The 57671-nt window shown below is 41.8% G+C and carries 47 protein-coding genes, 1 tRNA gene and 1 other RNA gene (2 of these 49 cut by a window edge); 21 read left to right on the top strand and 28 right to left on the bottom strand.

The features are described from left to right. From DBR43_RS29195 to DBR43_RS29175, 5 genes are all read left to right on the top strand, one after another. Nucleotides 1-474: the 3' portion of a vanadium-dependent haloperoxidase gene (locus tag DBR43_RS29195; RefSeq protein ID WP_124586847.1), read on the top strand. 867 nt of this gene lie to the left of the window's left edge; only the last 474 of its 1341 coding nucleotides appear in the window; its start codon lies beyond the left edge, outside the window; the stop codon is at nt 472-474. An 11-nt stretch (nt 475-485) separates the two neighbouring features. Next, nucleotides 486-1277, top strand: a complete 792-nt coding sequence (locus DBR43_RS29190; protein ID WP_124586846.1) for a hypothetical protein — start codon at nt 486-488, stop codon at nt 1275-1277. A gap of 10 nt (nt 1278-1287) precedes the next feature. Beyond that, nucleotides 1288-2844 carry an ATP-binding protein gene (locus DBR43_RS29185; RefSeq protein WP_233603262.1) on the top strand — a complete coding sequence of 519 codons (1557 nt, stop codon included), beginning with the start codon at nt 1288-1290 and terminating at the stop codon, nt 2842-2844. Between the two features lie 62 nt (nt 2845-2906). Further along, nucleotides 2907-3389, top strand: a complete 483-nt coding sequence (locus tag DBR43_RS29180; RefSeq protein WP_124586845.1) for an RNA polymerase sigma factor — start codon at nt 2907-2909, stop codon at nt 3387-3389. A gap of 2 nt (nt 3390-3391) precedes the next feature. Further along, complete coding sequence (locus DBR43_RS29175) at nt 3392-3985, top strand: hypothetical protein (protein WP_124586844.1); 594 nt, start codon at nt 3392-3394, stop codon at nt 3983-3985. Nucleotides 3986-3994: 9 nt separating this feature from the next. On the opposite strand, the gene DBR43_RS29170 is transcribed toward DBR43_RS29175, so the two are convergent. The 3 genes from DBR43_RS29170 to DBR43_RS29160 are packed head-to-tail and all read right to left on the bottom strand — an operon-like array spanning nt 3995 to nt 4926. Beyond that, entirely contained in the window at nt 3995-4387 is a 393-nt protein-coding gene (locus DBR43_RS29170; protein ID WP_124586843.1) for an acyl-CoA thioesterase, read from the bottom strand. A 48-nt stretch (nt 4388-4435) separates the two neighbouring features. After that, nucleotides 4436-4651: a hypothetical protein gene (locus DBR43_RS29165; RefSeq protein WP_124586842.1), complete on the bottom strand. Its 216-nt coding sequence runs from the start codon at nt 4649-4651 to the stop codon at nt 4436-4438. Then, nucleotides 4648-4926, bottom strand: a complete 279-nt coding sequence (locus DBR43_RS29160) for a hypothetical protein (RefSeq protein ID WP_124586841.1) — start codon at nt 4924-4926, stop codon at nt 4648-4650. The genes DBR43_RS29165 and DBR43_RS29160 overlap by 4 nt, the downstream gene beginning before the upstream one ends. A gap of 122 nt (nt 4927-5048) precedes the next feature. Between DBR43_RS29160 and DBR43_RS29155 the strand changes: the two genes are divergently transcribed. Continuing rightward, nucleotides 5049-5687 (top strand): class I SAM-dependent methyltransferase, encoded by a 639-nt coding sequence (locus DBR43_RS29155; protein ID WP_124586840.1) that lies wholly within the window; start codon nt 5049-5051, stop codon nt 5685-5687. Between the two features lie 172 nt (nt 5688-5859). Beyond that, nucleotides 5860-6693, top strand: a complete 834-nt coding sequence (locus DBR43_RS29150; RefSeq protein WP_124586839.1) for a DUF1080 domain-containing protein — start codon at nt 5860-5862, stop codon at nt 6691-6693. A 59-nt stretch (nt 6694-6752) separates the two neighbouring features. Here DBR43_RS29150 and DBR43_RS29145 read toward each other — a convergent pair whose 3' ends face one another. The 6 genes from DBR43_RS29145 to DBR43_RS29120 all read right to left on the bottom strand — a co-directional run bounded on the left by DBR43_RS29145 (nt 6753) and on the right by DBR43_RS29120 (nt 15092). Then, nucleotides 6753-7139, bottom strand: coding sequence for a DoxX family protein (locus DBR43_RS29145; RefSeq protein ID WP_124586838.1), 387 nt, complete (start codon nt 7137-7139; stop codon nt 6753-6755). Nucleotides 7140-7333: 194 nt separating this feature from the next. Beyond that, nucleotides 7334-8464: a DEAD/DEAH box helicase gene (locus DBR43_RS29140; protein WP_124586837.1), complete on the bottom strand. Its 1131-nt coding sequence runs from the start codon at nt 8462-8464 to the stop codon at nt 7334-7336. 54 nt (nt 8465-8518) lie between these two features. Beyond that, entirely contained in the window at nt 8519-9838 is a 1320-nt protein-coding gene (locus tag DBR43_RS29135) for a proprotein convertase P-domain-containing protein (RefSeq protein WP_199757157.1), read from the bottom strand. Further along, nucleotides 9828-12065: a hypothetical protein gene (locus DBR43_RS29130; RefSeq protein ID WP_124586836.1), complete on the bottom strand. Its 2238-nt coding sequence runs from the start codon at nt 12063-12065 to the stop codon at nt 9828-9830. The genes DBR43_RS29135 and DBR43_RS29130 overlap by 11 nt, the downstream gene beginning before the upstream one ends. Nucleotides 12066-12089: 24 nt before the next feature. After that, nucleotides 12090-14333: a hypothetical protein gene (locus tag DBR43_RS29125; protein WP_124586835.1), complete on the bottom strand. Its 2244-nt coding sequence runs from the start codon at nt 14331-14333 to the stop codon at nt 12090-12092. Between the two features lie 519 nt (nt 14334-14852). Further along, complete coding sequence (locus DBR43_RS29120) at nt 14853-15092, bottom strand: helix-turn-helix domain-containing protein (protein ID WP_124586834.1); 240 nt, start codon at nt 15090-15092, stop codon at nt 14853-14855. Between the two features lie 166 nt (nt 15093-15258). Between DBR43_RS29120 and DBR43_RS29115 the strand changes: the two genes are divergently transcribed. From DBR43_RS29115 to DBR43_RS29100, 4 genes are all read left to right on the top strand, one after another. Next, nucleotides 15259-16344 (top strand): DUF1573 domain-containing protein, encoded by a 1086-nt coding sequence (locus DBR43_RS29115; RefSeq protein WP_124586833.1) that lies wholly within the window; start codon nt 15259-15261, stop codon nt 16342-16344. 11 nt (nt 16345-16355) lie between these two features. Beyond that, nucleotides 16356-16646 (top strand): chitin binding peritrophin-A domain-containing protein, encoded by a 291-nt coding sequence (locus DBR43_RS29110; protein WP_124586832.1) that lies wholly within the window; start codon nt 16356-16358, stop codon nt 16644-16646. 98 nt (nt 16647-16744) lie between these two features. Then, complete coding sequence (locus tag DBR43_RS29105; RefSeq protein WP_124586831.1) at nt 16745-17461, top strand: hypothetical protein; 717 nt, start codon at nt 16745-16747, stop codon at nt 17459-17461. Between the two features lie 10 nt (nt 17462-17471). Beyond that, nucleotides 17472-20249, top strand: a complete 2778-nt coding sequence (locus DBR43_RS29100; protein WP_124586830.1) for a TonB-dependent receptor — start codon at nt 17472-17474, stop codon at nt 20247-20249. Nucleotides 20250-20291: 42 nt separating this feature from the next. Here the strand turns inward: DBR43_RS29100 and DBR43_RS29095 are convergent, their stop codons facing one another. Beyond that, nucleotides 20292-21074, bottom strand: a complete 783-nt coding sequence (locus DBR43_RS29095) for a hypothetical protein (RefSeq protein WP_124586829.1) — start codon at nt 21072-21074, stop codon at nt 20292-20294. Between the two features lie 490 nt (nt 21075-21564). On the opposite strand from DBR43_RS29095, the gene DBR43_RS29090 reads away from it, so the two are divergent. Together DBR43_RS29090 and DBR43_RS29085 are read left to right on the top strand one after the other, a co-directional pair. Beyond that, a complete protein-coding gene (locus DBR43_RS29090) occupies nt 21565-24834 on the top strand; it encodes a glycosyl hydrolase (protein ID WP_233603261.1) in 3270 nt (1089 codons plus the stop codon). Nucleotides 24835-24934: 100 nt separating this feature from the next. After that, a complete protein-coding gene (locus tag DBR43_RS29085) occupies nt 24935-25657 on the top strand; it encodes a glycosyltransferase family 2 protein (protein WP_124586828.1) in 723 nt (240 codons plus the stop codon). Between the two features lie 156 nt (nt 25658-25813). Here DBR43_RS29085 and DBR43_RS29080 read toward each other — a convergent pair. Next, a tRNA-Lys gene (locus tag DBR43_RS29080) sits at nt 25814-25886 on the bottom strand. Between the two features lie 194 nt (nt 25887-26080). Further along, the gene (locus DBR43_RS29075) at nt 26081-26914 is read right to left on the bottom strand and encodes an alpha/beta fold hydrolase (RefSeq protein ID WP_124586827.1); all 834 of its coding nucleotides are present in this window, start codon (nt 26912-26914) and stop codon (nt 26081-26083) included. A 120-nt stretch (nt 26915-27034) separates the two neighbouring features. Here DBR43_RS29075 and DBR43_RS29070 point away from each other — a divergent pair, with 120 nt between their 5' ends. Beyond that, on the top strand, nt 27035-27529 hold the full coding sequence (locus DBR43_RS29070; protein WP_124586826.1) for a D-glycero-alpha-D-manno-heptose-1,7-bisphosphate 7-phosphatase: 495 nt from the start codon (nt 27035-27037) through the stop codon (nt 27527-27529). A 31-nt stretch (nt 27530-27560) separates the two neighbouring features. On the opposite strand, the gene fsa is transcribed toward DBR43_RS29070, so the two are convergent. Continuing rightward, on the bottom strand, nt 27561-28220 hold the full coding sequence (fsa, locus tag DBR43_RS29065; protein ID WP_124586825.1) for a fructose-6-phosphate aldolase: 660 nt from the start codon (nt 28218-28220) through the stop codon (nt 27561-27563). Nucleotides 28221-28321: 101 nt separating this feature from the next. Next, nucleotides 28322-28421, bottom strand: an RNA gene (ffs, locus tag DBR43_RS29060) — signal recognition particle sRNA small type. Nucleotides 28422-28820: 399 nt separating this feature from the next. Between ffs and gltB the strand changes: the two genes are divergently transcribed. From gltB to DBR43_RS29040, 4 genes are all read left to right on the top strand, one after another. Beyond that, the gene (gene gltB / locus DBR43_RS29055; RefSeq protein WP_124586824.1) at nt 28821-33326 is read left to right on the top strand and encodes a glutamate synthase large subunit; all 4506 of its coding nucleotides are present in this window, start codon (nt 28821-28823) and stop codon (nt 33324-33326) included. Between the two features lie 75 nt (nt 33327-33401). Next, nucleotides 33402-34868 carry a glutamate synthase subunit beta gene (locus DBR43_RS29050; RefSeq protein WP_124586823.1) on the top strand — a complete coding sequence of 489 codons (1467 nt, stop codon included), beginning with the start codon at nt 33402-33404 and terminating at the stop codon, nt 34866-34868. Nucleotides 34869-35490: 622 nt separating this feature from the next. Further along, entirely contained in the window at nt 35491-38535 is a 3045-nt protein-coding gene (locus DBR43_RS29045) for a SusC/RagA family TonB-linked outer membrane protein (RefSeq protein WP_158622626.1), read from the top strand. 10 nt (nt 38536-38545) lie between these two features. Further along, entirely contained in the window at nt 38546-39970 is a 1425-nt protein-coding gene (locus DBR43_RS29040) for a SusD/RagB family nutrient-binding outer membrane lipoprotein (RefSeq protein WP_124586821.1), read from the top strand. A 70-nt stretch (nt 39971-40040) separates the two neighbouring features. Here DBR43_RS29040 and DBR43_RS29035 read toward each other — a convergent pair whose 3' ends face one another. From DBR43_RS29035 to DBR43_RS29025, 3 genes are read right to left on the bottom strand one after another with little or no spacing between them, the layout of a single operon-like run. Further along, complete coding sequence (locus tag DBR43_RS29035; RefSeq protein ID WP_158622625.1) at nt 40041-40703, bottom strand: YdeI/OmpD-associated family protein; 663 nt, start codon at nt 40701-40703, stop codon at nt 40041-40043. A 29-nt stretch (nt 40704-40732) separates the two neighbouring features. Further along, nucleotides 40733-41263, bottom strand: a complete 531-nt coding sequence (locus DBR43_RS29030) for an RNA methyltransferase (protein WP_124586819.1) — start codon at nt 41261-41263, stop codon at nt 40733-40735. Between the two features lie 37 nt (nt 41264-41300). Next, nucleotides 41301-42452, bottom strand: coding sequence for a galactokinase (locus DBR43_RS29025; protein WP_124586818.1), 1152 nt, complete (start codon nt 42450-42452; stop codon nt 41301-41303). Between the two features lie 84 nt (nt 42453-42536). On the opposite strand from DBR43_RS29025, the gene DBR43_RS29020 reads away from it, so the two are divergent. Continuing rightward, nucleotides 42537-43574: an aldose epimerase family protein gene (locus DBR43_RS29020; RefSeq protein WP_124586817.1), complete on the top strand. Its 1038-nt coding sequence runs from the start codon at nt 42537-42539 to the stop codon at nt 43572-43574. Continuing rightward, entirely contained in the window at nt 43575-44213 is a 639-nt protein-coding gene (locus DBR43_RS29015) for a DsbA family protein (protein ID WP_124586816.1), read from the top strand. 95 nt (nt 44214-44308) lie between these two features. On the opposite strand, the gene DBR43_RS29010 is transcribed toward DBR43_RS29015, so the two are convergent. The 3 genes from DBR43_RS29010 to DBR43_RS29000 form a co-directional block, all read right to left on the bottom strand. Further along, a complete protein-coding gene (locus tag DBR43_RS29010) occupies nt 44309-45436 on the bottom strand; it encodes a PepSY-associated TM helix domain-containing protein (RefSeq protein ID WP_124586815.1) in 1128 nt (375 codons plus the stop codon). 1 nt (nt 45437) lies between these two features. Next, complete coding sequence (locus DBR43_RS29005; RefSeq protein WP_124586814.1) at nt 45438-48053, bottom strand: TonB-dependent siderophore receptor; 2616 nt, start codon at nt 48051-48053, stop codon at nt 45438-45440. Nucleotides 48054-48216: 163 nt separating this feature from the next. Continuing rightward, nucleotides 48217-49167: a FecR family protein gene (locus tag DBR43_RS29000; RefSeq protein WP_124586813.1), complete on the bottom strand. Its 951-nt coding sequence runs from the start codon at nt 49165-49167 to the stop codon at nt 48217-48219. Between the two features lie 202 nt (nt 49168-49369). Here DBR43_RS29000 and DBR43_RS28995 point away from each other — a divergent pair, with 202 nt between their 5' ends. Then, the gene (locus DBR43_RS28995) at nt 49370-50704 is read left to right on the top strand and encodes a Gfo/Idh/MocA family protein (RefSeq protein ID WP_124586812.1); all 1335 of its coding nucleotides are present in this window, start codon (nt 49370-49372) and stop codon (nt 50702-50704) included. On the opposite strand, the gene DBR43_RS28990 is transcribed toward DBR43_RS28995, so the two are convergent. The 8 genes from DBR43_RS28990 to DBR43_RS28955 form a co-directional block, all read right to left on the bottom strand. Continuing rightward, on the bottom strand, nt 50705-51238 hold the full coding sequence (locus DBR43_RS28990) for an RNA polymerase sigma-70 factor (RefSeq protein ID WP_124586811.1): 534 nt from the start codon (nt 51236-51238) through the stop codon (nt 50705-50707). Nucleotides 51239-51443: 205 nt separating this feature from the next. Beyond that, nucleotides 51444-52358 (bottom strand): NAD(P)H-binding protein, encoded by a 915-nt coding sequence (locus tag DBR43_RS28985; protein WP_124586810.1) that lies wholly within the window; start codon nt 52356-52358, stop codon nt 51444-51446. Beyond that, nucleotides 52345-52752 (bottom strand): hypothetical protein, encoded by a 408-nt coding sequence (locus DBR43_RS28980; protein ID WP_124586809.1) that lies wholly within the window; start codon nt 52750-52752, stop codon nt 52345-52347. Before DBR43_RS28980 ends, DBR43_RS28985 begins: the two co-directional genes overlap by 14 nt. Nucleotides 52753-52756: 4 nt before the next feature. Continuing rightward, nucleotides 52757-53170 (bottom strand): DUF2141 domain-containing protein, encoded by a 414-nt coding sequence (locus tag DBR43_RS28975; RefSeq protein ID WP_124586808.1) that lies wholly within the window; start codon nt 53168-53170, stop codon nt 52757-52759. Then, nucleotides 53170-54270 carry a DUF6268 family outer membrane beta-barrel protein gene (locus DBR43_RS28970; protein WP_233603260.1) on the bottom strand — a complete coding sequence of 367 codons (1101 nt, stop codon included), beginning with the start codon at nt 54268-54270 and terminating at the stop codon, nt 53170-53172. The genes DBR43_RS28975 and DBR43_RS28970 overlap by 1 nt, the downstream gene beginning before the upstream one ends. 66 nt (nt 54271-54336) lie before the next feature. After that, nucleotides 54337-55227, bottom strand: a complete 891-nt coding sequence (locus DBR43_RS28965; RefSeq protein WP_124586807.1) for a helix-turn-helix domain-containing protein — start codon at nt 55225-55227, stop codon at nt 54337-54339. Between the two features lie 9 nt (nt 55228-55236). Next, nucleotides 55237-56307, bottom strand: a complete 1071-nt coding sequence (locus tag DBR43_RS28960; RefSeq protein ID WP_124586806.1) for a hypothetical protein — start codon at nt 56305-56307, stop codon at nt 55237-55239. Between the two features lie 20 nt (nt 56308-56327). Continuing rightward, a protein-coding gene (locus tag DBR43_RS28955) for an FAD-binding dehydrogenase (protein ID WP_124586805.1) crosses the window boundary here: on the bottom strand, nt 56328-57671 show its 3' portion. It continues 321 nt past the right edge of the window; only the last 1344 of its 1665 coding nucleotides appear in the window; its start codon lies beyond the right edge, outside the window; the stop codon is at nt 56328-56330.

Here is a 57671-nt window from a genome sequence, read left to right as displayed (position 1 = left end):
GCCTGCTGGGAAGCGAAATACCACTACAATTCTGTGCGTCCGATAACGGCGATCAGAACAATTTACAAAGGATTGGAGGTACAGGCCTGGGGTGGTCCGGGTAAGGGCACTCAGACGATCAAAGGAGAACAATGGATTCCTTATATTGAAACACCTCCGTTTCCCGAACATGTGTCCGGGCACAGTAGTTTTAGCAGGGCTGCGGCTACGGTATTGAGGCAATTTACGGGAAGCGATCACTTTGGAGGTTGCACGACGCTGAAAACAGGAAGTTCTGTTATCGAGCCGGGTAAGGCACCCTGTACGGAAGTCCGTTTAGACTGGCCCACATTTACCAGTGCTGCCGAACAGGCAGGATTGTCCCGGATTTATGGGGGAATTCATTTTCCCCGGGGAAACGAAGAAGGGCAGAAGCTGGGGATTAATATAGGGACGAATGCCTGGGAAAAAGCCCTGTTTTATTTTAACGATTAAATCTTAAAATTATGCCTTACCGCTCAAGAGTTTATCGTCAGCGCAATGCAAATATGCATGATGACAAAAAGCAAAAACCGTTTTTCGGCAATCAGCAGAGACAGGCTGCTGCGAAAACTGCAGGTGGTTTTTTTCAGGCCAGGTTAACGGTAAACGAGTCTGGTGACCGACATGAACATGAGGCAGATGCAGTTGCAGATCAGGTGGTCAATAAGCCCTCAGAAAAGAAAGAAATACAAGAACGAAGCATCAGTAGTGTGCAACGCCTCGCAACCTCCGCTGAGGATGAAAAGCAGGGCACTAACGATGCCCGGATGGCCGCAGATAAGGAAATTCAGGAAAAACCGGAACCAGATTCAGAAGAAATACAGGAAAGGCGCATTCAAAAACAGGAAGAACAAGGCCCGGCAACGGCCGTTCAGCCAGGCGGGCCTTTTGACAGGAATGAACAGACTTTTACCTTGAACTGGAAAAACGGAGAATGGGAAGGTTGCGGCCCGGTTCCCGGCACAGCAGCCGGAGGAGAAAATGCCTGTGTGAGCTCAGATTCTATCGATCAGATCAAAAACTATTTTAAGAAGAAACCTGTGCCTGGAAATGTAGACCGGCCGGTAAATTGTCCGCCGGAACGATGGAATTTTATGTTTAGCTATTGCTGCGGTGAGGGCAAACATGTAGACCCCAATCAAAAGAGCAATTGTATTCCGGATAAAGTGGAGGTGCCGGAGCCAAAAATAGAAAAGCCGGAAGCTCCGGAAAAAGGAGATTTTGAAATACCTGATGGCGATACAAAAATGGCTTAACCAATAGAAAATGAACCTGCAGAAGTTAAAATCAATTCTTGGAAGAAATCAAAATGAAGGGCCATTCAGTCGGACGGAACAGCCTTCTTTAGGTGGGGATTTAACAGCTACGACAGCGTCTGATCCAGCCGAAGCTGCAACGTTAATCGATGATGAAAGAGCAGCAAAACCAGATGATCCTACAAAAAATATAAATTCAAGTCATATGTCCCAAAGCTTTACCGACCGGAATGCCCCTGAAGAATTGAGGTATCTGGAACAATTGATTTTATATCGCCTCAATACCTGGTTCCCTTCAGATGAAGATCATCAGGAGCCCGTGCTGGATACCGGCAAATGGTCGGCGGCTTTGGCAAACTTTATTCAGGAGCATCAACTCAGTTCCGACGAGGCCGTTTTATTGCTGATTGGACTCGTCCCGCATGTTCAATCCGACCTGTTTGACCGGGTGATCAGTTATAAAATTCAGGATTCCGGAGATTTCCAGAGAATAGGAGGCGTACGGGGGAAAGATTTCAGGGGCTTCATACCCACTGGGGAAACGGCTGTTTTCCTGCTGGGAGATGATGATTTTGAGCGGCGTCTGGAGATTCAGCGTTTGTTTTGGCCGGATCACTTATTTGAGAAGAACAAGATCCTATGGTTAACTGATCAGCCATCCGGAGAGCCGGTGATGAGCGGCAAAATTACGCTCTCATCGGAGTATTTGGATACTTTCATTTACGGTAAGCCCATTCCGCCAAGATTCAGCATGAATTTTCCGGCAAAGCTAATTCATACCGACCTCGGTTGGGGTGATCTGGTGATCAATGATGAACTTAAAGAACAGATCCATGAACTGAAAAGCTGGTTGAAATATAATGATCAGCTGGTTGGTGAATGGGGAATGGGCAGTCGCCTGAGAAGAGGGTACCGCGCTTTGCTTTATGGCCCTTCGGGAACGGGAAAAACCTTTACTGCGGGCTTACTGGGCAAGGAAGTCGGTAAAGATGTCTATAAGATTGACCTGTCTATGGTTGTGTCAAAATATATTGGAGAGACGGAAAAGAACCTCGAACTGCTCTTTGCCAGGGCCGAAGACAAAGGCTGGATCCTGTTTTTTGATGAGGCGGATGCTTTATTTGGAAAGCGGACAAATGTGAGGGATGCCCATGATAAATATGCCAATCAGGAAGTATCTTACCTGCTTCAAAGGATTGAAGATTATAATGGAATGGTGATTCTTGCCACCAATATGAAGAACAATATTGACGATGCTTTTATTCGCCGGTTCAATGCGGTCCTTAAATTCTCTTTACCGGAAGCAGACGAGCGGGCTAAAATATGGCGTCTGGCCTTTCCCGGGGACGTCCGGTTTTGTGATGAAAAAGAGGAAACTGTTGACATTCCCGAACTTGTAAAGAGTTATCCGATTTCAGGTGGTTACATTGTAAATGTGGTTCATTATGCCAGTATTAAAGCACTGGAAAGATATAACGAGCAAAAAGCGGTAAAGAACATTTACCTGGCGGATGTATTGTACGGTATAAAGAAAGAATTGCTGAAAGAAGGTAAGCCTTTTAATTAATATGGAGATTTTTGTGATTTTTACTTCGCTTCCTATACTAATTAGCTATAGCTAGATTTTCAATGCAAAGTAAAAATGAATTTATTGCGATCATCAGGGAACATGAAAGCCTTATTTATAAGGTAGCAAAGGTGTATACTGATGATAAAGACGATGAGCAGGATTTGTATCAGGAGATCGTCTATCAGCTTTGGAAGTCATTTGATTCTTTTAAAAATGAGGCTAAAATCAGCACCTGGATGTATCGTGTTGCATTAAATACTGCCATCACACAGCTGAAAAAAGAGAAAAGGAAAGGCGAACATATTCCGATCAACGAACAGGTATTGAACAGGGCAGAGGTGCCAGATGTTTCAAAGGAGGAACGGATTGAGCACTTATATGCACAGATCAGGAAGCTCAATACCATAGAGAAGGCCATTATACTGCTTTACCTGGAGGGAAAATCTTATGAGGAAATAGCCGGACTAACCGGTTTTACATCCAGCAATGTGGGGACGCGTTTAAACAGAATCAGGCAAAAGATCATTACTCAAATAAATTAGATATGGAATTAGATGAAATGAAATCCTTATGGACGGAGATGTCTGTATCGATTGAAAAACAACAGAAAACAAGCGACGCTTTACTGTTGCAAATGACAAAGGGCAATTACAGGCGTAAATTAAATAAAATATGGATACCTGAAGCCATCGGTATATTTGTTTGCGCTATCGCCCTGATCTACCTGCTGTTTAATTTTCATCAGCTAAACACCTGGTATTTACTGAGCTGCGGTGTTATTGCAGCGTTTATCCTGGTTTTGTTGCCCGTTTTGTCTGTCAGGGCGATTTATAAGCTTCATGCTTTGAAGATTTCTGCCGGCAATTATAAGGAAACATTACTGGCTTGTTCAAAAGCAAAAATTGAATTTGTATGGGTGCAAAAGCTAAATTTTCTTTTGGGATCAATCCTGATGTTAACCATATTGCCGCTGATGGCGCAGCTGATTGCAGGAGTGGATCTGTTTAAAGCAACAAGGTTATGGTACTGGTATGTGATCGGATTTCCTTTCTTTTACTATTTTTCAGCATGGGTATTCAGGAGCTATGTCAACACAACTAATGATGCTGAGCATATACTCAGGGAATTGCAGGATTAAGTGTGGTCTTTAAAAAATCAGGGTGTCAAAGACTTCTCCTCTGTTCAGTTTACCGTTTATTTTGGCAATCACTTCAACTTTAGCTTTCAGGCATAGGCTATTGTCGGCACTGCGAAAGATATCCTGAAAAAACAGGAGTTTTAAACCTTGTCGTTCTGTTCTTAGTTTTACCGAAAAAACGTCACCTGAAGTGAGTGATCTTTTAAAGTCCATCTCTATTCTGGAAACCATGAGCAAGACGTCTCTTTCTGCGAGCTCCTTAAAGGAAATCGCTTTCGACGAGAGGTATTCATGCCTGGCATGTTCTAAATAATTTTGATACACGGCATTATTTACCACGCCCTGCAGGTCACATTCGTAATCTCTTACCTTTAACTGAATTTCAAAAATATATTCTTGCATATTGTTTTGTAAAGATGGAAATAATTGGCTTATACAAAGAAAGGAATCTTATTTAGTCGAAAAACGCAGCTTATATTCTTTCAAAGGATAGCCTCTCTGGGAGATAAAGTCTTTTCCTGTGATGGTCAATTCGTAGGTTTTTCCTGGCTGTAAGTTAAGTTTAACTTTGAAAGATTTAAGGTCTTCGGAGAAACCAGTCGTTCCGGAAATCGGATATTGTGCTCCCTTGCCTTTACGCGGCAAGAGGAAGTATGTTTTATTCATTGGCTCAGAAAAGGGTGTTTTTTGATCAACCGTACATAGAGGGGTGCATCATAGGAACAGATTTTCATAAAGCTTCTCAAACCCTCGGTCGCTTTGTCGATGTATAATTGCTGGAAGAATTGTTGTTGTTTTAACGTATCAGTAGTTGTCCCCGCACTGTCATATGCCATCCAGAACCGATCGATGTCTGAGGTAATAATTAGGCTTTGATGGTCCTGAGCTTTCGTCATGAGGGAAGCACAAATAAAAAATATTAAAGTAAATTGTTTTCTCATATTATATATCTTTAACTTAACAGACCAGGAAATTGGCCCGGCGTTGCATCTCTTTTTTTTTTATTTAATAAGTAATAGATAAATAGCTATTGTTAAAAGATTCTGCCAGTTGCACAGCTATCATGAAAAAGGATAAGACAAAAATCGCGGTAGCGGTATTTAGTAAACGTGCAAAGGAGTACCAGGATAAATTTATGGATACGAAATTATATCAGGAATCCTTCGATTTATTCTGTCATCATATCACTAAAGAAAATGCTGATATTTTAGAGCTTGCCTGCGGACCTGGCAACATCACTAAATACTTATTAAAGAAACGCCCGGATTTCAAACTCTTAGGCATTGATTTGTCTTTGAATATGATTGACCTCGCCAGGGCAAATAACCCAACCGCCACATTTGAACTGATGGACTGTAGGGCCATTGATTTAATTGATAAAAGATATAATGCCATTATGTGTGGTTTTGCGCTGCCTTATCTGTCAAAAGAAGAAGCACAGGACCTCATCACTCATGCATTCCGGTTGTTAGCATCTGAGGGCGTACTTTATTTAAGTACAATGGAAGGGGACTATAGCAGTTCCGGATTTCAGCGCTCAAGTTCAGGAGATGAAATCTATATTCATTTTCATGAGGAAGAGTATCTGGTCCGGGCATTAAAAGCAACGGGTTTTGAAATTGTAGAACTGCAGCGTAAGCATTATTTGATACAAGAGGGGACCGAAACAACAGATATTATTATAATCGCGATAAAAAGATAGCTGATGAATCTTAAACCAGTTTCAGGATGAAGATTGGTTTTTTACATCATAAGGAACTGGTCGAAATAAGCAGACTTGTGGAAATTTTTGATTTAATACTCATTAAGCCTACTTTCCTGAAAAAAACGAAGATAAAATTCCTATTTTTAAAGCCTAACCATTGCTTTTAAGTATGAAACTAAAAATCGGCTTGTCGCTATTTGTATCCCTGACTTTCTTATTTGTCAACCATTCTTCCGCCCAAAAGGGCTGGATAGATCTTTTTAACGGAAAAGACCTGAAAGACTGGAACATCAAAATTTCTAAACATGATTACAACGAAAACTATGCGAATACTTTTCGTGTTGAAGATGGCCTGATCAAAGTGAATTATGATGGCTATGCAGATTTTGATCAGCAATACGGGCATATGTTTTACAAAACTCCCTTCTCTTATTATCTGCTAGAGGTCACCTATCGTTTTGTTGGGGAACAGGCCAAAGGAGGGGAAGGCTGGGCTTTGCGAAATAGCGGAGCGATGCTGCACTGTCAGGCACCGGAAACGATGCTTAAAGACCAGGATTTTCCAATCTCTGTAGAAGCACAGATTTTAGGCGGTGACGGTACACATATCCGCCCTACCAGCAATTTATGTACCCCCGGTACAAACGTTTTTTATGAAGGGAAACTGTTTACGCCGCACTGTTTAGATTCAAAATCTAAGACTTATGCCGGTGATCAATGGGTGATGGCCCAATTCCTGGTTTTGGGAGATTCAGTGATTAAACACATTATTGATAAGGAAGTGGTGCTGGAATATACAAAGCCTCAAATCGGTGGTGGCAACGTAGCCAATTATGATCCGAAGATGAAAGAAGATGGCAAAGCCTTAACCGGTGGCTATATTTCCTTACAGAGTGAAAGCCATCCTATTGAATTTAAAAAAGTAAGACTTTATAACCTGGAAGCTTATTCAAAAGATCAATCGAAGTTAACTAAGGTAATAGAAAAGGTCCTGAAACAGTAAAGGGCATCTTCGATCGTGTAGATATTCATATTTACACGATCGATTGCCAGATAGAAAAATTAATAGGTCTTTGAATCACTGATCATAGGTTTGTATTTATTCCAGTTGTCTCCAATCATCCAAAGATTGATCAGGAAAAACGGCAATGCGATGGCCAGGCCAGATGGTTCGAAAATAGCGTTGTGAAGTACAATGCCTACTGTTACCGGTAAAATAACAATGGCACCAAGGGCTCTGTATTTTGGTAACATAAATAACAGACCGCCAATCACCTCAATAGCACCTATCAAAGGCATCAACCAGGAAATCTTAACAAAAGCTCCCATTAATGCCATCTGTTCTGCCGTCATTTTTGGCATAGGCATATAATTAAAGAATTTGTTTAATCCGGCATTGATAAACATCAGGCCGAAAAGAATACACAATACGGTTTTTACGATTTTCATTTTGTTGGTTTTAATGGTTAATAATCTATGCCAGCCCTGTTAAAGCCCGCGGATTTAACAATTAAATTACTATTTTAATGTTGTAAATCAATGGATTGGGAATAAAAATAGCGCTATCGTTCCCGCATAAAAAAAGGCTTCCGAACTAGCGTTCGAAAGCCTTTTAAGACCTTAATGATCATTACTGTATTTGCTTAGATGATATTTTGTCCGTCAATAAGGTTGACCTTTTTACCCATCTTTTTCTGAATCACCTCAAAATGGTGCAGTTCATGTTGGCTAACCAGCGAAATTGCATCTCCTGCGGCCTCTGCGCGACCGGTTCTGCCGATGCGGTGAACATAGTCTTTAGGAGAACGGGGTAACTCATAATTGATCACAAAGGGAAGGAAATTAATGTCAATTCCCCTGGCCATTAAATCTGTGGCCACAAGGACCCGCAGTTTGCCCGATTTAAAATGTTGTAAAGCTTCGGTTCTGGCACCCTGACTTTTTTTGCTGTGAATGGCTTTTGCATCAATATTATTTTTGCGGAGCTTGTTCACGATGGCATCCGCCTGATGAACTGAAGAAGCGAAAACCAATACCTGTTTCATGTCATGATGGTTGATCAGGTAGCGTAAAAAGGGACCTTTCTTCTCCTCTGAAACAATGTATGCTACCTGGTTGATCAGGTCCAAAGATTCCTCTTCCGCTTCAATCTTGATCACTACCGGATCATATAAAAGGATTTGGTGGATATGCTGCAGATCATTGCTCAATGTGGCAGACAACAATATATTCTGACGCTTTTCAGGTAAAAGTGATAAAATCTTGTTCAGCTCTTCTTTAAATCCGAGGTTCAACATTTTGTCTGCTTCATCCAGTACCAATGTTTCAATAGCCGATAAATGCACTGCATTTGAAGCTACCAGTTCCAATAACCGGCCCGGTGTAGCAACCAATATATTGATCCCCTGCATGGCCATCATTTGAGGATTGATGGAAACACCACCATAAACAGCCAGGGTTTTAATCGATTCAGGAAGTGGTTGACTAAAGGTGATAAACACATTTTTTACCTGTTCAGCAAGCTCACGGGTAGGCACCAAAACCAATACATTCGCATGGCGGTTTTTTAGTCCGAATGTCTTTTGCACATTCATTAAAAGGGGTAAAACATAACTTGCCGTTTTTCCGGAGCCTGTTTTGGCAATGGCTAAAACATCTTTATGATCTAATATAGCGGGTATAACACTTTGTTGAATAGGGGTAGGTACTGTGAAATTTTGATCTACCAGTGCTTTTGTTAAAGCAGGTGATAAACCTAAGGACGTAAAAGGCATATTACTCGATTTTTTTGTAAAAATAAGCAAAAATCGCGGGAAGACAGGTTTTACTTATCTGCGACTGGCCTTAACAACTTGTTTTCCGATATGAACCTTCATGCTAAAGGTATTATTTTTCTTATTGCGCTCCCGGTACCAATGCTGCGGATCGATCTCTATTTCCAAGGTGTAATCTCCACTTTTCAGGTTCTCAGGCAGTTCCAGGTATTGGCCTTCGTACAACATTCCATAAGTATCGTATCCGCCAACACTAATTCCCTGTTTATCGAAATTACAGGAAGGATAGTATCCAAGACCGTAATTAGGCATATTTTCTCCGTATTTCTTTCCGTTAATGGTACTGAACTGATCATGATGATAAATAATCCCTGTCGTAAACAAACAATAGCTGACCTTAGATCCTTTCGTGATGACGGTTCTCTTTTTATTATTGATTTTAACGAGCCTGAATTCTACCCAATCATCCACATGATAATGGTTATGCCCGGGTTTATTCTCAAAATACATGGTTCCGGCAGGGAAATCCTGATAGGCAAGTTCGCCATTTTTTCGATTGTAAATTCTTTGGTTAACCGCCAGCCGGCCCTCTTTTTCTGCTTTTGTCCCTTTGATCTCCATAGGGCCATAACCGATGTTAGCGATGGTCGCTGCAAGCCTCAGTTGCCGGGGGTAAAGCGGGTCATTCCATGCGTACTCCTGGATTTGATTTTCGGTAAAAAAAGGAATGATGACTAAATCCGGCAACAGATCACAGTTTTCTGCACCATCCGGACAGTCGCATAGCCCGATATTTTCAAAATCACATTTCTTTCTAATAATTGCCTTTGCCGGTTGATGGCTAAACAGCAGTTGGATGCTGTCCAGATCACCGCTGAAATCCTTTTTTAAATCCTCTATATACAGTTTCCAGGTGCCATTTGGATTTTGCCCATGATTTAAAAACTCCAGCTGCCCATCCGGGCGATAATCTCCGGTAAAAGGGGCCCTTGCAGCGCTGATTAATCCCGAGCTTCCAAATTGGGAGAATTTGGTGTTGATATAATGAGCACCGGAATCCTTTCCATTGCGGTTACTTAGCCAGATACTGGCACCATCCGGACTCTCCAGCGTGATTTTTAAATCGCTCACACGTTCATGGTGCAGGTTAAGTAAAACGGAGGCTAAACCGAAACTACTATCCGCAACAGCAGTTAAACCACTGACTTCGATGTTAAATTCCTGTCTGAAATAATAGCCGTAATAATCATAAAGCGCAGTTCCTTTGGTTGTAAAGGTTTGTGCCGATGCAGACAAACATCTGATCAGGAAAAGAAAGCCTGAGCACCATTTCAGGTGTTCAGGCTTTAGAACGGGGATCTTGCTAATGTTCAACTTTAAAAGTTTTGATGTGAGCAGGACCTATTGGTGTAGCTGTAACGGTGCCGGTAGATTTTCCAGGATTGAGTGCGAACTCTCCACAAACCATCTGTACACATTCCTTACAATTGATGTCTTTGAAAGTAAATTTCAGGCAGAGGTATACCTTGACTTCACAACAGCTGAGTTCTGTGACGGTTGGCAATGATAACCTGATGTTCAGGCTTCCCGGGTTTAAGGCAATTGGAACAGTAGAATTTAGGACGGCTTCGCGATAATCCGCTGCAATACTTCCTGTTACCGGACCTATATATCCACTTAAGTTCATGGGTTGTGCATTTAAACTGGCAGATAAGATATTTCCCCAGGTAACGGGGCGGTTGTTGCAGTTCAGACAATTTGGAGAGGAAGCGATCAACCTGAACTCTTCAACACTGACACGAACTTCAGTCATCGGTGTGGTGGTGGAAATACTAAAGGTACCAGAACCGATGGAGAAAGCATTCGGATTTGCGAGATTGGTTACAACATTAAATGAAGCAGCCGTTTGCTTAATGGCAATTTCAGCACTGCAACAACTTGGTGGCTCGCAAATGATGGTAATTGGGATGATCAGACGCCCACAATCGCTGTCGCCACATTTGGCGTTAATTACGAGGCGATAGACCCCGCAGCTGAGTTTACTGTTGTATTGTTTTAAATCCAGGGGTAAACTGGTGCCGGTTGCCACCGGAACTCCGCTTGCCGCTACAATTTGCCAGGAATAAGATGCGTTGCAATTGCCTGTACAGTTGTAAATGGCATTGAGTAATCCGGAAACATTTCCTTGAATAAACTGAATTGGGTAAGTTAAAACTATACCTGCTGTTCCTCCCACAGCAGGGATAGGGCTTCCGCCAAGCGTTGGGCCGCCTTGCCAGTTACCGCAGGAACAGGGGTTGCAGCTTAAAGGTTTTTTATAGACCTCCACATCTCCCAATCTTGTTTTATCCCAGGTGGTGGTATTGTCATCTGCATCGATCCAGATGGAATTCCACAGCGTATTGGCCGGGCTTCTTCTCATGCCCTGGATCCCATAAACCAATGGATTGGGAGCGGACATTACGTCTGTCGACAACCATATGGTGGTATCACATGCAAATGAAAGATCATCTTTCATCATGATGTTACTGGAATAACTAACACCTCCTGCGCAGTTCTTGTTCACCCCACCTCCGGCAGGATATAAATTTGTATTTACATTCCATGAGTGGCTTCCCAATGGCAATTGATTGTCGAACTCCACTACTTTAGAATTATGTGCGCCCATTACTGCGAATTGAGAGGTAGCTGGGTTGCTGTTCTGCCAGGTTTGCTGACCAATGAGCAATGAATTTTTACTTTCTGAAAAGGCCATATCGGAGATAACGGCTATACCATTGTTGTACGGGAAGCTTGCAGTGGAAGCGCCGGCCATCAATGAAATATTTAACGTTTCGGCCTGTTCTGTTGCGGTATCAAAATCCCCATTTACATCAAGCTCCACCGACCAGATGTCATTTGCGCTATAGGGCTGCTGCAAGCTGATCCTGGAATAATATAATCGGTATGGGTTTCCGGTTCCGCTAAGCTTTCGGATGGCAATACCGTAGGGCATAGTGTTTTTTAACGGACCTCCGCTATCTTTTGCGACAAAGGTATTTGCCGCAGTCCAGGTCACCCCGTTATTGATGGATTTGATCCGGTTAATGGAGCCGGTGCCGTCCCAGTTTGAAACGTAAATGTTTTCCACCGTCCCGATTCTCAGGTATTTTAGATTCCCTAAGGAACGGTCTTTATTTAAGAAATCGAATATCTGAGTGGGAATACCGCTGGTTCCGTCTATCCTGAAAATTTTACTCTGATTGAGTACTGATCCTCCATAGATTTGTGTAGAGGAAACATAAATATTAGGTGCAGAAGTTTTATCGTCTATGGTAACCCCGAAAATAGAACCAAGCTTTTGAACCGTCCAGCCTGGAGCACTCCAGTTGGAAGGTTTGGTGCCGGCTGGGGTCATGGCGGGTGTATTCCAATTGCCGCCGGTTGTGGCGGTTGAGGTATTGGAAGTTTTTACAGTTCTTAAAACTACACCGCTATTTTGAATAGGACTGTGCGTGGCCACAGCATCACCATAGGCTAAGGGCAATTGCGCTTTTGCCGTATTTGTTGCGAAAAGCATTAATGCCGGCAACAGGAATATTTTATAAATTATGTTTTTCATCGGAATGTATTTAAGGGCGCTTAATTATTTATGTTTTCTGGTGATCTGATAGCATTTTACAAAGCTGCAGGTCTGACAATCTGCATTTGTGAAGCTATAGCGAATACAAAATCTGATCACATCGTCGCAACAGGCAAGGGTGCTGAATGGGGGCGCTGAAATGTTAAGGTCTATTTGTGATCCTGAAAGTGCCGTGACGGGAGGAGATAAGGAGAACCAGCTCAGGGTATGGTGAGTATTGCCACCACCAGCGGGAATAACAGGAAACAAGCCGTTTAAAGCGCCCCAACCCGCAGAAGTAAATGTTCCTGAACTGAAATTTCCAAAAGTCTGACTGTCCTTGTTACAGATGAAGCATTCTTCTGTTCCGTTGACTGAAACATGCGTGAAACTAATGAGTTCGGCTTTAAAGCTTTTAATGTTCACTGCAGGTGCAGTAATGGTGGTTGATAAGCTAATGCTGTTATTGGTCAGTTGGGTAGTCGCTGTAATTTTATCTTTTGAGAACTCCCATTTGATTAAATCGCAATAATTACAAGTACATTGTATCACAGGTACACAGTAAAATGTATTGTCATTGACCGTTGCATTGCCCTGCAGACTACTGGTATATACATCCAGGTTCAGACAGGTTGCATTGGTATTGGTTGGTGTATAGTCAATGCTAAAGGTTTGCTGCACACCCGGGGCAAGGGTTGCAGGGTAGGTTCCTGCAGAAAGGAGGATAGTCCCATTTGTACCGGCATATACAATATTTGCAATGGAGTTACCTGGAATTGAATTATTTTGACTCAGGTTTGCAGCATTGTTGAAGTCGTAGGTAATATTTTCTGCAGCTGTACTGAAATTTTTAAGGGTGATGGCAATCGTATAAACCGGTTTTCCTGCTGCGTTAAAGCCCTTACATCTTGCTGTATCAATTATTACATCCAGACGGTGTAAGCCAGAACCAACGATGAAGGAAACAGGACTTGCATGGCAGTTTCCGTTACCAATAAGCGCCATATAGCTGCCTTTTTCCAGGCCATCAAGATTGCTGCTGTATTCATTGCCTGTCTTACTTAAGCTTTTAACAATAGCTTTGTCTTTCCCGGTTTGCTCGAGAAGGGTGTTTACAATTGTACTCATCCTATCGCCAATGCTCGTCCTTTCCCCTGAGCTTAGCTTACTTAGGTAATTCTCATCGTCGGAAATTTTATAGATACGGATAGACTTTTCTCCACTATAGTCTGCGGGGATATTTACGCGAAAGGTGATGGGGCCCTTTTCGCCAAAACGTTGTCCCTGTCTCGGATAGCGGATCACTGGTTTACATTCCTGTTGCTCACCCGATCTGCCTTCGAGTTTCATCATGGGCAGTCCGGCAAAGGGATCAGCGGCATCGTCTGTTTGCTCGATATTCTTGATTTCTTTGTCCTGATGTCCTTTTTCCTGTGGTTCTGCCGTTTTTTTTCTGACCTCTTTTGCCGTATAATTTTTCCCCAAAGCCAAACTGACACCAAGGTTGAAAGCAAGGCTATTGTAGGCGCTGCTTTTTGTTACAGTCTGACTGTTTCCACTGAGCATCTGATCGATATTGTAAAAACCCTGCGCATCCGGATTACCCTGTGGCTTAAATAGGGTGACTTCATTTTTTATGGTCGGTCCGGTACTGTAAGCTCCCTCCAGATAAAACCCAACCTTCCCCGGAAAATAGCTGAATCGCAGTTTGGGTATAAAGACAAATCCGGTGGTTTTAGTTTCCTCCTGACTGTATAAATTATAAGTATTGCTTTTTCCATTTACAGCACTTGTTTGGGTAGCAGAAAAACCTTTTTGTTTCAAACTGAAGTAACCGGCATTCAAGATCGGTGAAACGGTTATTGGTCCAAGAGTTAGATTTGCCTGAGCACCACCCTCTGCTTTAAAGCCTGAATGCCTGGAACTTCCCGATGCTGTTTCGCTAATTGCGGGACTGCTGCTCTGCCCGGTAATGTTAAAAGGAGTATAATTGTTAAACCGCTTGTTTCCGGTAAAATATCCTGCTCCTGCATTAAATCCAATAGAAAAGGATTTTGTAAACAAGGGAAGGTATAGATCGGCATTAAATCCATATCCCTGATCCAGATCTGTGTTTTCTTTTGTAACCTTGCCCGGAACATTGACACCGGCACCGATAGATAATAACGGATTTCCTTTGGTTGATGGGGCTGGGTTGGTGGGCTGAGCTTGTGCTATTGCATCCCATAAACAGGAGCAAATTAGTAAAGTAGTTAGTATTTTCTTCATAGTGATAGGCTTAGAGATTTTGAACTGAAATGTTTGCAGACGAAGCGGAGCTGTTTAACTATGGCAGTTATAGTTCAGACATAATTTTTCTGTGGATCGATTTAAGCCGGTAAAAGCTTCTTTGGTATGAAAGTATTTTTCCTTTTAGTCGTCGGATAAGTTGTCTCATAGCGGAGTTCGTTAATGCAATGTGAAGTTGAGCATTTAACGAAATAGAAAAATCCCTAAATGTAGGCGGCGTAATGTTTTTTAAGAATCCGGTAATCGTTTATTGAGCAGGAATACGGAGTTGTTGAGTGCAGTTCATTTGCAGTAATAAAACCAAAAGTAATGTGCTATCATTAAATTAAGGGATAGGAGCAGATGCTAGTCCATCTGTTAATTCAAAGCCACGCAAACCATTGGTGCCATACTTCAAATCAAAGTTTATTAGCGTAGAATGATATCCGGATCTGAAATATTCGATACGATGAAAAAAGGAAAATCTAGGCAAGATCAGGCAATAAGTAGCCCATACCGCTAATTCTGATTAAAGTAACCTTCCAGAAATTCTCTTGGACTAAGCTCAAAAACTGCAGCAATCTGGATGATCCTGTCGAGCATGAACTTTGTTCTTCCATTCTCCAGGAGGCAATAGGAATTTTGTGAAATCTCCAGGGCATTGGCCATGTCGTATTGAGAATATCCATTCTCTATCCGGATTTTACGAATATAATCACCAAGGGACACTGAGGAACTGAGTATTAAATTTTCTTTCATTTCTGTTAATAATGGATGGTCTTTTACTATAGACGGGAAAGATAGGGGGTATGGGGTAGAAGAAAATAATTAAAAGAAGAATGATAGACGTTGTCTATTGTGTCTGTTTGCAGACTGCCATATCTTCAACCTAATTCATTAACGTAGCTCAATTCCATTCCCAGACATGAAAAAAACGCTTACTTTTTATTTCCTTTTTTGTTTTGCCCTCTTTGGCTGCAAGCCCGAAAAGGCACAAATTGATTTCAATGCAGCAAGTAATTTGCACCAAATACTAGATCAACAAAAAGTAAAGGATAATTACCTCGCATTGATATTGACAAAAGGAGGCTGTGAGCTATGTGATATTTACAAAGGAGAACTTCATAAACTTAATGATAGCGGCAACACACTCCTTAATGCTGATTTGGATATTAAATCCATAAGTGTCAATGGTAAAGGAATTATCATAAATCAATTGTTCAGGGACTATAGTTTTCCGATGACCTTGCTTTTTGATAGGAATGGGGAAATAAAGGTTTTTTTTAGAGGGGCAAGGCCCGAAGTGCTTTTACAGGCCTTAAAATCAGTATATGCCGGGAAGGTTTTCTATAGTTCGAAGGCTCCTTTTTTAAATGGGGACGATAAGGTAAACTTTTCTGACGAGCAAAAGATGGGTTTTGTAAATGAGCTGTTTAGTTATGCCAGCATTATGCAGCGTGGCGGGAACTTAAACAAAAAACAAATTGACAGTCTTACTATAAACATTCAAAAAAAGCCGTATTTCTTTAACCGATACCTGCTCAGCAAAGCAATGGTTGGTATCAATGATAAAATCGCCGCGGGAAAGGCAGCAGAGTCAACCCTGAGCACCTATCATGATAATTTGGATGTCATGCTTTATCAATCTCTTAAAAATGAGCTCCATCACATTACAGATGCCAGTTATACATCAGTTAACGAGGCCTTGTTAAGTACGCCAAATACAGAGATAAATTTTGGGCATGACTATGTAGGAGCAGTTAAAACTATTCAGATTCCGATCAAGAACGTCGGCAAAAAGGAGCTTTTTATCAACAACATTCGCGTTTCATGCGATTGTTTGAAAGTTACCTGGCCAAAAGAAGGAATCCCTTCCGGAAAAACAGGGGAGATCAGGGTCAGTTATAAGCTCAAGCAAGAAGGTTTATTTAATCAGAGCTTATTTGTTTTTTCAAGTTCGCCCACAGATCCTTTACAGATTAATATTAGTGGAACTGCACAAATCATTTAAAACCAAACTATATGAAAAAATCAATTTTTGTTTGCTTATGCCTATTGGCTTTTTTTTCAGGTAAAGCTGAAAATACCGTGGCATATAACTGTCTGCCGGGCTCGTTCGATAGTGGCCCTTTACCGCATCCTGATGATTGCAGAAAATTCATTATTTGCGTGGTATTAGAAGGGACTACCCGAATCCCATTGATGTTTCAATGTCAGGCTGGATTGGTATTCAGTCCGGATGAGCGAATTTGTACTTATGAAAGTGAGGCGAAGAACCCGGCCCCACCTTGTAATTATGGTGCTAATCCTTAGAGGTCAGGACGTTGGTGCTTGTTTTAAAGAGCACCAACCTTTTAGGATTTGATTTTATTGCAAATGAATTTTAGTGATCGTAAATTTTAGAGAAAAACATGAAATCAGTACCTCTTATTCTGTTCTCAATTTTATTCAGTACATACCTTTATGCCCAAAAAGTACCCAACACGCAAAACCAAAGTATCTGGGCAGAAAAAATTAAAATAGACGGTAAACTAGACGATTGGTCAGGCAGGTTGTCTGCTTATAATCAGGAGAATAATCTTTGGTACAGCATTGCTAATGACGATAAGTTCCTGTATCTCGCTGTAAAAAAAGATAAATTTCCGGCTAAGGCTTATGCTACAGGAGGAATCAAACTATTTCTCAGCAATAAGGAAACAAAAAATACAGCAGGCTTACCGGCCTTTACCTTTCCTGTGCCTGTTGTTAATGGCAAACTTATCCCCAGAGATGAATGGAATGAAATAGACGTTCGTGACCTTTCCGGAATAACGGATACCCTTATTTCCATTTACAATGAGCATGGCATTCAGGCAGGATGGAACATAGAAAATAACGGGGAGGTCTATACTTATGAATTGGCCATCCCACTTAAATTGGTCGACATAAAGCCCGGACAAACAATTTATTACAATATGCTGCTCCGTGGCAACGCCAGAAAAAGACTAAGCCCTTCGCAGGCCGCAATGTATACTATGGGAGGAAATAACCTCAATCCCAATGTGAGCAAAGAAATGATGTTACGGATCATCGACTCCGGCAACTGGTCGGAGTTCTGGGCCAGTTATAAATTGGCTCAAAAACCTTAAAGTCTTTTACATGAAGATAACGATAGGCACATTGTTTTATCTTTTGATGAGCTATACTTTATATGCACAAAATAAACCGGTGGGCACTGTTCCTTTAGCTTTTAGAGAAGTAAGCGGAATTGTTAAGGATTCAGCTGGTGTCGAAGTTGAAGGGCTGAGCGTGCTGCTGGTTTCCGCTAAAGATACCCTGCAAACCACAACGAATGGACAAGGGGTATTCATTTTTAAAAATGTAAAATCGGCTGAATTTATCATCACGGTTAGTGGAATTGGGTTTTTAAAGAAATCCCAAAGGTATTTAAACAATGATACCAAACCACGGTTGGTGCTCAAACCCTTTGTCTTAAGATCTGAGCAGCAATTACTCAGGGAAGTGGACATAAAAGGGAAAGTAGGGCCCAAGTATTTAAAGGATACGGTTGAATTCTGGGCCGCGGATTATATCATTCGTGATTATGCGCGTTTAGAAGACCTTTTGAGAAAAATGGAAGGGGTCTCTGTGGATAAAGACGGAACGGTAACCTACCAGGGACACGAGCTGAAACGCGCAAAGTTTAACGGCATCAATTATTTTGGGGGAGACCTTAAAAGTGCCATAAAAGAGCTGCCTGCAAATATTGTTGAACGCATCCAGATTATCGATGATTATGGGGATCAGGCTGCAGCCACAGGCATTAAAACGGGGGAGCCTGGCAAGGTTTTAAATGTCGTCTCCAAAGCCGATAAGTCTGTCGGAACGATGTACGGGCTGACCACAGAATCAAATTTCAACGATAGGTATTATGCAGGAGGGTCTTTCAAGCGCGTTGACGGTTATCGGCAAGTGGGCATCAATACTTCTGCCGGACGTATTCCGTCGGGGGTTCGCAATGGCCCGGCCGTAGGAACCATTAGTAATTCCAGACTTGGTTATTCTGGCCTTTCCGGGACAGACTCAAATATAAATGGCGGAAAAATCAATCACTTTGATGGTGGTTTAACCTATAACAACAAGCTCAGTGATCAGCTTACTTTTGAAAGTAATTACAGTTTTAAAAAGTCAAATTCCCGTACATTTAAAAAACGCATTTCAGCGGAATATTACAACGATGGCCAGGTCAATGGAAGCCATGAGCTGGTCGGGGACTATCGGGAGCAAAGTCATTTTTTTAAGGGACTGATCAATTATAATCCAGGGAAATCCGATCAGCTCATCGTTAGTGCCGATCTGGGCTATGCTGAAAATAAAACCGCTTCTGATCAAAAAAATCTGCAAAAGGGAATGATCAATATTGCACAACGCAGCATTAGTTCCAGCGAAACAAAGAGTCCGGGTTACAATGCATCGGCACTTTATACCCATAGTTTTGAAACGGTTGGTTCCTCCTTCTCTCTCCAGCTGGGATCTTCTTCGAGAAAAGAGGAGGAAGACCGGATGGATGATAACTTTTTTAACAATTCCATTTCCGGCGCAGCCTCCAATTATGAACTGCATAATTTACGCGATATCTCCAGACTAAACAGCAACCATTCCCTGCAACTGGTTTATAGCCATCCCATTAATAAGTTTTTAAAAATCGGTCTGGTAGGAGCCTTGAACTACGCAAGTTATAACAACCGGCAGCAAGTTAAAAACGTCGGCAGTGATGGGATGCTGACAAATGTTGACTCACTGAGCCGCATTTTTGATTACCAAACCATCAATAATCCTCTAGGCCTGAAATTTGCCTATAGTAAAAATACCTGGTACGAATTGAATTTCGGCATTAAGCTGTTGGGAAGCCATATGCGGGGTGCTTTTAAAACGTTCAGAAATCTGATCCAGAGAGATGCCTATAACCTGGTCCCTGAGTTTGATTTAAGGTTCAGCAGCAATAAAAAAATGGAGTTTAAGCTGGCTTATGCCGCGCTGGTTCAGCAGCCTTCTTTTGATCAGGTCTTGCCAATCCCCGAGCTAACAGATCCTTTAAATACACGATTTGGCAACCCCGGCTTAAAAAGCGCTTTAGTACACCGCCCCAGTATTGGTTATACCATGTATTCAACTGCATCTAAGATCCAATTGAGCCTCAATGCATCTGCTTCATTTACAAATCATAAAGTGGTGAGTAACCAGATTTTGATTGAGGATCCTAAATTGGGGATCCGCAGGGAAACACATTATGTCAATTCAAATGGAGATTATAACCTGATGACTTATTATTCAGTATCCAAATCCTTTGAAGATAGTCGGTATGCTATCCAGATGAATGGAACCCTCAACTATTCAAATTCCATTTCGATGAGCAATGGTTTGCGAAATACCGGGAAAACTTATACCATCTCACAGTTTCTTAGTTTCAGTGCCACGCCGGTAAGCTGGCTGGATCTTAGTCCCGGAATAAAGTTTAATCTGAACAGAACTGCGTTTACATTGGCCGGTTTCCCTAAAATCAGTTCCAGTATTACCGGATTCAATGCCCATGGCAACCTCTATTTTTCCAAATTACTTGTCTTCGGTTTTGATGTTGGAAAAAGTCTGGTGCGGGGACTCAGCGTAAATGGTACACAAAATCCTTTTATTGTTAATTTGAGCATCGAAAAGAGGATGTTTAAACAAAAGAATGGAATGTTAAGCCTGGTTTTGATGGACGCATTGAAACAGAACAACATTACCTCCCGTAATTTAACAGCCAATGGGTTTGTCGATAGTCGGCCGAACATGAACAGCCGCTACTTTTTAGTTCAGTTTTCATGGAATCCACAGCAATGGTCTGCAGGAAAAAATGCAGAGAAAGCGAGGAAGAGGGATGGTATGTTTCTGGATTAATACCATATGGAATTTTTTACTGCATCTGCTGAGGGCAGAGGATCATTCAAATTCAACCTGGCTGATCGCTTTATTAGACTGTCGGCTCACAAGTGTTATGATTTCTTGGTTCTTCTGCTGGTCGCCGAAACCATTGTATATGGAGCTCCATGTATTTCCGTCGTTAAAGGTGACCAGAAAATAGGGTTCGTTTAGTATTTTACCACTAGGGGCCTTTACCTTCATTACTTTAGCGACATTTGAAACGTCGGAATAGCGATACGATTTGGTTCCAAGACTTAAAAAGCTATTTATTTTGATCTCCTTGTGTCCAAACGAAGAGAACCAATCTAATGAAGCAATGGTAATTACGACTGTAATTACAGTTAAAATCCGGATCAGATAAACAACAACTTTCGCATAGTTAAACTTGTATTTTAGGTTGTAATAGGCCATATATTCCTTCCAGTCATCTTTAAGCTGAGTTTTAATGAGGAAGACCAGGAGCAATGAGGACGATAAGAGGGCACAGAAAAGTGAAGGTGCTAGCAGCATCCCCGGATCAGGGCTGACAACAATTAAAGCATCTGAAAGTACTGAGGTCCTGAATCCAGTAAATAATAAGAAGATTTCATAAAATAGATAGCCCGATACTACTACCAAAAGAAGGAATATTCCCATGTACTTTAAATCAGAAACAAAGTATTTAGCGCTTAATGTTTCGAAAGATTTTTCCGTTTTATATTCAGATTTTTCCACAGGAACGAGTTTAGCAAATAAGAAATAAAGGCCAATGATAGTGCCTACGGTAAGTATTGAAGAGATATTGGAATCACTGAAGTTCATGAATCAAAGGTAGGATGATTTTCCAATGAAAAAAATGACTCCGGTGAATAAGGCAATTGAAACTTCGTTTATGGATAAAATCGTAAATGACAAAAAACCAAATGCATTTGCATTAACTGTAAAAGACGAAATTGTACGTATAAAGAAATGGAGAAATTTAAAGAGCTGATCAGTAAGATTTCGAAAAAAATCAGGTCTCAAATGCGATGACCGGCAGTTATAGGTATTCCGAAGTGTCAATCCAGGCCCTGGTGTTGAAAAGCCGATTGCTGATACTGGTTCTAACAGTGACGGGTCTGAGGATTCCGGTTTTAAATGTTACGATTGATGTTACGAAGAAAGATCTTAAAAGTCTTGTGAGAAAAAACCAGTTAAACTAATGATTTTCAGCAAGTTCGTTAAAAGTAAATTAATCGGAAATGTTGTTGCTGCGTTGTGGTTTATATAATTTTAAAGTATTGATAAACAATGTGATCAAATTAAAAATTATATGACGCTCTATTTTTTTAAAGTCAAAATGTGCTTTACATTTCAAACAGTTTCTCTCTGTTTACTTTTTGTGGCTTTTAATGCATTTGCCGTAAAAGGACAGCTAAGGAGCTATTCTGGTCCAATGGTTGCATTGGAAACAGGCTTTTATAAGATTCCGGATAGCATTCAAACAAGTGTTTATTGGTATTGGGTCTCTGGGAATATCTCCAGTGAAGGAGTGATAAAAGACCTGGAGGCCATGAAAAAGATCGGGATTAATCGTGCATTTATTGCAAATGTTACCTGGCGGGAGAAATATGCCGGTAAAATAAAAATGTTCACAGAGGAATGGTGGGATGTTCTGCATACTGCATTAAAGACGGCAACGAAACTGGGGATTGAAATAGGAATATTTAATTGTCCTGGCTGGAGTCAATCTGGAGGTCCCTGGGTTAAGCCTGAGCAGTCCATGCGCTACCTGACCTCTTCAGAAGTAGTGTTGAATGGACCTGCCTTAATCCACCGAAAACTGGAAATACCGAAACCTGTTTTTCAGGATGTAAAAGTGATTGCTTACCCCGCACCCAAAGATTATGGTACTGATATTCGTGGGCTGAAGCCTCAAATCAGTTCTATTCCTTCATTAGAAAATCTCAATAACTTAATAGATGGTGTCGAAGAAACGATTTGTGACTTCCCTGCAGAAAAGTCTTTCATACTTGACTTCTGTGTAGAAAAATTATATAATGTCCGTAGTTTAATCATTGATAGGTCCCGCGTTTCTACCAGGTTAGAAGGCGATGTTCAGGTAAAGATTGGCAATAGTTACCAAACCATAAAACATTTTATTATAGACCGCAATAATCCAAGTTTAAAAAACGGCTTCATACCATATGGCCCTGCTGCAGTTTCTATCCCTGCCACCATGGCTAAAGATTTCCGGGTGATATTTACTGATTTTTCAGCAAAGAGCGGACTCGCGGAAATTAGGTTTTCTTCCGTTCCCATAGTAGAGAGCTATCTGGAAAAAACACTGGCAAAAATGTGGCCTGAGGGACTTGTTAGTTGGCCAGCTTACCAATGGCTGCCACAACCCGTTATAGCAGATCAGGATTATGTAATTGAACCGGATAAAGTTTTAGACATTTCGGGGTATATGTTGGCGGATGGCACATTGAATTGGGAGGTCCCGGAAGGAAAATGGATCATTGAGCGCTGTGGAATGACGCCGACACTCGTTAATAATGTGTTCGCGGCTATTGAAGGAACAGGGCTTGAAATTGATAAAATGAGTAAAACGCAGATCGCAGCTCACTTTAATAACTTTTTAGGGGAAATTATACGGCGGATTCCGGCGCAGGACCGCAAAACATGGAAAGTCGTGATTGGAGATAGTTATGAAATCGGCAGTCAGAACTGGAGCGATGGGTTTATAAAGAAATTTAAATTGAATTATGGCTATGATCCGCTTCCCTATATCCCCGTTTTGCAAGGCAAGGTGGTTGGAAGTGCCGATCATTCTGATCGTTTTCTATGGGACCTTAGGCGTTTTGTAGCTGATCAGGTGGCTGATGAATATGTAGGCGGACTTAGCGAAGTGTGTCATCAAAATGGATTAACAACCTGGCTGGAAAATTATGGGCATTATGGCTTTCCGGGAGAGTTTCTGCAATATGGAGCACGATCAGACGAGGTTAGTGGTGAATTTTGGAATGAGGGAATTAAAGGTATTATAGAAAACCGGGCTGCTGCTTCCTGCGCACATATTTATGGAAAAACCAAGATTTCCGCCGAGTCTTTTACAACGATAGATAACTATTTCCTAAACTATCCTGCTACATTAAAACAACGCCTTGATCGTTCTTTTACTGAAGGAATCAATAACACGTTACTTCATGTTTATATCCATCAAGCCTACGAAGATAAAATGCCGGGAATGAACGCCTTTTTTGGAACTGAATTTAACCGGAAAAACACCTGGTTCTCTGATATGGACGATTTTTTGAAATACATTAAAAGATGTAATTTACTTCTGCAACAGGGAAAATATGTAGCAGATGTGGCTTACTTCATCAGCGAAGATGCGCCAAAAATGACTGGAATAACAGAACCAGCACTTCCGCATGGCTATTCTTTTGATTATATCAATGGAGAGGTGATTAAAACCAGGCTAAAGGTGCAGGATGGTAATCTGATCTTACCTGATGGAATGAAATATCGGATTTTGGTTTTACCAAAACTGGAAAGTATGCGACCAGAGTTGCTGACAAAGATAAAGGAGCTGGTACACAATGGCGCGGTAGTTTTAGGTCCAAAACCAAAACGATCACCAAGTTTACAAAATATTGGAAAAGCAGATCTGGAGATTCAGCAGCTGACAGCCGAACTTTGGGGCAATATAAATGGAACCACGATAAAAATTAACCATTATGGTAAAGGAATGGTGATCGACGGGATGAACCTGGAAGAGGTTTTAAAATCGATAGATCTTGTCCCTGATCTTAAAACAGCGGTTGCTGATTCTGTGCTTTTTATACATAGGGCACTAAAAGATGGCTCAATTTACTTTATTTCCAATCAAAAAAACAAGTCTGTAAAGTTAAATCCGGAATTTCGTATTTCAGGGAGAATTCCGGAATTATGGGATGCGACAACAGGTGATATACGTGACCTTGCTGACTATCAGCAAACTGACAAGTCTACCAAAGTTCCTTTGCAATTGGCGCCTTATGAAAGTGCTTTTGTAGTTTTCAGAAAGCAGGGCAGGGCTAAAAAAGACAGTCGGCCGAATTATCCGGGATTCGTCAGCATACTTGATATTACAGGCAGCTGGTCGGTCAACTTCGATCCTGACAGAGGGGGGCCTTCCAAACCCGTTATCTTCGAACAGCTCCAAGACTGGACTCAGCATAAAGAAGATGGTATAAAATACTACTCCGGAGCAGCATACTATCACCATGACTTTGAATTACCAAAGGTTAAAAATGGAGACCGTGTACTATTGGACTTGGGAAATGAGATCGCAATCGCAAAAGCAAAGGTTAATGGAGTAGATGTGGGTGGAGTATGGACTGCTCCTTACAAAATCGATATTACCCGGGCACTGAAGTCCGGCAAAAATGAATTGGAAATTAAAGTCGTTAATAACTGGATAAACCGGTTGATAGGAGATCACCAACTGCCTGAGGATAAAAGGTTAACCTGGACCTACTATAATTCATATAATCCTGATGTCCAATTGCAGCCTTCTGGATTAAAAGGCCCGGTGAGGTTGGAGATTGTGCGGTAATATTGCCATAAAATGGGACTTTTGGCCCTATTGGTTCTATGATTTTCGTTGTACTTTGTAAATAATTTAACGCTGATCATTTAATTAAATTTAGGAAAATATGGAATCTGGTATTACGGAAGTAGATGTTGTTATTTTAAGCTTTGCACAAACAGAAGAATTAAAGCAGGTGACAGTTAACTGTCTAAATTCTTTAATGGCCTCTGAAGATCCTGAATTAATTAAATTTAACATCATCGTAGTTGAATCCCGAAAGGATCTGGCTCCCTTTCAATACGAATATGGGCAAACGATCTATTCAGATAAGCCATTTGGTTATAACCGTTATATGAATATTGGAATTTCCATGACATCAGCACCTTATATCTGTTTATGTAATAATGACTTGTTTTTCCATAAGCACTGGGCAACGGAAATATTAAAGCCATTTAAAGTTCATCAGGACCTCTACAGTGCCTCTCCCTTATGTACAATTCATCATCCGAAATTTGGTATATTTCCAAACACAGGAGAACTGAAAGGAAATAGAGTCCGACTGGAAGTTTCAGGATGGTGTCTTTTCTTTAAACGCAGTATGTTGAATTTAATAGGTAAGATGGATGAGAACTTTACGTTTAAGTATGCATCTCATGATTATATGCATTTACTTTGGGTATTGGATTTAAAACACTTCCTCGTTACTTCTTCCCTTGTAGATCACCTGGATCATACCACAATAAACAAACAGGAAGAGGGTCGTTTTAATGAACTGGTGTTTAAACAATACATTTACTATGCAAAAAAATGGGCTCACCGTTTAGGGCACAACTGGGAAGCGATATAAATATTTGCTAAATGGATCCATGAAAAAATTCCTTAACAAGGGGCAAAAATGCTCAATACATGAAGGGCAGTGGATCATTGGCGACACGTAAATACTGTTGATAAGGGATAATCAGTGTTAAACGCAAAAAGCTCCAGATTTCTCTGAAGCTTTTCGTGATCCCGCTGGGATTCGAACCCAGGACCACTACATTAAAAGTGTAATGCTCTACCAGCTGAGCTACGGAATCAAAGCTGTTATTTTTAGCTTTACTCTAAGCGTTTCCGTTTAAAGTGATGCAAATATAGGGCTACTATATGTAGGGTGCAAATTAAAATTCTATAAATTATATACTGTGCTGATTTTTAGCCAGATTATTTACATATCATTCAATTTAAACCTCGTTTTTAGCTCAAAAATCCATTATTTGCCACTAAAAACAGCCTATCTTTTCAGAAAATTGACCAACAATTGGTTCAGTTCATCCTTGTGTGTGATGAATAATCCATGTGGTGCACCTTCAATTACATAATATTCCGCATTTGGCAGCAACATAGAAGTAATCGCACTTGTCGCCTTGATCGGAACAGTTTTATCATCGTCGCCATGGATAATCATAACAGGTATGGTAATCGTGATCAGGTCGGTTCTAAAATCAGTCTCAGAGAAGGATCTGACACAATCTGCTGTTGCTTTCGGGCTGGCCACAATGGCGAGCTGATGCATCCAGTTCTGGATTTCCTGACTCACCGGTTTATTCAGCACGCCCTCACTAAAGAATTGTTTCCCAAAACCTGTCAGGAATGCCGGACGGTCATGGTGGATACTGGAAATCATTTCATCGAATACTTCGGAGGGCACACCTTCTTCATGATCATCGGTTTTTAAAACCAATGGGACTACAGAGCTGATCAGGACTGCTTTTTCGACTTTAGAAGAGCCATATTTACCCAGGTAGCGCACCACTTCGCCACCACCCATGGAGAAGCCCACTAAGGTTACTTCAGATAAATCCAGTGCATCGATCAGTTCATGCAGATCAGAAGCCAGCGTATCATAGTCATAGCCATTCCAGGGTTTATCCGACTGTCCGAAACCTCTTCTGTCGTAGGCAATGCAGCGATAACCACTATATACAATGGAAGCAACCTGATATTCCCACATTTCGTGCGATACCGGCCATCCGTGGATCAGGATGACGGGTTTACCTGATCCAAGGTCTTCATAAAATATGTTGACAGACTTGCTGTTCTCTGGGTTTCTTTTGATATAAGGCATAGTTCTTCTTTAAGTTTAACTGTAGGAATAACATCGGGATCGTCATTATGTTTAACTAAATCCACAACAAACAGCGATACTAATTTAATATCCCCATCTTTGCAAAAAAAGATCATAAGAATGAATAAAGCAATTTTTTTGGATCGTGATGGCGTACTAAATCACGAAATATACGATTATATCTGTCGCGTGGAAGATTTTGAGGTTCTGGAATATCAGATTCCTCCTTTAAAAAGGCTATATGACGAGGGGTATATGCTCATCATCATTACCAATCAGGGCGGTATTGCTTTGAAGCGTTATACAGAAGAAACCCTTGCTGAGATGCATGCCATTCTTGGTAAGAAATTTGAAGAGCAGGGTGCATTGATTACCCATGCTTACTATTGCCCGCACCATCCCACTGTGTCAGAAGAATGCGCTTGCAGGAAACCCAAATCAGGAATGGTTTTAGAAGCCATTGCTACTTATAATATCGATCCGGCATTGTCTGTGATGATTGGAGATAAACCAAGAGATGTGGAGGCCGCAAATGGGGCAGGAGTGAAGGGGATTCTCATTGAACCGGATGAGCAGATCAGTTATGAAAACATAAAAAAAGTCCTGTCGAATTAATCAACAGGACTTTTTTATAGGATAATATCGCTTATTTACCGGCCGCTTTATCATGGTCAGCTAAGAACTGAGCAAGACCGCTATCGGTTAATGGGTGTTTCAATAAAGCAAGAATTGCAGAAAGTGGTCCGGTCATTACATCAGCACCTAATTTAGCGCAGTTGATGATGTGCATCGGGCCTCTTACCGAAGCTGCAAGAATCTGAGTTTCGTATTGGTAGTTATCAAAAATTAACCTGATATCTTCGATCAATTGAAAACCATCTGTAGAGATGTCATCTAAACGGCCTAAGAAAGGAGATACATAAGTAGCACCCGCTTTGGCAGCTAATAGAGCTTGTCCTGCAGAGAAGATTAAAGTACAGTTGGTTCTGATTCCCTTAGATGAAAGATATTTGATTGCTTTAACGCCATCTTTAATCATTGGGATCTTCACCACGATTTTCGGATCCAGTTTCGCCAAAGCTTCACCTTCTTTAATCATGGATTCAAAATCAGTAGAAATAACTTCCGCACTTACATTCGCATCAACGATATCGCAAATCGCTTTGTAGTGGTTCAATACATTCTGATCTCCGGTGATTCCTTCTTTAGCCATAAGGCTGGGGTTGGTGGTTACGCCGTCTAAAACGCCAAGGTCTTGAGCTTCTCTGATTTGTTCCAGATTCGCTGTGTCTATGAAAAACTTCATAAGATATATAGTTTAAGAAAATATATGATTTTATTTAACTCGTGGTAGTCATTAGAAAGAAGAGTATGCATTCGAAGCATGGTCTATCTAAAAAAAATAAAAATGGGCAAGCACCTTTTATCGCACCGCTACAACCTTCTACCCTTGCTTCGTTCCCGCCCTGGGGGAGTTCAAAGGGAGCTGATCGTAAAAGACTTGCCCGTCACAAAAGTAGGAAAAGAATTGAATCTACAAAAGTAAATATCGCTTTTATTGTAGTTTTTTCGGGGGATTTGGGGTAATTGATTGAGATTAAACCTATTGTAGTGTAAAATATTTTTAATCTTTTTTCTCATTTTCTTTAGCAAATCGGGAAAAAGGAAAAAATCCGCAAAACATCAGCCTCAGAAAGCAAACATAGAAATACTATGCATGAATAATATTGGTTATGAATGTCGTAATTTAAATCGATGTAATTTATGAATATTATAAAATACAAGGATTATAATTGAAATATGCTGTGTATCTCCTAAAAAATATAACGATATTATAATTCCTTGATTTTTTTTCGTAACTTAGTGTCTCAATCACACTATACCCAACCAACACTAAATTAAACTTATGGAACAAACACAAGATCAGCAAGGGTTGTACGACCAGCGTTTTGAGCACGACGCATGTGGCATTGGTTTCGTTGCCCATATCAAGGGCAGAAAGTCGCAACAAATCATTTCCGACGCCATTACCATTCTTGAGAATCTTGATCACCGCGGGGCTTGCGGAGCAGAAATTAATACCGGAGATGGCGCAGGTATTATGATACAGATCCCTCACGAGTTTCTGTACGACGAATGTCTTAAAATCGGATTCAGCCTGAATGAGTCCGGCGATTATGGGGTGGGGATGCTATTTTTACCCAAAGATGTCAAGGCGAGAGAAGAGTGCAGAGAGATCATTTACCGTGCAGCAGAGAAATTAGGACTGGAAGTTTTAGGCTTCAGAAAGGTACAAACCAATACAGAAGGTATTGGAGACATGGCATTATCGGTAGAACCGGAAATGGAACAGGTCTTTATCGCACGTCCTTATGCTATTGCAGCAGGTGCAGACTTTGAACGTAAACTTTATGTGTTCAAGAATTACCTGTCAAAGACCATTAACAATACCGTAAAGGGAATCAATGGCGAATTTTATATTGCTTCTTTCTCTTCGAGAACGATCGTATATAAAGGACAGCTTACCTCTTTGCAGGTGAGAACCTATTTTACTGAACTAAGTGACAAGCGTGTCGTTTCCGCTTTTGGCTTAATTCATAGTCGTTTTGCAACCAATACCTTTCCTTCATGGAAGCTAGCACAGCCTTTCAGGTATATCGCACATAACGGAGAAATTAATACCCTGCAGGGGAATCTGAACTGGTTTAGAGCAAGCGTAAAGTCTTTGGCTTCGTCTTACTTTACGCCTGAAGAACTGAATATTTTACTTCCTGTCATTGACGAGTCCAATTCCGATTCAGGATGTTTAGATAATATAGTAGAGTTATTGCTGCATGCAGGCCGCTCATTGCCACATGTACTCATGATGTTGATTCCTGAGGCATGGGATGGCAATGAGGATATGGATGAACTTAAAAAAGCATTCTATAAGTTCCATGCTACTTTAATGGAGCCATGGGATGGACCTGCAGCTGTTTCATTTACAGATGGCAATCTGATTGGTGCCACACTGGACAGAAACGGACTTCGTCCGCAAAGATATGCCATCACCGAAGATGACCATGTGATCATGGCTTCTGAAGCAGGTGCACTGGCTTTGGATCAAAGCAAAATCATCGAAAAAGGAAGGTTAACTCCGGGAAAGATGTTTGTGGTAGATATGGAGCAGGGAAGAATCATCAGTGATACCGAAATTAAGCAACTGGTTTGTGGCCGCAGGCCCTATGCAGACTGGTTAAATCAATACCAGATCAGACTGGAAGAACTTTCAGATCCAAGAGTGGTCTTCAGCGGGCTTTCTCAGGAGTCTATCTTCAAGTACCAGCAGGTATTCGGCTACAGCCGTGAGGACATCGATCTAATCCTGAAACCAATGGCCAGAGATGGTAAAGAGCCAATCGGATCTATGGGAACAGATATACCTTTAGCTGTCCTTTCGCAAAAACCTCAGCACCTTTCTTCTTATTTCAAACAGTTGTTTGCACAGGTGACCAATCCGCCGATCGATCCGATCAGGGAAAAAGTGGTGATGAGCCTTGCAGGTTTCATGGGTAACAACGGAAATATCCTGGAAGAAAAAGCAATGCAATGTCATTGTGTGGGGATTAAACATCCGATATTAACGAATTTAGAGCTGGAGAAACTGAGAAGTATCGATACGGGTGTATTCCAGTCTAAAACTTTACAAACCTATTTCAGGGCAACCGGAAAACCGGGCGCTATGGCAAAAGCCTTAGACAGACTTTGCCGTTATGCTGTAGATGCAGTGGAAGACGGATTTCAGGTGATCATCCTTTCTGATCGTGCACTGGATTCTGAACATGCCGCAATTCCTTCTCTCCTTGCCGTTTCTACTGTTCACCATCATTTGATCCGTAAAGGATACAGGGGGGATGTAGGCCTGGTAGTAGAAGCAGGTGATGTCTGGGAAGTTCACCATTTCGCGTGTTTAATCGGATTTGGTGCGACTGCAGTAAATCCTTACCTCGCAGAAGAAACAATTACAGGTTTTGAAACTGAATTGGAAAACAAACCAGCAAAATTAATCCAGAACTATATATATGCAGTAAATAATGGATTGTTAAAGATCTTCTCAAAAATGGGAATCTCGACCTTACAATCTTACCATGGTGCGCAGATCTTTGAAATTCTAGGGATCAACAAGCAGGTGGTCGACAATTATTTTACGGGCGCCGTTTCCAGAATTGGTGGATTGGGACTGGACGAAATTGCCAGAGAAACCTTAATTAAACACAATAGAATCTTTGGTTCGGCAACACGTCCGGATATGATCCTGCCTACAGGTGGTAATTATAAATGGAAACGTAAAGGAGAACAACATTTGTTCAACCCTCAAACGATCCACTTATTGCAGAATGCAACGAGAAAGAAAGATTACAATGTCTATAAACAGTATTCTAAGCTGGTAAACGAACAGACACATCAGGCGTATACGATCAGAGGTTTATTTGAATTCAATTACGACCGTCCTGCAGTGCCTTTATCGGAAGTAGAACCGGTTGAAAATATTTTGAAACGCTTTGCAACGGGAGCGATGTCATTTGGATCGATCTCTCATGAAGCACACTCTACTTTAGCCATTGCCATGAACCGCATCGGCGGAAAAAGCAATACCGGCGAAGGGGGAGAGGATGAATTGCGTTATGAAACCATGGAAAATGGCGATTCAATGCGCTCTGCCATCAAGCAAATTGCTTCTGCACGTTTTGGGGTAACGAGTTATTACCTGAGCAATGCGGATGAATTGCAGATTAAAATGGCACAGGGTGCCAAACCAGGTGAAGGTGGACAATTACCCGGAGATAAGGTGGACGACTGGATCGCTAAGGTTCGTCACGCCACGCCAGGGGTAGGATTGATCTCTCCGCCGCCACACCACGATATTTATTCTATTGAAGATTTAGCACAGCTGATCTTTGATTTGAAAAATGCCAACCGCGAAGCAAGAATCAACGTGAAACTGGTTTCTAAAGCTGGTGTTGGAACAATTGCTGCCGGAGTGGCAAAAGCACATGCGGATGTGATCCTGGTGTCAGGGTTTGACGGAGGAACGGGTGCATCGCCATTGACCTCTATCCAGCATGCCGGACTTCCATGGGAGCTTGGCCTCGCGGAAGCACATCAGACACTGGTTAAAAACCGCCTGCGCAGCAGGGTAGTCCTGCAAACAGACGGACAGCTGAAAACAGGTAAAGACATCGCCATTGCGACGCTTCTTGGAGCCGAAGAATGGGGTGTAGCGACAGCAGCATTGGTTACTTCCGGCTGTATTATGATGAGGAAATGTCACCTGAATACCTGCCCGGTAGGGGTAGCGACTCAGGATCCTAACCTGAGAAAACTGTTTACCGGAGAAGCAGACCATGTAGTGAACCTGTTCCATTTCCTTGCGGAGGAACTGAGAGAAACCATGGCAGAATTAGGTTTCAGAACGGTAGAAGAAATGGTGGGTCAGGCGGATGCGTTAAGCTTACGTCAAATCGATCCGAGCGACTGGAAACTGAAAGACCTTGATCTTTCTGCAATCCTGTATAAAGCGCCTGATAACGGCCTGAGCCTTTACCAGACCGAACTGCAGGACCACGGCTTGACAGATATCCTGGATCATGCCCTGATCAAAGCAGCACAGCCTGCTTTATTGAATAAGGAACCGATCTACAGAGAGTTTGAAGTGAAGAATACCAACCGTGCACTGGGAACGATGCTGTCTAACGAAGTGTCTAAAGTTTATAAAAGCCAGGGGCTGCCGGCAGATACCATCAATTTCAAATTTAAAGGTTCCGCCGGGCAAAGTTTTGGTGCTTTCGCAGCGAAAGGGATCTCCCTGCAGCTGGAAGGCGAAGCCAATGATTATGTTGGAAAAGGACTTTCAGGTGCCAGGTTGTCTATCTATCCTTTCAGTACGATCAGTTATGTACCGGAACAAAATATCATCATTGGTAATGTAGCCCTTTATGGTGCAACCTCCGGCGAATTGTATGTAAGAGGACAGGCAGGAGAACGTTTTGCGGTTAGAAATTCCGGAGCTACAGCAGTAGTGGAAGGTTTAGGTGATCACGGCTGTGAATACATGACTGGTGGTGAAGTTCTGGTGATCGGTGATACCGGAAGTAATTTTGCAGCGGGTATGAGCGGTGGAGTTGCCTGGATTTATGATGTTAAAGGAGAGTTTGCCAATAAATGCAATAAAGAAATGGTAGACCTTGATCCTCTGGATGAACAGGATGAACTGCGCATTAATATCTTGCTGAAGAAACACATTCAGCTGACAGATAGTAATCTGGCTAAATTCATCTTAAGCGACTGGGCCACACAATCTGCGCATTTCATTAAGGTATTCCCTAAAGAATATAAAGCAGTATTGAAGAAAAGAGCTGAAGTAACTGTTTAACCTTATGCTCCGAAACAACCAGAGAAAATTGAAACACAAAATGATCAGAACCACTAAACTAAATATAGCTTAACTATGGGAAAAGTAACCGGATTTTTAGAGTATGAAAGAACTGCTCCTGTAAAAGAAGATGCTAAAGAACGTTTAAAGCATTATAATGAATTTGTACAGAATTTCGAATTAGAGCAGGTAAACCGGGAAGCCGCAAGGTGTATGGATTGCGGGGTTCCTTTTTGTCAGTCGGGCTGCCCGCTGGGCAATGTGATTCCGGAGTTTAACGACGCAGTATATAAAGGAGACTGGCAGCTGGCTTCTACCATTTTGCTGAGCACAAATAACTTCCCTGAATTTACAGGAAGGATTTGTCCGGCACCATGTGAGTCGGCCTGCGTACTTGGAATCAACAGGTCTCCGGTCTCTATCGAAGAAATAGAAAAACATATTATTGAAATTGCTTTCAATAAAGGATACATCAAAGCGGAAGAGCCATTGATCCGTACCGGCAAGAAAGTAGCAGTTATTGGTTCCGGACCCGCAGGTCTGGCAGCAGCAGCGCAACTGAACAGGGCTGGTCATGAGGTGGTAGTTTACGAACGTGATGATACGCCGGGAGGATTGTTGAATTATGGCATTCCGGATTTTAAACTTCAAAAGGACGTGGTCACCAGAAGAATCAGCCTGATGGAAAAAGAAGGGATTGTTTTCAAATGTAACTCCAATGTTGGGGTTAATGTGGAACTCAATACCCTGCTTAGGGAATACCAGTCGATCGTATTGGCTGGAGGATCTACCATTCCAAGAGACCTGAACATTACCGGCCGTGAGGCGAAGGGTGTTCATTATGCTATGGATTTCCTGAAGCAACAAAACAAACGTGTGAAAAGCGTGAACATCGATGGAGAAGCGATTCTGGCTACCGGGAAAGATGTGATTGTGATCGGGGGTGGAGATACGGGTTCTGATTGTATTGGTACTTCAAACCGACAGGGGGCAAAGTCTGTGATGCAGTTTGAGATCATGCCAATGCCATCTCAGAACCGTACAGCCAATATGCCTTGGCCAACCTTCCCAATGCTTTTAAAAGTAACTTCTTCTCATGAAGAAGGTTGTGAAAGGGCCTGGGGAGTGAATACCAAGGAATTCATCAAGGATGAAAATGGAAACCTGAAAGCCTTAAAAGTAGTGGATGTGGAATGGGAGATTGATGCTGTAGGCAGACCTTTAAATTTCAAAGAGAAAGCGGGTACAGAGCGTGATTTGCCTTGCCAGCTGGTTTTATTGGCCATGGGTTTCTTACATCCTCAAAAGGAAGGTTTGATCGAGAAATTGGGCGTAGAGCTGGACAATAGAGGAAACGTAAAAGCCGAAGAGGGTAAGTACCAAACTAATATTGCTAAAATCTTTGCTGCCGGAGACATGCGCCGGGGACAATCCCTGGTAGTATGGGCCATCTCAGAGGGTAGGGAAGCCGCACGTAAAGTGGATGAATACCTCATGGGACATAGCCGCCTGCCATCCAAAGATGGAATCCCTTATGCTTAATCCTTAAAAATGAGATAAGATTTATTTCATTATTGATAATAAAACCCCGGAAATTTAATATTTCCGGGGTTTTTTGATTTAAAATAGCATCCGGAATTCCGGTGATAAGGAGGATTTATCGCGATAACGGGCCTATATCAATACTTTTCCTTGAAAATCAGTTAAATAACCAGAAAGATTAAACATAAATCCTTGCCAGTGATGATCTTGAATTTTACTTTTTAGCAGTTAATTTACAAAGAATTTACAATTCATAGGTGTTATTTTGTAAATGGGCATTTTCATTTATTTATATCGTTCTACGTCGTCTGAGCGATGTTTTATAAGTAAAGTTGACTGCCTGAATTTCCACTGAATTTCAACTCCCGAAATCAAATGAAAAATGTCCGGACGAAACCTTGATTTGGGATTTTTGGTGCTTCAAAAATTATATTATTACTGTGTTTTTTGTGGTAAATCCGTCAATTTTATACCAAAATATGCTGTTTTTTGACTTTGTTGTTAGTTTAAATACCTGTAATACTGATTGTTAAGCGTGTTTTGTAACGGAAATGAGACGTTGTTGACATATAAAATTCGGCAAAAGCTTAAATTATAGTTATTAACTAATCCTGAAATGACTATGAAAAGACCGTTACTAACGCTAATGGTGCTGTTGCTGTTTACAATAACAGCCTGGGCACAAACACGTACCATCACTGGTACCGTAATCGCGACAAGCGACAAAAATCCCCTCCCTGGGGTATCTGTAAGGGTGAAAGGGCAGAAAACAGGAACACAAACCGGGGCCAATGGAAAGTACTCCATCGAGGTGAACGGAAACAACCTGAGCCTGGAGTTCTCTTACCTGGGTTTTACAACCCTAACGAAAGCAATCGGATCAAATAATCAGTTAGATGTTTCTTTAAGTGATGAAGAAAACAATTTAAATGAAATTGTGGTTACCGCCCTTGGTATCAAGAGAGAGAAACGCACATTGACCTATTCTACACAGGAAGTGACGGGGAATTCTCTGGTTGCTGCCAAAGAGAATAACCTGGTCAATGCACTGGCTGGTAAAGTGGCCGGTGTTCAGATCACGAATTCAAGTGGTGCTGCAGGTAGCTCTTCAAAAATTGTGATCAGAGGAAATACTTCCCTTACCGGAGAGAATGGTGCTTTATTCGTTGTGGATGGAGTGCCGATTAACAATACGGAAGCGGGAAATCCGGATGGTGCATTGAGTGCCGGAGGAACAGCTAACAGGGCAATTGATATTGATCCGAATATCGTAGAAAGTGTCTCTATCCTTAAAGGAGCAGCAGCAAGTGCCTTATATGGTTCGGCGGCAGCGAGAGGGGTGGTCATCATCACGACAAAAACGGGTAAAGGAAAACCTTCTGTCTCGCTTTCTTCGGGTATTACTTTTGACAATGCCATATTCCCTGAATTCCAGGATAAATATGCGCAGGGTACCAATGGTACTTATGTAGATGGTAACAATGGCCAGCTGAGCTCCGGTTCATGGGGACCACTGATTGAAGGATTAACCGTAAATGGCGCTCCGGTAACGAAGCATGATCCAAGAAAGGAATTCTTTAAACAAGGTTTTACCACAGACAATACGCTTGCGGTAAATGGATCTACGGATAAATCATCGTATCTGGTTTCTTATTCCTACCTGAATACAAAAGGTACGATGCCGGGTACGGATTTCGGCCGTCACTCTTTCTTTACCAAATTTACACATGAAATTACAAGCAAAGTATCAGTGACCGGTCAGCTGAACTACATCAACACCGCAAATGACCGCCTGCCAGAGGGCAATAGTCTGGCGAGTCCATTCTGGACGGTTTATGCCGCACCAATTTCATGGGATCCTTTTCCAACCACTAACCCTGACGGAAGCCAAAGGGTTTATCGCGCAGCAAGGAATAACCCTTACTGGCTGGTAGACAACGTTAAGTTTGCTTCGGTTGTAAACAGGTTTTTACCGGTATTCACACTAAATTATAACCCGACACCGTGGTTAACAATTACAGAAAGACTGGGTGCTGATATTTTTAATGATGGAACGACCTATCATGAAGCTCCGGGAATTGTTGGCGGGGAATCTGCGGATGGAAAAATGTACAACCGTGAAATCAATTTCAGACAGTTTAACCATGACCTGATCGTTGAGGCCAAGAAAAACTTTGGAGATGATTTCTTTGGAAGCATCCTGGTCGGGAATAACATCCTTTCTTCTGAGGAAAGAACGGTATTTGACAAGGGCATCGGACTGGGCGCGAAAGATTTTTACAACATCGCAAACGCATCCACCATTGTATCTAAAATTACGGACAGGAATTATAGAAAAGTAGGAGTGTACGCACAAATGACCGGTGAATACAAACGCATGCTGTCTTTATCCTTAACCGGTCGTTATGATGGAACTTCGGTACTTAGTGCCGATAAAAGATTCTATCCTTACGGATCTGCCTCTGCAGGTTTTATATTTACAGAACCTCTTGGTCTAAGTAACAATTCTATCCTTAACTTCGGTAAAATCCGTGTTTCTTATTCTTATGTAGGAAATGATAACGTTGCACCTTACAGTATTGGTACTCCTTATACAAAACCAACAATCGGAAATATTGAGTTCCCTTACGATGGACGTAACGGGTTTTTACTGACCAATACCTATGGTGACCCTAACCTGAAAAACGAAGGCTTAAAAGAGTTTGAAACAGGTCTGGAATTAAAGATGTTTAAGAACAGGTTTAATATTGAAGCGACTTATTTCAACAAGATCAGTAAAGATCTGATCAGTACCACACCAATTACACCATCGAGTGGTTTTAATGCGGCTGTAATTAATGCGGCAAGTATGTACAACAAAGGTTTTGAATTGATATTGAGCGGTACACCAATCAAAACTCAGGACATCACCTGGGTAGTGGGACTTAACTTCTCTAAAATCAATAATAAAGTGACGGATATCGGTCAGAATCTGGACAATATTCAGTTTGCCGGATTTGTCAGCCCCGGAGTATTTGCTTATAAAGACCAGCCTTATGCAGTTATTTTTGGTTCAAGATACCTGCGTAACGATGCCGGAAAAATGGTGATCGGTGCCGATGGTTATCCGATCATTGATGAAAAGCTTGGTCCGATCGGAAATACAGTGCCGAAATGGAATGCAGGACTAACCACCACTTTTACCTGGAAAGGCCTGAGTCTTTCTGCCGTATTGGATATGAAAAAAGGTGGAGATGTCTACAACCTTGATAATTTTTACCTGAATTTCTATGGGGTAACGAAAATAACTGAAGACAGAACAGGTACGAGAGTATTTGACGGTGTTACCGAAGATGGACAGGTAAATACCAAAGTAGTTCCAATAGATCAGGGATATTATCAAAATAACTATTCACAGGTAGATGAAAATGGGGTAGAAGATGGTACTTATGTGAAATTGAGACAGGTAAGCCTGGCTTATAATTTCGCGCCTTCACTTTTAAAGAGAACACCATTTAAAGGATTGAGCATTTCCGCTACAGGAAGAAACTTATGGTTCTATACGCCGCATTACACAGGCTCAGATCCGGAAGTAAGTTTATATGGAACCGGAAATGGTGGCGGCTTTACCAATTTTGTTACCCCATCTAACAGAAGCTATAATTTCGCTGTAAAAGTTACTTTCTAAATCGAACAACATGAAAAAGACATATTATACCTTAATCGCATTTATATTACTGGTGTCTGCATCAGGATGTAAAAAATTCCTTGACATTAATAAAGATCCAAACAATCCGGTAGACGTTCAGGAAGCTTTGATTTTGACTCCTCTGGAGATTTATACGACCACCAATATTATCGGCGGTTTTCCGGGCAGCGTATCCGCCTATTGGACGCAGCAACTGGCCATCAATCAGCCGGCTCCGGAAATTGATTCGTATAGAATTACACCAAGTGATGTAAACAATACCTGGAGCTTTGACCTTTATCCTGCAATTTTCTATAATTCCAGGCTTATGATCGATAAAGCAGAAAAGGCAGGTAACAATGGTTATGCGGGCATCGGAAAGGTCTTGCTGGCCTATAATTTAGCGGTTTGTACTGACCTTTGGGGCGACATTCCCTATACCGAAGGTTTCGCAGCTTTGGGTAATTTAAAACCTAAATACGATTCACAGGAGAGCATTTATAAATTGATTCAGACTACGCTTGATCAGGCGATTGTGATCCTGAATTCTGCGCCTGCTGGTATTCGTGTAGGTAGCGATGATTTGATCTATGGTGGTGATTTCGCATCCTGGAAAAAACTGGCTTATACACTTAAAGCGAGATATCACCTTCGCCTGAGCAAAGCAGCAGGTTATTCGGCAACAACACAGGCAGATTTAGCATTGGCAGCATTGCAGAATGGATTTTCTGCAAACGCAGACAATGCAAAAGTAACCTATTCCGGAAAAGCAAAAGGAGAAAATCCATGGTACCAGGGAACATTGCCTGGAGCAGGAGGAGTAGTGCTTTCTAAAAATTTCGTGGACCTGTTGAAAGCTAATAATGATCCCAGGCTACCTATTTTAGCCGCTCCGGGTTCGGGTGGCGACTATGTAGGCCGACAAAGCGGAACGATTCCAACTACAGATCCTACCATTTATGCCGCAGTTTCCCCTAATGTTGGCGGATACATTGCGGACGATGAAGAAACCGGAAAATCGGCCCCTGTGTATCTGGCTACCTATGCAGAAGCACTGTTTATCAAGGCTGAGGCTACCTTAAATAAATCTGGTGCCGTAGCTGCACAGCCGGTGTTGAAAGCCGCTATCGAAGCCAATATGGACCTCTTGAAGGTTGCTGCAGCAGATAAAAATGCCTACACCGCCATTCATTCCATTCTTGATCCGGTAACTCCTTTGAAAACATTGATCAATGAGAAATATGTAGCGAGCTTCTTGTCGCTGGAAGCCTATAACGACTGGCGCAGAACGGGATTCCCTGTTTTGAATGTAGTTCCAAATGCATTCAGACCATATATCCCTCAGCGTTATCCTTATCCTTCACAGGAAGTGACCTCAAACCCTCAGCCTCAACAGAGCATCCCGACCTCTGAGAAAGTCTGGTGGGCTAAATAACCCTGATTTATCTATAAAATAAAAGGGGCCGGATCNNGATCCGGCCCCTTTTATTTTGATCTTTTGATGATCAGAATTTGTCATTGGGATTTTTTCTCTTGGTCAGCAGCATCTCAATGGTTTTCTCAATTCTGCTAAGCCTGGTTTTGTCCTGCTTTGCCGTTAAGATCCAAAGCACATACTCTTTTCTATGGGAATAAGCCAGGGACTCGAAATAAGTCAGCGCTAATGGATACTGCTCCAGGGCTGCAAGTAGATCTTGCGGTGGGAGGACCTGTTTGTTGACAACATCGATATATGCTGAAAATTCGTTCTGTTCGATGTTTTCATTTCTCACTGCAGAAGCCTTCACCAGGGCGATAGGCTTCAGACGCAGGCCTGTCCAGATTTCCGAAATCGAGATAGATGCACAAGGTGTCAGTTGATGTACTTTTACTTCCTCCCATGGTGCCATCATATGGAGATCGCTTTCCATTCCCGAGCTTTTTTTAGGATAAGCAATCCAGAATAAAGTATCGGGCCTGAGTTTTGGAGAAATGATGGCCAGTTGTTCTTTCAGCTCATAACTATTCAATACAAACAGCAGCAATGCATCAAATTCATTTTCTGCGTTAAAGCTGAGTTGTACAGCATCAAAATCTCCCAGCAACTCTGATATATTTTCAGGCGCATTTTCTACCAGAAGCTTAAATCCAGCTTTAACATGTAGCTTTTTCAGTAGTTTGTTGTCCATCTGTCCGCTCATTTAATCCGGTTATCTAATTACAACCTTAGCTTGGCAAAGAAGTCCCAAAGGACGATACCTGCAGAGATCACAATATTGAAAGAATGTTTGGTTCCAAACTGAGGAATTTCAATACATTTATCAATTTGTGCCATTACTTCTTCGCTCACTCCGTTGACTTCATTTCCAAAAATCAACGCATATTTTTTGCTGCTTTCAGGCTGAAAAGTATTCAACATAATACTTCCCGATGCCTGCTCTATGGCAATGATTTCATATCCTTCTTCACGAAGGGAAGCCACCGCTTCCAATGTGCTTTCAAAATGTGTCCAGGCCACAGACTGGGTTGCCCCTAAAGCTGTTTTTTCTATTTCCCGGTGCGGAGGTTGAGCGGTAATGCCACAGAGGTATAATTTCTCAATGGCAAAACCATCTGCCGTCCTGAAGACAGAGCCGATATTGTGCATGCTGCGTACATTGTCAAGCAGCACCACAACCGGTAACTTCTCCTGTTCTCTAAACTCTTCTACACCTACACGGTTTAGCTCGTCTGATTTTAATTTTTTCATTAAAGACTTTTGATAATTCTATCCTGCAAAATTAAAATTAAATTGCAGAAGCACCATTACCAATCTCACTGATATATATAGCTGCCGGATAACCTATTCGTTCTACATAGAAATCAGTCAGTTGTCTGGCAAAATCTTCTTCCTGTCCTTTCTTTAACAAGGCAATTGCACATCCTCCGAAGCCGGCGCCGGTCATTCTTGCACCGATCACATGCTCATAATCTGTACAAAATTCAACAACAGCATCCAGTTCCGCACCTGTAACTTCGTATAAATCCTTTAATGATTGATGAGAAGCATACATTAAGCGGCCAAACTCTGCTAAATTTCCTTCGTTCAAAGCTTTTGCAGCAAGGCTTACCCTGTCGTTTTCCCGGATCACATGCGTAGCCCTTTTCAAAACCGTCTCATCAGTAATCAAATGACTGTGCAGTGAAAACTTCTCTGCATTCAGTTCGCAAAGGTTGTTCAGCGTAATCTCCTGATTCAGTTGCGCTAAAGCGGTCTGGCACTCGGCAACCCTTTCATTATATTTTGACTCTGCCAGTTTCCTTGGTTTATTGGTATTGATGATGGCCAGGGAATAATCACCAAGGTTACAGTCTACAGATTTGTATTTTAACGTATCGCAATTCAGTACCAGCGCTTTATGGGCCTCTCCGAATGCAACGGCAAACTGATCCATAATGCCACAGTTCACACCGATAAATTCATTTTCTACTTTTTGAGCCAGCAAAGGGATCTCAATTTTTTCATAGCCAAGATTAAAGTAATCGTTTAAAGCGTAAGCCATTGCAACTTCTATTGAAGCGGAAGAAGATAATCCCGAACCAATGGGGATATTGCCGTAAAAAAGCAGGTCCAGGCCTGTAGGAAGTTCATGCTTTTTAAGGATTTCATGGAAAACACCCAATGGGTAATTGTACCATTCTGAACCTGTTTTTGTATAAGATGGTTGTAGTGCAATCTCTTGTTTTTCAGGAAAGTTAAGGCTGTTGAACCGAATCACCTGATCATTGTTCGGAGCAATGCTCAACCAGGTGCCTAAAGTAACTGCGCAAGGCATTACCAGTCCGCCATTGTAATCAATATGCTCACCAATAAGGTTCACGCGTCCGGGGGTAAAATAATTCGCCTTTGGCTCTTGTCCATATAGCGCTAAGAATTTATCGGTCAATTCCGCTTTCATTGTAATATTTTAATTTAAAGTTTTTGTTTTAAGTAAAGTATTGATAGTATTGTTTTAAATAACAACCGCCCTAATATACAATTTATGGAAACAAAGCTAATCAAGACCGGGAAATTTATTGACGGTAAGGAGATCCTTGGTATTGAGTTAACAAATACACATGGCACCTATGTGAAAATATTCAATTATGGTGCAATCATTAATAAATTTATCGTGGTGAATAAGCGAGGCGAAAAGCAGGATATTGTGCTTGGCTTCGATGATTTTGAGGGTTACGTAAGTGAGGAGTATCTGGCAGACTATCCCTATCTGGGAGCAGTGATCGGTCGCTATGCCAACCGCGTAAAAAATGGAAGGTTCACTATTGATGGAACGGTACATCAACTCACGCAAGCCAAAGGTGGCGATTGCCTTCATGGCGGAATTAAAGGATTTGACAAACAGGTTTGGGATGTGTTATCGACCATAGATCCAAGTGTTACCCTGCAATATGTGAGTCCTGATGGAGAAGAGCATTTTCCGGGAAACCTAACCCTGCAGCTCACTTTTAAATTAACCGACGAGAATGAGTTGATCCTGGATTTTAAAGGAAGTACCGATCAGGCTACAGCCATCAATATCACCCATCACAGTTATTTTAATTTATCACCTGATCTGGACTCGGTTGGAAATCACCATCATAGAATGCCTGCTAGCCATTATCTTGAGCAGGACGATAACTATGCCGTTACAGGTAAGTTAATTCCCGTAGAGGGCACGATACACGACTTCCTGGGCGGAAAGCTGATCTCTCAGGACTGGGATCCGGAAGAAGGTTATGACCAGAGTTATGTTTTGGATAAACCATATGGGGAATTTACACTGGCTTCAGAAACTTCAGAGGAAAAAAGCGGTTTGAAACTCTCCGTTTATACCACAGAACCGGTAGTACATTTGTACACGGCAAAATATACCTCAGTGAAACATGGTAAAGGTGGCGTTGAATACCATCCTTATGGTGCTTTCTGTGTGGAAACGCAACACCATCCGAATGGCATTAACATTCCTGCTTTCCCGAGTACAATACTTAGACCAGGGGAAACGTACAAACAAACTACAATTTATAAAATAGAACATAGCTAAATGAAAGTTGATATCTGGTCGGATGTAAGGTGTCCGTTTTGTTATATAGGAAAGAGAAAGTTCGAATCTGCACTTGCTGAATTTGAACATAAAGAAGCGATAGAAGTAGAATGGCATAGCTTTGAACTGGACCAGAATATGGTTACGGTACTGGACAAAAGTTCAGAGGAATATCTTGCTGAGCGTTATGGAAAGAGCCGGGAATGGGCGGCAGAAAGCCACAAGCATGTAACAGAAGCGGCAGCAGAAGTGGGCTTGAACTTTAATCTTGGTCAGTCCATTGTTGCCAGTTCCTTTGATGCACACCGTCTGATTCAGCTGGCAAAATCCAAAGGTTTGGGGGATGAAATTGAAGAGTCTTTGTTTAAAGCCCATTTTACAGATGGCAAAGACATTAGTGATCCTGCATCCCTGCTGGAAATAGGGGTAGAGGCTGGTCTGGGAGCCAATGAAATTACCGCAGTATTAAATAGTGATCATTTTACAGATGAAGTCAGATATGATGAGAAAACCGCAGAAACCATTGGCGTTCGCGGTGTTCCTTTCTTTGTCTTCAATGAAAAGCTGGCCGTGTCTGGTGCACAGCCTTCAGAGACCTTTCTTGGCGCATTAAAGCAGGCCTGGGAAGGTCAGTCTTGATATCAGGTTTGATTGAATCCATTGTCTCTAAACAATAAATCCACGATGAGTCCAGCTTNNAAGCTGGACTCATCGTGGATATCCGGACGTAAAATCTATATTTTCTTTTTGCGTTTGCCCCACCAGATATAAAATCCGGTTACCGGCAAACTGGCAGCGATAAAGCTGGCAATAAAAGCCAGGATTTTACCTGGAAGGGAGCCGATTTGTCCGGTATGGGTATCGAATGCCAGTCGGCCGAACAAATCTCCCAGATGTGCTTTTATATATTCCTTTTGCCAGAAATGAGGCATGTCGATCTTCTTTAAGTTATACTGGTCATAGTATTGAATTTCTGATTGATATGATGTTCCCGGTTTCGGATTGTAAACGAGCGTAATCACCTCTTCTTTTTTCTCCGGGTAGCTGATGGAAAGAATGATTTTTCCCATTCCCGGTTTTGCATTGGCAAATTTTGTCCAAAGCAGGTCAACCCCGTTTTTGTAAGGGGGGCTACCTTGAATTACCTTACTTGATGGTGGAACCCGCTTGGGTAGCGAGGCACCTCCCGAGCCCATCCAATAGAGCCCTTTTGCCAGCCAGGGGATACTGATCAGCACACCTGAAAATGCGATAACGAGCACAAAAAGCATGCTGTAAAAGCCAGGCACATTGTGGAGGTCGTAGTTTAAACGTTTGAACTTTGCATTCCATTTTATGGAAAAACTCTTTTTACGGGAGGATTTATTCCATTTTTTTGGCCACCAGAGTACGATGCCGGAAATCAGTAAAACGATAAAAATCAGCGTGGCATAGGAAACGATGGCCTGACCCGCTTTGCCCGGGATAAGTAAACTCGTATGCAGGTAAAGTACGACATCAAAGAAGCCTATAGCTTGTGGTCTCACTTTAATCAGTTTTCCTGAGTAGGGGTTCACATAAGCTTCCCATTCTGATTTATCTTTGAGTTGGTAATAAATGGTAGCAGCCTCTTCACTCGTATGATAAGTGATTCCTGTAATGCTGGCCGGGGCATTCAGCTGAACTGCTGTTTTGGCCTTTAGTTGTGCAGGGGCCAACATTTGCTTTGCTTCAACAGGAACAAAACGATAAGGCTCCAGGGCATTCCTGATTTCTGTTTCAAAGACAAGAATACAACCCGTAATGCCAAGAATAAACACCACCAGCCCGGAGAGGAGACCGAGCCAGAGGTGTAGAAATGCATTGATCTTCTTAAAATTCATGTTAGAACCTAACGCCAAGACTTAAAACTGCTCTTTGGGACCATAGCGGATAATAACCACCATACATACCATAGGTATAAGCTTTGCGGTTAGTCAGGTTGGTTACATTCAGGCGGGTAAAGAAATGGTTGAAACTATAAGCGGCGGAAGCATCAAAAGTAGCGAAACCTGGTGCAAGCTGTTCCGGAAGGTTATAGCTTGTTGCATAGTTTTGACCACGATAGGAGTAACCTGCGCCCAATTCAAGGCCTTTTAATGGCAAGGTGGAAAAAGCATAATTAGCCCAGATGTTTACAATTGCCTTTGAGTTTCCAGCCAGTTCATTACCTTTAGGATAGGCCGGATCATCAACGATAATTGCATCGATATAGGAAGCGGCAATATTTAAGGTAAGTTCCGCATTGATTTTACCATTAATATCCAGTTCCAAACCTTTACTCTGATGTCTGGCTCCGATATAAGAAGCGATACCGCTGGTTGGGTTGTAATCTGTATAAGGGAAATCCGGAGCCTCGGTCAGGTCGGTAACTATACCAGTCACGTTCTTTTTGTCTATTTTGAACGCTGCAAAAGTAATTCCCAGTTGATTATTGAGTAGGCTCGTTTTAATGCCAGCTTCAAACTGATGAGAATTGGTAGGTGCAACCAGTTCTCCTGTCAGTTGATTTTGCCCGTTCATTTCAAATGAATTGGTATATGACCCATAAACCGACATCCATTTCGCCGGTTTAAAAAGCAAACCTAAACGAGGGTTAAATACATCTTGTACATCTGGTTTATAAGCTGCAGGTGCACCGTCAGACCAGCTCGCTGATCGTTTTACATGGTTATAGCGCAATCCCATTAACACATGAACCCTGTCGTCCAAAAAGGAAAACTGATCCTGGGCATAAGCACCGAACCTCTTTCTTTCTGTTGCAGGATTGGCCGGTTTACCGAGGTTATCTAAAATTAGGGTAGACTGTCCATATACCGGCCGGTATAGGTTAATTGGCTTTTCCAGGGTCACCCATGGAGAAAGCGATCTTGACCTGTCGTTTTGCAACATTTCAGCCCCTACGATGATATTATGGATGATACTTCCTGTTTTAACTTTTCCCAGTATGTCGAATGTGGTACCCCAGCCTCCGTGATCTCCATTTTCCATAGAATAGCCTCTTTCCAGGTCCCCATTTGGGGTTATAGAACTCGCATCCAGCGACATCCATCCGTAACGTCTCTTTGCATTGGTGTAATAGCTGCTGTTCCTGATCTTCCAATCCTTACTAAGTTGGTATTCCAGATTTGAAAAGACACTTTCCTCGTTGCTGCGGTATTCGTTAGCAGGTTCGCCGAGGAAGGTCGCAAACCTGACTTTTTTCAATCCTTCAAAGCTATTATCCGGGGAAATGACACCTGGATCTGCAGTTCGCACATCATCATTAAAAATCCCCTCGATATTCCAGGTCAGCTTCGGGGTAATTTTCCAGGTCAGGGTTGGTGCCAGGAAAAACACCCTGCTATTGATCTCATCGCGGAAACTATTCGATTTTTCGAGCGAAGTGTTTAAACGGAATAATACTGTTTTTTGTACATTTAGAGGTCCGCTGATGTCAAATGTAGGTCTGAAAAGGCCATATTGACCGATTTTCATTTCAAATCTTTTATAGTCATAATCCAAAGGCTTTTTGGAGACCAGATTCATCACAGAGCCCGGCGCAATATCTCCATATTGTATCGATGCAGGACCTTTAAGGATATCAATGCTTTCAATGTTATCTCCATACAACTGACCCGCTCCGTTTTCAACGGAGACGCCATTGCGCATCATGGTTAAATCAAATCCTCTTCCGGTAAAAGAGTCATAACCTCCAATAAAACTGCTTGTATAAGTGATCCCACTGGCACTGCTGATGGCGTCTTTAATAGAAGTGATTTGTCTTTGCTGCAATATAGACTGATCGATGATTTGTACCATCATCGGCAGGTTTTCCAGCGGTACTTCGCTTTTGGTAACTGAAGAGGTCTTTCTTTTTTGTCCTGTTACCCTGATTTCATTCAAGGCGTTATTTTGCGCTGTTAATACAAAATTTGCTTTAATCGTTTGTCCGGCAATGACCACAATGTTTTTACTTTTTGTCCCCATGCCGATATAACTTGCAATCAGCGTTTGATTTCCAGCTTCTACATTGTTCAGTGTAAAATTCCCATCCTCATCTGTTTGTGTACTGCCCGCACCTTTTATAGAAATGTTCACAGCCCCGGACGCTTGCCCATCTGTTGTTGCCACATTACCTGTCACCCTGCCGATTTCTTTTTCCTTTACGACGACCTGATTTCCTACAGCGGTGAATTTTAAATTGGTCAGCGCTGAAATCTGTAAAAACAGCTCTTTTATGGTAGTATTGGTTCGTTGAATCGTGATTTGTTTGTTGACATCTGCAAAGCGGTTACTGTAGACAAAGCTATATCCCGTTTGCTTTTCTATCTGTTCGATCAGGTGCTTTACAGTGGTATTTGCGGGACTGATATTGATTTGTTGATTTGGCTGCTGTCCTTTTGCAATAAATGTAAAACAGACGACAGTAAGGAGCATAATGCTCTTTTTCAGGGAGGAGATTACCTGAGTAATTTTCATATTTTTGAAAGTTTTTAAAATGATAAATTGGATGTTCGCAATTTGATAGATCTTTTAAAAGCATTTTGCCGGACATGTTAGCGCATGTTCGGTTTTTTCTTTTGGAGACCTCTGGATAGGAATTCGCCTGGACTTATGGAGACATTGATCTGATTTTATAGGATTATTTGTAAACGGTTATGCTGGTGCCATTAATTTTGAATTTCAGGTCTGTACTGTATGCCATCAATTTCAGGATCTCCGATAATGATTTCTTGTTAAATTTTCCATTGAAAGTCTGTTGTTCAATTTTGTCGGTGCCGGTAAATTTTACGCCATAGTATTGCTCAAGCTCTGCAAAGACTTCTAAAACAGGGACGTCCTTAAACCACAGTATGCCATCTTTCCATGCTTTAATCAGTTCTGTATCGGTCAATTTTATGGAACTGATCTTTTGATTGCCGGTATCGTAAAGTAATTGTTCCCCGGGCTTCATCAGCTGATATTTATCTGGCGTGCCGAAGGCAATTTTGCCATGGATTAAAGTGATGTCGAGCTGCTGACTTACAGGTTTAAGTTTGATGTTGAATTGTGTCCCCAATACCTGAACATTGCTTTTGCCGGGGGTATTTACCTTAAACGGCCGATTGATATCGCTGCTTATGCTGAAGTACCCTTCGCCACGGATCATTCTTATTTCTCTGGATGTTTTGCTGAATTGACTTGGATACTCCAATATGGAACCCCCATTTAACTGCACCGTGCTTCCGTCTGGCAGGCTGATGGTCAGTTGTTTTCCGGGCTCGGTTTTTACCTGATTCCAGCTGAGTGCAGTTTTTTCATTTGATCTCTCCCTGAGGAAGAGGTAGGCCGTGGATAGGCTCAATAAGACCAGTGCTGCTATGGAAATTGATTTGAAGAGCTGAGGTTTAAAAAAAGGTTTTCGCTTTTGCTCATGGGAGATTCTCGTATTCAGGTTTTGCCAGAGTTCATCTTTTAGTGATTCCTTATTTTTTATATCAGCCGGGGCTTCAGGTAGGGCTTCGTCCTGCTGCTTCAGCCATTGTGCTACCCTTTCATTTTCTTCAGGTGTGCAGGCTCCCCTGAAATACCGCTCTAGTAGTTTATGATCCATCTACCTATATAGTACCCAAAACAAAGTACCACCCTAAGCTAAATTTAATATTTATTGTATATCTGCTATCTAATCAATAATTACCAGCTGATGAGGTGATACTGATCAGATAACGTATTTTTTTAGATAGATACCAGTTGAATCGTGTTCGTTTAATGCTGTAAATTTAAAACCAGGGTTAATATAAAAACCATTGATAATTATGGATTCAAGAAGACAATTTCTGATAAAGGCATCTTTACTTGCGGGTGGAGGGCTCCTTGCATCGACGATAAATAATTCAACATTTGCAATTTTCAACCAGAAAATGATGCCTAGTGATCAGCTCAATATAGCTGTTATTGGTGTAAACGGAATGGGTTGGTCTAATGTAAATGCGGCATTAAATATACCAGGTGTCAACTTAATCGCGATTTGTGATGTGGATCGAAATGTCATTGATGGCCGGCTTAATGAACTGAGCAAAAGAAATATAGATACCCGTAAAATCATCATTTATAATGATTACCGACGATTATTGGAAAATAAGGACATAGATGCTGTTATCATTGGAACACCGGATCATTGGCATGCCTTACAAATGATTCATGCTTGTCAGGCCGGTAAAGATGTGTACGTAGAGAAGCCGGTTGGCAATTCTATCGTGGAATGCAACCGAATGGTCGCCGCTCAGGTGAAGTATAATACTGTGGTCCAGGCCGGACAATGGCAGCGAAGCCAGCAACATTTCAGGAATGCGGTAGACTTTATACACTCCGGGCAACTTGGCAATATCCGGACGGTAAAAGTCTGGTGTTACCAGGGATGGATGAAGCCTGGTGCTGTGGTTCCTGACAGTGCTGCGCCGGCAGGAGTAGATTATAAACAATGGCTGGGTCCATCGGCTATCGTCCCTTTTAACAGCAGTCGTTTTCATTTTAATTTTCGTTGGTTTTGGGATTACGCAGGAGGCCTGATGACGGATTGGGGAGTCCATTTGATTGATTATGCATTGTTGGGCATGAAGGCTGAGCTTCCAAAATCTATCGTAGGACTGGGTGGGCGTTTTGCTTATCCGGATCTGTATGAAGAAACTCCGGATACACTGACCACATTGTATGAGTTCGATAAATTCAATATGGTATGGGATTCAGCGATGGGGATAGATAACGGTTCTTATAACAGGGATCATGGGATCGCTTATATTGGAAACAACGGGACATTAATCCTGAATCGTGGTGGATGGGAAGTGATTGAAGAAAAGAAAAGTACAAATAAGGTATTGAGGCCTTTTGAAAAGGCGAGCGATAACGGCTTACAGAAACACATGGAAAATTTTGTCGCAGTGATCAAAAGCCGTAAAATGGAAGACCTTCACTGTAGCATACAGGCTGGTGCTCATGTGGCCTCGGTTGCCCAGATGGGTAATATCTCTTACCGGAGTGGTCAGAAACTGATCTGGGATGCCAATGCAGGTCAATTTAGCGATAAGAAGATCAATAAAACATATCTGGAAAAAGAGTATCATAATGGATACCAACTGCCCAAAATTAGCTGATTATAGGTAATCTTTAAGTTGGGTTTTGAAATGGCGGAGGGCTTTACCGATGTGGTATTCTACCGTTTTCACCGAAATGTTCATTCTTAAAGCGATTTCGCGATGACTCAGTGATTCTTCCCGGCTCAGCTTGAAGATCCCTTTTCCAGGCTCAATAAGTTTGTTGGTGGTTTGCTGAAGCATCAGACGCAGTTCTTTCAGGTCTATTTCCTGCGCAGAATAGCCATCGACCAATGGGGGTAAAGCAACCAGACTTAATTTGGCCTGTTGCCTTTCCCGGTCGCGCAGGAAATTGAAAGACTTGTTTTTTGCACTTTGATGAAGGTAGGCGGACAAATTTGTTTTGATTGTTAAATCAGCTCTGCGTGTCCATATAGAGTAAAAGATATCCTGGGTAAGTTCCTTTGCATCTTCCTCAGATCCTGTATATTTAATGCATACGGAAAGTACCATGTCCCAATATTTTTGAAACACCGTTTCAAAAGCGTTCTGGTCATCAGCTTTAATCCGATCAATGAGTATAAAATCTTCCATCCCTATTATTTAGAAGCAATCTAAACAGCGCAAATATGCTAAGGAGAATTTGTAATTCAAAATTATATCTGTGATTAGCAGTTTAATTTCATTTTATGGGATTAATGAAGGGGAGATAGCCGCTTAGAAAAAAGAAAAGGAGCTGTGTTTTAAACATTCAGCTCCTTTTTTTTACCCCTGATTCAGCCCTTGTTCAGGGGAGGATTTACAGTAAGAGTTTCCAGAGCGGTTTTCTTTTAAAATGATGCCGGCATTCCTGCAGGTATTCATCCATGATGCGTGGCTTTCTTAAAATTAAATCTGTAATCGTATCAGATTCCGGTTCCGGAACTTTGATGGCCAGATCATCAAGCTCTACAATATGGTTGGCTAACCATTCCGGTAATTTTGCTTTCCTCGTTAACTGATTAAATAAGGCCTCCGGTGTGATGTCCACATAGTCGATTTTACTACCCGTTATGCGGGATAGTTTTGCGGCCATTTCTATATTTGTAATCGCCTGTGGGCCAGCAAGAACAATGGATTTTTCAATTAGTGCTGTGGGCGACAATAAATTATTCACGGCTACGGTGGCTACATCGCGACAATCCACATAATTTCTTGCTGCATTTCCTAAAGCTCCGAAAATCTTGCCGAAATATTGGATGGTGAATACATTCCGTTCCCAATTTTGCATAAAGGAATGAGGTCTCAGGCAGCAAAAATCCTCGATGTTTTGGGAAAGGTAATCGTCTATTTTACCATGCCATTGGCTAACCTCCACTTTTGCCGGTAATGGAACGATCGGTGCAGACAATTTAACGATCCGTTTTATACCGTTTTGTTTGGCAGCATCAATAATGTTCATTTCATGGGCTATCTGGTCCGGAGAAGTAGCCGTTAAAAGAAACAAGGCATCTGCTCCCAGACAAGCTTCTTTCAGTTGCTCGCCTGAGTTTAAATCGGCGCTTACATAGGTGATGTTTGATGGAAGGCCGTTTTTCAATACCGGGTAGGCCCGTTCAGGATTTCTGAGCACTCCTCTTGCAATACAATCCATGCCATTTAGCTGGCGCATGACCTCTTTTCCAACGGTACCTGTGCATCCAAAGACAACGATTGTAGGCTTAATTTCTTTCATTTCTATAATTCTTTATCGGTTGACGGATCGTTAATATGGTGGCACCTAAAAATGCGGAAAAAGTAATGTTAAAGTATTCTGATTGAAGTTGGAGGATCCAGGTGATCAGTACGCCCAGGCTCATCATGAATAATATAATAACCAGGGATCTGAGCAACTTTTGCGATACTAAAATCTGTTTCAGTTCCAATTGCCACAGGATCAGAAAGCTTAAGAGTGTTGACAATAGGGAAGAAATGCCTATCGTGGTATAGCTTGCCTGAATCAGGTCGCTTTTCTGAAGAATAATTCCGGAGATACCAGACATTAGTGCAGGAAATACATAAGAGGGTACAATTGCAAAGAGCAGGGAGCGCAGGGTAAAATTCCCGGCCGGGTAATTTCTGTGATTCATTAGTCTAAAAGAGTTTTATGGCTTGAGTAACAAGGTCACTGTTCAGCGTTATCGCGCAGTCATTGAACCTGGGTTTTGCCGAAGGTTTAAAGTTGTTGCCATAACCAACAGGTTCCTGAGGGATGCCGAACCAATCCTGCTTCAGTTTCTTATTGTCGTCTAAATCCTGAAAAATGGTGACTGCATAGGTTCCTTTTTTCGGTAAATCAAGGGTAAATGTCAAGGTTGAGGCATTGGCCTTAAGTGTTTTGCTGAGGAAGACTTTCTTTAAAAAATCTTCTTTTTTATCGTAAACATTTAACACGACAGTACCTTTACCGGGTTCAATATTACTGACGTTGATGTTCATTTTTACTTGTTGTGCCTTTGCAAATGCGGATGCAAAAATGGCGAGCATGATCAGGATGGTTGTTTTCATTATTTTTTGTTGTTTATTTGTTTTCTGCCAATACGATAGCTTAGTGCGGCTTTTCCGTAAGCCATGTTAGAGATGGAGAAGTCATTCACTGTTTTTTGTTTGGCATCGAACACTTCATAACGGTTCAAAAGCCCCATTCCTGCCTGTACCTGAAGCCAGATGCCCCCAACCAGTCGCTGATGTAACTGCAGGCCACCATGGATAGTGGAGAATTGTGCGTAATCGACTTCCTTTCCATTATAACCTTTATAGTTTTTCAGGTTAAAACGCGTCCAGTCTATGGAACCGGCCAGACCTATCTGGGTATTTTCAGTCAGGCTATAGAGTACATTTAACCTAGGCCAATAGAATTGCGCCAGCCATTTACGGTTCGTACTTTTGTAGTCGATGGATATTCCAGGGGTGATTAAGGTTTCTCCAAAAGAGTACATGGCATGCACGCCAAGTCCAATTTCAAGGTTTGATTCTGCGCCAAATGTTTTGGATACCCCTAATATTCCATCCAGGATCAGGTCGTCAAAAGAGACTTTCTTTTTAAAATCGGCAGCCAGGGTTGGCATTGCTATTCCTAGAATAGACCATTTACTTGAAATCGGATGTCTGATAATAATGACCGATTTTATTTCATGAATTCTGTCAATACGGTTTAAGTCGGCAACCGTTTCATTGTCATATTTAAAATCCATCATTCTATAGTTAAGGTTGCTAAAAACGCTGGTTTTGCCGATGTTGAATGGTGGAATAGGTAACCAGGCATCGTAGGTGTTCAATTGAAACTTGTTCCCTTTCAGTGAACTTTCTGATGGTAAATCTTTGAACTCACTCTTGGCATGAACGGTGACCGCAACACCGCCAATGTCCTGAATAATCTGGCTTTGACTTTTATTGGAAAACAGGAAAGCGGAGAGGAACATAAAAAGGTAAGATAACTTTCTCCTGTTTATACGATAATACAGCGGCTGATCGCAAGGTTTTCCTGCGGGTAAAAAAAACAGTTTTTGGAACAGGACTTTAACGAGGAGTACCTTCAGGTGTCCATAGGTACGCTGGGAGGGCAGCGCTTTTTTTGGGAAATTTCTAACGGGAATTGATGTTTTCATTTTCTTTGAATTTGATAATACAAAGATGGACTGAAAACAGAGGCTGCTTTAAAACAAAACCATCCTTTACCCGGACAAATCCTGCATAAATGCAATCCGGTATTCGGAAGGTGTGATTCCGACTACCTTTTTAAAGAGGCGTCCAAAATAGCTGGGGTCGCCGAAATTGAGCTCAAAAGCAATTTCAGAAATGCTTTTGGTCAGGTCCTGCAGCAACAATTGACTCTGAAGGATACTCACTTTATTGATCCATTCCTTCGGACTTGTGCCGGTTGTTTCTTTCACACATCGATGGAGGTAGTTCTCGGATACCGCTAACTCATCTGCATAAAATAAAACCGTTTTATGTGTGACATGATGTTTGTATACCAGCTCTTTAAAATTAAAGGTAATTTCGGAATTCCGGTTTACCCCTTTATTCAGCGCTGTGTTTGAAGTAAGGATCTTTTGTAATCCTGCCTGAAGAAGCGAATAGCAGATCCCAAGGTTTGGAGCCGGACTATAAAGTTCAATGCTCAGCAACTCAAAAAGAGGAGTCAGCCATGCACTGCTCTCCTTCGATAAATGAATGACCGTATTTGCGGAGAAAAGTTTGATGAGTTCCTGTTTGGACAACAGTTGATTGAGTGTCTGATCTTCAAATAGAATGATGTGTCCGGTGGCATCTTCACTTACTTCTTTTAAAGCAGTAACGTTCCCCTGCCTGATGAACAAAACTTCATTTTCTTTTATGGACAGCACATCGGCATCCACCTGCTGTTTTGCTTTCCCTCTGGTAATGTGGACGATGAAATTGAAATCAGGCCTGTGCAGGGGGCTGGGCACTTTAATAAATCCGGATGTCTTTCCGATATCATGGATTTGGATTGGTGTTTTTAAAATCACGAAATCCGTTGACATTTCGGACATATACTGACCTCTGAAATCTGTCGGGCTTACTCTTTTTATTTTAGTCACGGCTGTTTTTTATTTATCGTTTGTCTTGTTTGTAGCTGGTATTGGGACAGGCGGCATTGTGGTTGGGATAGGTGCCGGTCGGTCGTCCTCTTTATATTTTTGATACCCCTCGTAATGGTATGATTTTTCTGCACCCTCCCCACAAACGGAGTAGAAGATGCTGGAAGATGAAATACGATCTTTCAGACCGCTAAAATTGCCTTTGGTTTTGGGAGATAACTTGACATATTTACGCAAATAACGGGGATCATTATACTGATTTTGGCGATAGTAAGCCTCCTTCTCTTTTGCTTTTTTACTGATATATTGATTTGATGCTTTGTCGTACAGGTAATCGTCAGCTGCTGGCGCTGGGAAAGGGTGGTAGTGTTTATTTGCAAAGACGAAATCTCCGGTATTCTTTTTTGACAGGTCATACTCATTTTTCAACTGCATAATATCCCGCCATTGGCCTTCACCTTTATCTGTTTTCTGCTTTTTAAAGCCTTTCTCTCCAAAAGATGCGGATAGCCTCAGGAGCTTTTCATTTTCATCAATGGAAATCATTCCTGAAAAATGTTCTGCATAGCGACCAGGCACATTATAAATCAAGGTAAAATCGTTAAAGCTTTTATCTATCTGGTAGGTCCAGGAAACGTTTTTATTGGAAAGGGTAATGCTGGAAACTTTGTTTTTTCGCGTCAATACAAAGGGAGCATCAAAACAATTGGCATCTTTATTAAACACGTTTTTAATGCTGTCGGACCCCAACTGCACCAGGGTTTCTGTCGCCCTGTCGAAACCTTTAAAATCTATTCTTGACCGCATTCCGATACTTTTGTTTTGATGGGCATATACTTCAAACAATTCTGACTTATCGGGATAAAAAAGCAGATAGTCTTTTTCGAAACCATAGCTCCCGAAGATCGCGGTAGCATAACCATACAATAAGAATTTGCCATCCTCAAACAAGCAGATTCCTTCTGTACCTTTGCCATAACATCCGCTTAGTTCTTTGTAACGCAAGTCTTTATGATTTTTTTGAGGGAAAGCAGATAAGGTAAAAAGCAATATCTGGCACAAGATGATGGTTTTTTTCATGGTTTGTATACACTGTTCGATCAAAGATCAGCAATATATTTCCCAATTTTCATTCCGGAAAAGATACATCCACCAAGAAAAGTGCCTTCCAATGCACGATAGCCATGCATACCGCCGCCACCAAAACCGGCTACTTCACCCGCGGCATACAAGCCCTCTAAAACATGACCATCCGTTTTTAATACTTGTCCGTTAAGATTCGTTTCGATACCGCCTAATGTTTTACGGGTCAGGATGTTGAGGCGTACGGCAATCAGTGGCCCGTTTTCTGCAGCCAGTATCTTATGCGGTTTGGCTACACGGCCCAGTCTGTCTCCTAAATATTTTCTGGTACTCCGGATATAATTAACCTGGGTGTCTTTGGAGAATTTATTGTCCAGTTCTCTATCTCTCGCTTCAAGGAGTGACCTTATCTTTTGTTCATCCAGTAGTGAATCACCGGAAAGTTCGTTCATCTTTTTCACCAGGTCTTCCAGATCATTTGAGACGATAAAGTCTTTGCCATTTTCCTTAAACGCTTCTACCGGGGCAGGTGCTTTTTTACCAAAAATTCTTTTCAGAAAAAGGAGGTAATCTTTATTCGTGATGTCGGGGTTTTGCTCTGATCCGGACAGCGCAAATTCTTTTTTTATGATTTTTTGTGTCAGGATAAACCAGGAGTAGGCATAGCCCGTTTCCTGAATATGTTTCAATGTACCCAGTGTATCAAATCCTGGCAGGAAAGGAGCAGGGAGGCGATTTCCCTTTGCATCAAGCCAGATGGAAGATGGACCAGGGAGTATTCTTATGCCATGATTTGGCCAGATCGGGTTCCAGTTTTGCAGACCTTCCGTATAATGCCACATCCGGTCGCGGTTAATGATGCTGGCACCTGCACTTTCGGCAATGCCGATCATTTTGCCATCTACATAGGCTGGTACGCCACATACCATATTTTCCGGGGCTTTGCCCAGTCTTTCCGGCCAATTTTGTCGCACGAGTTCATGATTGGCACCAATTCCACCGGTTGCGATCACAATGTGATCTGCTTTATATTCAAATTGCGAGACGACATTTCTGTTGGTGGCAAAGCCTCTCTCTTTATCATCATTTTCCAATACATCACCGGCTGCGCCAACGATCTTATCAGCTATGCTGATCAAAGTCTTCACCCGATGCCTGAATTTCATTTGAAGCAGGCCTTTATCTCTTGCTTCATAAGCTTTTTCGACAAATGGCTTAATGACGCCCGTGCCCGTGCCCCAGCTGACATGAAAACGTGGAACAGAATTGCCATGGCCGCTTGCGGCGCCGTCTCCGCGTTCTGCCCATCCCACCATAAACATCAGTTTAATGCCCATTTTGGAGATGTATTCATATTTTTC

The organism is Pedobacter sp. KBW06, assembly GCF_003852525.1.
Lineage (GTDB): Bacteria > Bacteroidota > Bacteroidia > Sphingobacteriales > Sphingobacteriaceae > Pedobacter.
The sequence above is the reverse complement of the archived record's forward strand: the minus strand, read 5'-3'. Positions and strand labels throughout refer to the sequence as shown.

What these genes read in the sequence shown, in the direction of transcription:
- DBR43_RS29165 (WP_124586842.1), bottom strand. Translation starts at nt 4,651, where the DNA reads ATGAATAAAACATACTTCCTCTTGCCGCGTAAAGGCAAGGGAGCACAA.
- DBR43_RS29070 (WP_124586826.1), top strand. Translation starts at nt 27,035, where the DNA reads ATGAATAAAGCAATTTTTTTGGATCGTGATGGCGTACTAAATCACGAA.
- DBR43_RS29115 (WP_124586833.1), top strand. Translation starts at nt 15,259, where the DNA reads ATGAAAAAAACGCTTACTTTTTATTTCCTTTTTTGTTTTGCCCTCTTT.
- DBR43_RS29105 (WP_124586831.1), top strand. Translation starts at nt 16,745, where the DNA reads ATGAAATCAGTACCTCTTATTCTGTTCTCAATTTTATTCAGTACATAC.
- DBR43_RS29090 (WP_233603261.1), top strand. Translation starts at nt 21,565, where the DNA reads ATGACGCTCTATTTTTTTAAAGTCAAAATGTGCTTTACATTTCAAACA.
- DBR43_RS28985 (WP_124586810.1), bottom strand. Translation starts at nt 52,358, where the DNA reads ATGAAAGAAATTAAGCCTACAATCGTTGTCTTTGGATGCACAGGTACC.
- DBR43_RS29040 (WP_124586821.1), top strand. Translation starts at nt 38,546, where the DNA reads ATGAAAAAGACATATTATACCTTAATCGCATTTATATTACTGGTGTCT.
- DBR43_RS29180 (WP_124586845.1), top strand. Translation starts at nt 2,907, where the DNA reads ATGCAAAGTAAAAATGAATTTATTGCGATCATCAGGGAACATGAAAGC.
- DBR43_RS29010 (WP_124586815.1), bottom strand. Translation starts at nt 45,436, where the DNA reads ATGAATTTTAAGAAGATCAATGCATTTCTACACCTCTGGCTCGGTCTC.
- fsa (WP_124586825.1), bottom strand. Translation starts at nt 28,220, where the DNA reads ATGAAGTTTTTCATAGACACAGCGAATCTGGAACAAATCAGAGAAGCT.
- DBR43_RS29085 (WP_124586828.1), top strand. Translation starts at nt 24,935, where the DNA reads ATGGAATCTGGTATTACGGAAGTAGATGTTGTTATTTTAAGCTTTGCA.
- DBR43_RS29095 (WP_124586829.1), bottom strand. Translation starts at nt 21,074, where the DNA reads ATGAACTTCAGTGATTCCAATATCTCTTCAATACTTACCGTAGGCACT.
- DBR43_RS29120 (WP_124586834.1), bottom strand. Translation starts at nt 15,092, where the DNA reads ATGAAAGAAAATTTAATACTCAGTTCCTCAGTGTCCCTTGGTGATTAT.
- DBR43_RS29160 (WP_124586841.1), bottom strand. Translation starts at nt 4,926, where the DNA reads ATGAGAAAACAATTTACTTTAATATTTTTTATTTGTGCTTCCCTCATG.
- DBR43_RS29020 (WP_124586817.1), top strand. Translation starts at nt 42,537, where the DNA reads ATGGAAACAAAGCTAATCAAGACCGGGAAATTTATTGACGGTAAGGAG.
- DBR43_RS29125 (WP_124586835.1), bottom strand. Translation starts at nt 14,333, where the DNA reads ATGAAGAAAATACTAACTACTTTACTAATTTGCTCCTGTTTATGGGAT.
- DBR43_RS29175 (WP_124586844.1), top strand. Translation starts at nt 3,392, where the DNA reads ATGGAATTAGATGAAATGAAATCCTTATGGACGGAGATGTCTGTATCG.
- DBR43_RS29150 (WP_124586839.1), top strand. Translation starts at nt 5,860, where the DNA reads ATGAAACTAAAAATCGGCTTGTCGCTATTTGTATCCCTGACTTTCTTA.
- DBR43_RS29000 (WP_124586813.1), bottom strand. Translation starts at nt 49,167, where the DNA reads ATGGATCATAAACTACTAGAGCGGTATTTCAGGGGAGCCTGCACACCT.
- DBR43_RS29050 (WP_124586823.1), top strand. Translation starts at nt 33,402, where the DNA reads ATGGGAAAAGTAACCGGATTTTTAGAGTATGAAAGAACTGCTCCTGTA.
- DBR43_RS29185 (WP_233603262.1), top strand. Translation starts at nt 1,288, where the DNA reads ATGAACCTGCAGAAGTTAAAATCAATTCTTGGAAGAAATCAAAATGAA.
- DBR43_RS29145 (WP_124586838.1), bottom strand. Translation starts at nt 7,139, where the DNA reads ATGAAAATCGTAAAAACCGTATTGTGTATTCTTTTCGGCCTGATGTTT.
- DBR43_RS29110 (WP_124586832.1), top strand. Translation starts at nt 16,356, where the DNA reads ATGAAAAAATCAATTTTTGTTTGCTTATGCCTATTGGCTTTTTTTTCA.
- DBR43_RS29130 (WP_124586836.1), bottom strand. Translation starts at nt 12,065, where the DNA reads ATGAAAAACATAATTTATAAAATATTCCTGTTGCCGGCATTAATGCTT.
- gltB (WP_124586824.1), top strand. Translation starts at nt 28,821, where the DNA reads ATGGAACAAACACAAGATCAGCAAGGGTTGTACGACCAGCGTTTTGAG.
- DBR43_RS28970 (WP_233603260.1), bottom strand. Translation starts at nt 54,270, where the DNA reads ATGAAAACATCAATTCCCGTTAGAAATTTCCCAAAAAAAGCGCTGCCC.
- DBR43_RS29155 (WP_124586840.1), top strand. Translation starts at nt 5,049, where the DNA reads ATGAAAAAGGATAAGACAAAAATCGCGGTAGCGGTATTTAGTAAACGT.
- DBR43_RS29045 (WP_158622626.1), top strand. Translation starts at nt 35,491, where the DNA reads ATGAAAAGACCGTTACTAACGCTAATGGTGCTGTTGCTGTTTACAATA.
- DBR43_RS28995 (WP_124586812.1), top strand. Translation starts at nt 49,370, where the DNA reads ATGGATTCAAGAAGACAATTTCTGATAAAGGCATCTTTACTTGCGGGT.
- DBR43_RS28980 (WP_124586809.1), bottom strand. Translation starts at nt 52,752, where the DNA reads ATGAATCACAGAAATTACCCGGCCGGGAATTTTACCCTGCGCTCCCTG.
- DBR43_RS29075 (WP_124586827.1), bottom strand. Translation starts at nt 26,914, where the DNA reads ATGCCTTATATCAAAAGAAACCCAGAGAACAGCAAGTCTGTCAACATA.
- DBR43_RS29015 (WP_124586816.1), top strand. Translation starts at nt 43,575, where the DNA reads ATGAAAGTTGATATCTGGTCGGATGTAAGGTGTCCGTTTTGTTATATA.
- DBR43_RS29100 (WP_124586830.1), top strand. Translation starts at nt 17,472, where the DNA reads ATGAAGATAACGATAGGCACATTGTTTTATCTTTTGATGAGCTATACT.
- DBR43_RS28960 (WP_124586806.1), bottom strand. Translation starts at nt 56,307, where the DNA reads ATGAAAAAAACCATCATCTTGTGCCAGATATTGCTTTTTACCTTATCT.
- DBR43_RS29190 (WP_124586846.1), top strand. Translation starts at nt 486, where the DNA reads ATGCCTTACCGCTCAAGAGTTTATCGTCAGCGCAATGCAAATATGCAT.
- DBR43_RS28990 (WP_124586811.1), bottom strand. Translation starts at nt 51,238, where the DNA reads ATGGAAGATTTTATACTCATTGATCGGATTAAAGCTGATGACCAGAAC.
- DBR43_RS28975 (WP_124586808.1), bottom strand. Translation starts at nt 53,170, where the DNA reads ATGAAAACAACCATCCTGATCATGCTCGCCATTTTTGCATCCGCATTT.
- DBR43_RS29140 (WP_124586837.1), bottom strand. Translation starts at nt 8,464, where the DNA reads ATGCCTTTTACGTCCTTAGGTTTATCACCTGCTTTAACAAAAGCACTG.
- DBR43_RS29035 (WP_158622625.1), bottom strand. Translation starts at nt 40,703, where the DNA reads ATGGACAACAAACTACTGAAAAAGCTACATGTTAAAGCTGGATTTAAG.
- DBR43_RS29025 (WP_124586818.1), bottom strand. Translation starts at nt 42,452, where the DNA reads ATGAAAGCGGAATTGACCGATAAATTCTTAGCGCTATATGGACAAGAG.
- DBR43_RS29005 (WP_124586814.1), bottom strand. Translation starts at nt 48,053, where the DNA reads ATGAAAATTACTCAGGTAATCTCCTCCCTGAAAAAGAGCATTATGCTC.
- DBR43_RS29170 (WP_124586843.1), bottom strand. Translation starts at nt 4,387, where the DNA reads ATGCAAGAATATATTTTTGAAATTCAGTTAAAGGTAAGAGATTACGAA.
- DBR43_RS29030 (WP_124586819.1), bottom strand. Translation starts at nt 41,263, where the DNA reads ATGAAAAAATTAAAATCAGACGAGCTAAACCGTGTAGGTGTAGAAGAG.